This window comes from Streptosporangium sp. NPDC002544, from assembly GCF_040295965.1.
Classification (GTDB): Bacteria; Actinomycetota; Actinomycetes; order Streptosporangiales; family Streptosporangiaceae; genus Streptosporangium.
On sequence record NZ_JBEOWJ010000019.1, the window covers coordinates 1 to 57671 of the forward strand.

The following is a 57671-nucleotide window of genomic DNA, read 5'->3' on the forward strand; positions in this document are numbered from 1 at the left end:
TGGGCCTGCCGAGCCTGCCCTGGCTGGCCCTGACACTGATCGGCCTCGGCAGCGCCGCCGCCGTGGCCACCCTGGATCGATCAGGACACCTGACGACCTCACCACAGACCACCCCGGCGACGGCGTGACGCGCCTCGGGGGTGGCCCGGCCTCGCGGAGCGGGTTCCGGTGGCCGACTACCCGTCACCGGTCGGCTCGGTGGGCGGCACCGCGGGGTCCCACCCGCGCAGCAGGCCACGGGTGACGGCCGTGACCGCGCAGCGCTGGGCGGCGTAGGCGAGGGCCATGGTGTGGTGTTCCGCGGAGAAGTCGGCGACGGCATCGGCCACGAGGAACGGCTGCAGGTCCTGCATGAAGGCGTCGCAGGCGGTCATGAGGCAGCCGATGTGGGCGTAGACACCGCAGACGATGATCTGGTCGCGGCCCATCGCGTCCATCCGGGCGCGTAGGTCGGTCATGCGGAAGGCGCTGTAGCGCCACTTGGTGAGCAGGATGTCGGACGCCGCGGGGAGAAGGCTCGCGACGATCTCACTCTCCTGCGAACCGGGGATGCCCGAGCCCCAGAAGTCCTGGAGCAGGCCGCGCTGGTGGCTGTTCTGGCCGCTGGGCTGCATCGAGTAGACGACCGGAACCCCCAGCCCGGCGCAGGCCTCGCGCAGCAGGCCGATGTTGTCGATGAGCCCGGTCAGCGGTGGGGCACCGGCGGCGAAGGGGGCGAGGAAGTAGTTCTGCATGTCATGGACCAGCAGGACGGCGCGGCGCGGATCAGGGCGCCAGGTCACCTGGTTCTCGGGAAGATCGCCTTCTCCCGGCAGCGGGTAGGAGGCGATCTGGGGAAGGGCCACGGGTACTGTCTCCTTGTCCTGTGACGGTGGGTCAGCGGTCCTGGCCCAGGCCGACGGCGTGGAGCATGGTCTGGAACTTGGCGGTGGTCTCGGCGAGCTCGGTCTCCGGCACCGAACCGGCGACGATTCCCGCACCGGCGAACAGCCTCAGGGTCTGGTCGGCGACCTCGGCACAGCGGATGGTCACGACCCACTCGCCGTCGCCCGCCGAGTCCCCCCACCCGACCAGGCCGGCGTACAGGCCGCGGTCGAACGGTTCGATCTCCTCGATGGCCTGGCGCGCGGCGCTCGCGGGGGTGCCGCAGACGGCGGGGGTGGGGTGCAGCATGGTGGCCAGCTCCAGCGACGTGACCGCGGGGTCGTCGAGCACGCCGGTGATCCGGGTCGACAGATGCCACATGGAGGCGGTGGACAGCGGCGAGGGTCCGTCGGGCACCGAGAGTTCCCGGCAGTACGGACGCAGGACCTCCACGATGCTCTCGACCACCAGCGCGTGCTCGCGAAGATCCTTGTCGGAGGCGAGCAGGGCGCGGGCCCGCTCCGCGTCGACGACGGGGTCCGGGTGGCGGGGTACGGACCCGGCCAGCGGGTTCGTGGTGATCCGGCGGCCGGACCGGGAGACGAGCAGTTCCGGGCTGGCCCCCAGCAGCGTGCGGGCGGTGGCGGTGCTCGACGGCAGGTCGACCGCGTAACCGTAGGCCTGCGGGTCGCGCCGGATGAGGTTGCGCAGCACCCGCCCGACGTCGACGGGGGCACCCAGGGTGACGTCCAGGGCGCGGGCCAGCACGATCTTCTTGAGCTCTCCCGCGGTCAGCTTGACCAGTGCCTTCTCCACTCCGCGCAGGTAGTCACCGGGGTCGGGGACCGGGCCGAATCCGGTGAACGTGCCCGTGACCTGCTCGGGACCGGCGGGCAGGCCGGCCGGTGGGCTCGTCCAGCAGACGGCGGCGGGCACCAGCAGGCGTGGCGGGCGGTCGTCGCGGAAGGGGATCGCGCCCACCACCACGGGGTTGGGGTGACCTGAGCTCCTGGCGTCCCGCAGGGCGGAGGCGACGCGGTCTCGCAGGCTCGTCGCCCCCGAATCGGGGACCTCCTGGCACACCCCCCTGGCGAGCAGGGTCCGGGTCGGCGAGGTGAAGAAGAAGGTGCCGGGTTCGTAATCCTCCAGGAGGTCCGGCATTCGGGACATGGTGAGGGTGCCGTTCGGCGACATGGGGAAAAGCTCTCCTGTCAGGAGGGGATCCAGGAATAGGAGGGACCAGCGCCGGCGGGCGGCCGGCGCTGGGAGAGGACCGTTCCGCTACCGGAGCGTGGCGCCCCCGTCGACGTACAGGTCCTGCATGGTGATGTGCCTGGCACGGTCGGAGGCCAGGAAGAGGACCGCGTTCGCGATGTCCTCGGGGTCGGCCAGGCGGCCGAGAGGGATGCCCACCCGGAAGGTGGACGGCGATCCGTCGATGGCCGCCCGCGCGTCGTGGCCGCCGGTCCACAGGGCACGCTGCATGGGGGTGTCGGTGGAACCGGGCGACACCACGTTGCAGCGGATGCCGTACGGCGCCAACTCCAGGCCGAGACACTTGGTGAACTGCGCGGCCGCCGCCTTGGAGGCCGCGTAGGCCGACATGTTCATCCGCGGCACGCCCGCGGCGTTGGACCCCACGGTGACGATCGCCCCGGATCTACGGGGGATCATCCGGCGGGCGACCGCGCGGGACAGGTGGAAGACCCCACCGGTGTTGACGGCGAAGGTCCTGGCCCAGTCGTCGTCGCTGATGGCGACGGCCGATCCCGAGCAGAGCACTCCGGCCACGTTGACGAGCAGTTCGATCGGGCCGAGGTCGGCCTCGACCCTCGCGACGACGTCGTCGACGGCGGCGCTGTCGGCGACCTGGCAGGGGTAGGCGACCGCGGTGCCGAGCCCGGCGGCGACCCGCTCGATCCGCTCGGCGTTCACGTCGAGCGCGGCGACCCGCGTGCCCGCCACCGTCAGGGCTCGCGCCACCGCCTCGCCGATGCCCTGCGCCGCACCGGTGACCACGGCCACTCCGCCTTCCGCCAGCATGTCCCCACCTCCGTCAGCCTCTCGCCGGTAGGCAGGCTAGTGCCATTACTTTAAGTCGCGCAGCAAAAACTTATAGTTACTTTTCACAGATCAGGCGGACATCACAGAGGTTGGCACGAACACTCCTGACCGCCGGACGTGGCGACGTATGAGGAGCGCGGGGGCCGGAGCTGTGCCGATTCCTGGGGCTTTCGCATGGATGACCGAGGGGCTGACGCGTTTGTCTTCTAGCTACGTCACGTCAATCGTTACGGCTTATGATCACTCTTCATGACAAGCCAGGATATTTCTGAGCAACCTTTGCATATTCCCCCTATTTCGCAAGACACTCCTCCGGCAGATCCATCGGAAGAGGAGGAAGGCAGTGGTGTCCTGGAGATGATCGAGCGCATCGGCTCGGTCGTCGTCCCGATCGGCGTCGCACTCTACGCCGTGCTCTACCTCGGCGTGCAGTCGATGTACGAGGTGTTCGAGATCAGCCCGGAGCAGGCGGGGATCGACCAGTCCGTCCTGCTCGGCCGGCTGATGGGCACCCTGATCCTGCTGCTGCTGGTCGTCCTGCCGCTGCTCGGCGTCATCGTCGGGGTGATCTGGCTGGCCGACAAGGTGACCTTCGGCACAGTCGGCAAGCTCGCGAACGCCGTACGGCGGCGGCCCTGGCTGATCGCTGTGATCGCCGCGCTGTGGTGCGGCGCGACCTACTGGGGCCTGCTCAACCTCTTCGGCGAGATCGACCTCGCTGCCAAGGTCGTCGTGGCCGTGGTGCTGGGCGTGCTGGCCTTCCTGGTGCCGTTCCGGCTGCTGCGCCGCAAGCCCGTCGGCCGCGCCGGGATGAAGGTGCTCGTCGGCGCCCTCACCGGCCTCGGCCTGGGGTTCCTGCTGATCCTGCAGATGTACAGCGGGGCGATGGAGATGCGGGAGACGGGAAAGGCCAACGATCTTCTTCCTTTCGTCGGCTTCCAGGACCAGTGGGCCGTTCTCCGGAGTGCCGAGAACGACAAGCCGCTCTACGACAGCCGGTGGATGATGCTGCTCGGCGAGAGCAACGGCGCGTATGTCCTCTACGACTGCGACAAGATGGAGACCATCCGGCGCTCCATGGACAAGACCATCCTCGAATCCATCCGGCTCAATCCGGAGCGGGAGGCGGGTTTCAAGTGCGGCACCCTCGCCGAGGAGACGCAGACGGCCGAGGCCACGGGCCAGTAGGCACGATGGGGACACCCGCGTCGCCGGTCCGATCGGCCCCGCCCGGCCCGCCGGTGGCAGGACCCGGTGTTCCGGATCCCGCCACCGGTGTCAGGACGGGTCACCGCCCTGACACGGTTGTCAAGTGTCAGGACGGCGTGCCGTCCGCGCCGCACTTGATGATCGGGCGGATGCAGTCGCGCAGGCGGCGCTCCATCTCGGCCGGGGGCCAGGCGTTGAAGAAGTCGCCGTGCATCGTGTACCCGCGCCCGGATGCCAGCCGCAGCTGTGCCGGGTCACCGCTGACCGGGTACCTCAGCACCTGGCGTAGCTTCGGCACCGGCACCGGGTGCGAGGCGGGACAGGCCCCGCCCACCGGGTAGGCCATGTGGCTCTTGTGGTCGGCCGAGTCCAGGTCCCTGCCGTTCCAGCACTGCGGGAAGTCCAGGTAGGACTCCAGCATGGTGCCCGCCGGGCAGTTGACGAAGTCCTTGGAGGACCCCACGTGCCCGGCGTGCAGGCACGACCAGCGCGCGTTGCTGCTGGGGTCGTCGATCCCGGTCGCCTTGGCGTTGCCCGCGACGATCCGCAGGCCCAGGGGCAGCGGCTGGGTCCGCGCGATGATGTCGTCGCGGACGCCCTCACCCAGGTAGTAGAACGTGGTGCCGGTGGGTTCCACCGGGGTGTTGCCGTTGTAGAGGGTCGGCACCCAGTACGACGACAGGTCGACGCGCGGGTTGCAGTTGCTGGGAGAGCTCTGCAGGGACGCCAGCGTCGTGTGGGCGTTGGTGGAGGTGCTGCCGAAGAAGCTGTGCATGTGCGACGCGCCGGGAAGTCCCGGGAAGACGATCGGGTCGTCGGGCAGGCGGTGGCTGAACGGGCAGTCGGCGAGGAACTCCGCCACCCGGACGACCGCCGCGGACGAGCCGGCGGCCTTGGACTGTGACGTCGCGCCGGCCTGCGTGCTCTGCAGGACGAGGGACGTGCCCAGGAGCGCCAGCAGTGTGGTCATCAGGGTCAGTGGGCGTAACCGGCGTCGGAGGCCGGCCCGGGAGAGTGCCGGGTGCATGGGTGACTCCTTTGGGAGGTCCCGGTACGGCTCACCGAGCCGTACCGGGGAGCGGTGGAGTTACTGGTAGACGCGTACGTAGTCGACGAGCATCTGCTTGGGGAAACCCGTGCTCGCGTCCGGCGGTCCTGGCCAGTCGCCGCCGACCGCGAGGTTGAGGATGATGTAGAAGGGGTGGTCGAAGACCCACGGGCCCCGGGTCGCCTCGACCTGGTCCTTGCTGATGGTGAAGACCGTCCGGCCGTCCAGGGTGTAGACGATGCCCTTGCTGTCCCAGTTGGCGGCCCAGACGTGGAAGTCGTCGGAGAAGTCCGCGCCTGTCGGCAGCGTGTACGGGCTGCCGACACCGCCGCCGCCGTTGTAGGCGGGTGCGTGGACCGTCGAGTAGGCGGTCTTGACGTCCTTGCCGAGGACTTCCAGGATGTCGATCTCGCCGTTGTACGGCCACGGCCTGCCGGTGAGGAAGTCGGCGCCCATCATCCAGAACGCCGGCCACAGGCCGTTGCCCTTCGGGACCTTGACCCGGGCCTCGACCCGGCCGTAGGTGAAGGTGAACTTGCCGCCGGTGTTGATCCGGCCCGAGGTGTACTGGCAGGTCCCGCCCGGGCACGCCGACCCCGGGGTGGCCTCCTGCCGGGCCGTGATGACGAGGTTGCCGTTGCCGTCCATCGCGGTGTTGTTGGGGTTGTAGTACTCCAGCTCGTTGTTCGGGCCGGTTCCCGGGTCCTGGGTCCACTTGGCCGCGTCGGGCCTGGTCCCCGCCGCGCCGTTGAACTCGTCACTCCAGACCAGCCTTGGCGGGTTGGCCGGGTCGGGCGGGAGCGGCGGCGGGGTGATGGGGGCGCCGCCGGTGCCCCAGACCTGGAACTCCCACAGTGAGTAGCCGTAGGGAGTGGCCCGCTGGGTGCCGTACATCCGCACGTAACGGCCGGTCCCGTCGACGTTCAGCGTCTGCTTGAAGCCGGTGCCGGTGGTCGTGGAGTAGATCGGCGTCCAGGTGGTCCCGTTCGCGGAGACCTGGATCTCGAACGCCTTGGCGTAGGCCGGATCCCACTGCAGCACGACCCTCTTGATCTGCGCGGTCGCGCCGAGGTCGACGGAGATCCAGCCCGGGTCGACCCAGCCGGTGGTGGAACTGGTCGCCCAGCGGGAGGCCGGGTCGCGGTCGAACGCCTTGGCCGGGGTGCACTCCCAGCAGTTTCCGTCATGTTGTGAGGTGGAGGCCGCACCGGGCTTGCCGTAGGACAGCAGCTTGAGCGCACCCGGGTCGGGATCCGGATTCGTGGAACCGGTGGTGCCGTAGACCTGGAACTCCCACAGCGAGTAGCCGTACTGGGTGGAGCGCTGGGTGCCGTACATCCGCACGTAACGGCCGGATCCGTTGACCGTCAGCGTCTGGTCGCCGCCGGTGCCGGTGGTCGTGGAGTAGATCGGCGTCCAGGTGGTGCCGTTGGGCGAGGTCTGGATCTCAAAGGCCCTGCCGTAGGCGGTCTCCCACTTCAGCGACACCTGCGTGATGGTCGCGGTGGCGCCGAGGTCGACCTGGATCCACTGCGGATCGGCGAACGCGCTGGACCAGCGGGTGCCCGCGTCGCCGTCGACGGCCGCCGACGCGGGGAAGGCCACGTTCTCCGCGGACGAGGCGGTCACCGTCTTGCCCTGGGACAGCAGGGTGTCGGCGGCGGAGGCGGGCACGACGGCGAGACAGGATGTGACGAGGGTGACGGCCGCGGCGATCATCAGGACCACACGGCGGCCGGGACTTCGAAGCGAGGGCATGGCGTCTCCTCGGGGGGCGGGGGGTGCGTACCGGTACGGGTCGGGGAGCGCTCTCTCAAGCAGAGAGTGCTCTCGTCCGACAGGGCCTGTCAAGTACCCGTTTAACCAGCAGGAAACGGACTACACATGATCCGGTAATCAACCGCACACTTCAGGGAGCGCTCCCGCAAAACGCTTTGCACCGTTGCAAGCGGCTGTGACCTGGAGTTAAGAAGATCTTTTTTAGGGAGCGTTTTCTCGGATTCCTTCACGGGTCGCCGAGGAGGAAAAATCGACTCCGTTCTCGCCACTGACAGAAATCTCATCTCTGATCACCCTTTGTGAGGGAGCGCTCTCTTCATGATCCTCGATTAGGCTCCTTGAAGGTGGCACCGCACGTTCCGGCACCACCGGCCGGTCAGCGGTACGGACTGCGGGGAGAAGCACATGAGACGACCCACCCTGGAGGCTGTCGCCACCCGGGCCGGCGTGTCCAAATCAACGGTCTCCAGGGTGGTGAACGGCGAGCCGACCGTCGCCTCGGACATCCGCGACCTGGTCATGCGGGCGGTGAACGAGCTGGGCTACGTCCCCAACCCGGCGGCGCGCAGCCTGGTGACCCGGCGCACCGACTCCATCGCGGTGATCGTCTCCGACCCACCGGCCGGGCTCGTCTCCGACGACCCGATGTTCTCCACGGTCGTGCGCGCGGCCAGCCGCGAGTTCGAGGCGGCGGGCAAGCAGGTGGTGCTCATGCTCGTGGGCTCGGATGACGCCCGCCTGCGGGCCAGGCAGTTCGTGGCCGCCCGTCACGTGGACGCGGTCATGCTCATGTCGATGCACGGCGCCGACCCGTTGCCCGCGGCGCTCGCCACGACGGGCGTCCCGCTCGTCTCACACGGCAGGCCCGCCTTTCAGGTGGCCGCGCCCTGGGTCGACAACGACAACGTCGGCGGTGCCGCCCAGGCGGTGCGGCACCTGCTGGAACGGGGGCGGCGCAGGATCGCCACCATCTCCGGGCCGCTGGACATGTCCGCGGCCCAGGACAGGCTGGGCGCCTACCGCGAGGTGCTGAGCGAGACCGGACGGCGCTCGATCGTGGCCATCGGCGACTTCACCCGGATCTCCGGAGCCGAGGCCATGGCACAGCTGCTGGAGGACGACCCCGCGCTGGACGCGGTGTTCGCCGCCAACGACCTGATGGCGATCGGCGCCATGCGGGCGCTGCGCCGGGCGGGCCGACGGGTGCCCGACGACGTGGCGGTGGTGGGGTTCGACGACATCGAGGCGGCCCTCTACACCGACCCCCCGCTCACCACGGTGCGCAGCCCGATGGGCGAGCAGGCCACCGCCTCCGCCCGCCTGCTGCTCGGCCTGCTACGAGGCGAGGACGCCGCCCCGGTGATCCTCCCGACCCGGCTCGTGATCAGGGAGTCCAGCTAGCCGCCGGGAATCGAAGGAGTTCTCGCGGGCGCGGTCCGGGGTGAACGGCGCCCCATCCCTGTGGTGGGCGCCTCGGACCTTCCCGCCGCGGGGCGCGGTGACGCACTCCGCCGCCCAGGAATGTCCTCAGGAGACGTCGCCCGGGAGGTGGGGCGGAACCCGCCCGCGCCCGACGTGGTCCCTGCCCTGGAGGGCGCGGGCCAGGCCGGTCAGCCCGAGTGTGAGGCCCGCGCGCTCGTCGGCCGTGAGCCCCTCGAACAGTGCGGCGTGCGTGGTGCGCAGGTCGGCGCCGACCCGCTCGGCGGCGGTCCATCCGTCAGGGGTGAGGCGGAGACGGTAGAAACGGCGGTTGGCCGGGTCCCGTTCGCGCGACAACCACCCCCGCCGTTCCATGCCCGCGGCCAGACGGCTCACCGTGCTCTTCTCCAGGCTCAGACGGGTGGCCAGTTCCCCCTGGGAGAGCGTCCCGGAGTCGGCGAGCTCACCGAGGGCGAACACCTCCGACAGGGAGACGCGCAGGCCACCGTAGTCATGCGGTTCGAGCAGTCCACCCGTCCTGACAAGCAGCTTCAACAGACGACGCAGCTCGTCATCGGGGAACGCCTCCCCATGAGTTGTATCGTACAACTATCTATCCTATGCTCGACAGTGCACAGTTGTGCTTTACAACTATAGGAGAGCGTCATGCGTGCCATCCATCGTGCCCGTGCGAGCCTGTTCGGTCTCTTCCACCACGGTGGCCTCTACGACCGGCTCATCAGCCGCGGATTCCGTCCCCTCTACACCAAGGTCACGGCCGACGTCGTGTCGGCGGCGCCCGCGGGGGGAACCAGGGTGCTCGACGTGGGCACCGGCCCCGGGCGGGTCCCTCTCGCGATCGCCCGTGCCTTGCCGGAACTGCGGGTCGAGGGCCTCGACCTGTCCGCCGAAATGATCGACCGCGCCCGGCAGAACGCGGCGGAGGCCGGGCTCGCCGGCCGTGTCGACTTCGCCGTGGGCGACGTCGCCGACCTCCCCTACCCCGACGGTGGCTTCGACCTGATCGTCTCCAGCATGAGCCAGCACCACTGGCCGGACGCCGCCGCGGGACTGCGCGAGTTGCGCCGGGTCCTCGGCCCCGGTGGCCGCATCTGGATCTACGACTTCCGGTTCGCGTTGCGCCGGGCCGAGGCCGCCGCCCGTGCCGCGTTCCCGGGACATCCCGTCCGCCTGGAGACCGTCCGCACCAGCCGCCTGCCGATCAGGTTCATCGGCCGGGTCGTGGTCGAAACCTCCTGAAGCCCTGCCCCGTCTCCGAGTCGTCTTCTTTGGACCCCCGAGGCCCCGTGCCTCCCTCCCGGATCGGGGACCGGGCGATGAGAGCCCCGGTGCTCGGCGGATATGGCGCGGTCGGCGCGTCGTGGTCCCGCCGAGTGGTCGGCTCGTCGACGGTCAGTGCCGGAGAGGTCATGGGAGTCCCTTCGCCTGCTGGTCCGGATCGGCGCCGGAGGCGACCGGCGACCGGCTGGGAGGACGGTGGAGGAACGGCTCCGAAGGATAGAGGACCTCTTCCGACCGATCCGCTGGAGGTCACCGGCACTGGGCGAGCATGACCTTCTTGTCCGCTCGGGTGACCGGCAGGTGGTACTTCAGGGCCACCTGGGCGAAGCGGACCACGTAGGCGCAGCGGACCCCGCGCCTGGGGGGAAGCCAGGAGGCCGGCCCCGATCCGCCCTTGGCCTCGTTGGCGCCGCCGTACACCGGGAGGAGGTTGAGCGGGTCGTTGGCGATGCGCATCCGCTTGGACCGCGACCAGCGGGAGGCTCCCATCCGCCACTCGTAGGAGAGCGGGACCACGTGGTCGACCTGGATCTCATCGGAGCGCTTCTTGCTCCAGTGCACGATCCGGCCGGTGTAGGGATCACGCAGCCTCATGGAGACGACCACGCAGCCGGATCCGCGACGGTAGCGCACCTCCTCCCCGTCGCGGGCCAGCAGGTCGTCGCGGGTACGGCAGCCGTTGCGCGCGTACGGCACACCACTGGCGGTGTCGGCCCAGTTCGCGCCGAACCTGGCCCGGCTGTAGCCGGCCTTCGACCCCATCCGCCCGACCCGGAGCCTGCTGATCAACCTGACCGCGGCACCCCGGTCTCCGGCCGACCTGACCGGCGCCAGCCCGGGCCGCAGGCCATCCGGGTTGTCCAGCGGCATGATCCTCGCCGGCGCGGCCCTCGCACGCGTGTCGCCGTGCGTCGACAGGGAGAAGAGCATCGCGGCGCCCAGCACCACGGCGACCACCCCCCGCGTGCCCACCCATGCCTCCAGAAGGGTCTACCGGCCCGTTCTTGACTGATTCCCGGGAATCGGTTGGTTGACACGGGGGTGTCCGCGGGTTGAGACCTGACCGGTCAGGGCTGGAAGCGGTAGCCCATGCCAGGTTCGGTGAGCAGATGGACCGGGTGTGCGGGATCACGCTCCAGTTTCTTGCGCATCTGGGCCATGTACTGGCGCAGGTAGTTGGTCTCCTTGTGGTACGAGGAGCCCCAGACGTCGTTCAGCAGGCGGCGCTGGGTGATGAGCTTGCCGGGGTTGCGGACCAGTATCTCCAGCAGGCGCCACTCGGTGGGGGTCAGTCGCACGCCACCCGAGACGGTCCTGCCCGCCAGGTCCACCTCGTGCTCACCGATCACGAACCGGGCCGGCTCCTCCTCGGGAAGCGAGGTGCGGCGCGACACCGCGCGGATCCGGGCGAGCAACTCGTCGACGCCGAACGGCTTGGTGACGTAGTCGTCCGCGCCCGCGTCCAGGGCCTCCACCTTGTCATGGCCCTCGGCCCGGCCGGACAGCACGATGATCGGAACGGTGGTCCAGCCGCGCAACCCCTGGATGACGTCCACCCCGTCCATGTCGGGCAGGCCGAGGTCGAGCACCACCAGGTCGGGGTGCCAATCCGCGGCCTGGCGCAGGGCGGCGGCGCCGTCGGCGGCCACGGCCACCTCGTACCGGCGGGCGACCAGGTTGATCCTCAGCGCCCGCAGGAGCTGGGGCTCGTCATCGACGACGAGGATGCGCGTCACGGGTCCTCCACGGTTGCGAGCACAGCCTGGGAGGGGCATGGTGCGGTCTCCGGCGGCCGGTCCCCCTCCCCGAGGCCAGGTTACGGCCGACCAAATACCCGGAGTGGGCACGGGGTCCGGCCGGATCAGAGCCAGTTGCGCTTCTGGAACGCCCGGTAGAGCAGGATGGTGCCCACGACGATCAGGGCCGTGGACACCCAGAACCCGATCGGCTGCCCGAAGCCGGGGTAGGGCACGTTCTGCCCGTAGAAGCCGGTGATCATCGTGGGCACCGCGATGATGGCCGCCCAGCTTGTGATCTTCTTCATGATGTCGTTGAGCCGGAATCCCTGCTGGTTCATATGGGCCTCGCGGACGTTGCTCACCAGGTCCCGCAGCGACTCGCTCCACTCCGCGGTGCGCAGCGTGTGGTCGTAGACGTCCTGGTAGTACGGGGTCAGCCCACGGTCCATGACGTCCTCCCCCCTGCGCAGCAGACTGCCCACGACCTCACGCGTCGGCACCGCCAGCCGCCGGAAGCGCACCAGCTTCTTGTGCATGTCGAAGGTCCGGCGCTGGATGTGCTGCATGTCCCGGGAGCTGTTCTGGAAGAGGTCGTCCTCCAGCTCCTCGACCCGGTCGTCCACCACCTGGAGGATCTCGAAGTAGCCGTCCACGATGTAGTCGAGCAGGGCGTGCAGCAGATACGGCGCCCCGAACTTGGCCATGTCGGCGTTGGCGTCCCAGCGCCTGATCACCTCGTCGATGTCGAACTCGGGGCTCTCCCTCACGGTGACCAGGGCGTTCCTGGTCATGAAGATCGAGATCTCGATGAAGTCGAGCCCCTGCTCCGCGAGCTTCGTCGCGTAGACGGTGATGAACAGGTGGCTGTCGTAGGTGTCGAGTTTGGGGCGCTGCTGGCTGTGGATCGCGTCCTCGACGGCCAGGGGGTGGAGACCCAGCTCCTCGCTGATCTTCGCCAGGTCCGCCTGGGTGGGCGAGCAGAGGTCGAACCAGACGACGGCCGATGTGTCCCCCACGTGCTCGGAGACGTCGTCGATGGGAAACCCCTCGGCTTCCAGAACCCCGTTGCGGTACAGGCGGGTGCGGTCCATGGGCGCCCACCCTAGACCCGCGCCGGCAGACCTGGAATCCCCGTCAGATCCACATCTTCAGACCTCATGTCTCGGCCCCGGGGGACCGGACCGCCCGGTGCCGGAGAGCCGCGCCCGCCTCCCGGCGGCCGGTCCGCCACATTCCCCGGTGGCCACGGGGATTCGCATGAATAATCCCGCCCGCCCGGGGCAGCAGTGCCTACCACAACAGCCGAAGCCTGAGGTGAGGTCACATGATAGTGCTGGGACTTCTCTTGATCGTACTCGCGGGTGCGACCGTGATCGCGGTCTCCTGGGACGAGACCGCAGCATCGACCACCACCGCGACGTTCACCATGTTCGACCGCGTGATCCAGCTCACCCAGCTGGAGCTCTTCTTCGCGGGTGTGGCCACCGGAGCGGTTCTCCTGCTCGGCCTGGGAATCATGTTCGCCGGAATGCGGCGCTCGTCCGCGCACCGGCGCAGGCTCCGTACCTCGCGCGCGGAGGCTCGTGACCGGGTCATCCGCCTGGAGGAGGAGAAGCGGGAACTGGAGCGCAAGCTCGAAGCGACCCCCGCCACTCCCACGGCTTCCACGGCTCCCGCGGCTCCCGTGGTCGACCGTGACCGTGACGGCGTCGACGACCGCGCCGAGGACACCGCGCCCCACCCCCGGGTCGAGGTGCCCCGCCAGCCCTCCACCGACCAGCTCGTGGCCGGTCGCCACGGGCGCCCGGACCACCACTAGTCACGTCTCCCCTCAGCCGGGGCGGCCCGCGGGCCGCCCCGGCTGAGACGTAACCGGGCCGCCATCGTTCGCCATGGCCGTGTCCGGAGGAGCCTGAGGGGATCTCCGGCGGCGGTGCAGCAGCGTCATGAGCCCACCGGCCACGAGTCCCCAGAAGGCGGCGCCGACCCCCAGAATCGTCAGCCCCGAGGCGGTGACCACGAAGGTGACGACCGCGGCCTCCCTGCCCTCGGGGTCGGCGACCGCGGAGGCGACGGCCGAGGCGAACGCGCCGAGCAGGGCGAGACCGGCGACGGCCTCGATGAGCGACGACGGGGAGAGCAGGACGAGCGCCGTGGCCAGACCCGAGCCGATACCGAGGACGATCATCGAGGCGCCCGCGCTGACCGAGGCGATCCACCGGCGGGCCGGGTCGGGGTCGGCGTCGGGCCCGGCGGCCAGGGCGGCACTGATCGCCGCCAGGTTCACCGCGTGGCCGCCCAGCGGAGCGCCCAGCGTGCTCGCCAGACCGGTGGAGACGAGGATCCCCCGCAGCGGGGGACGGTAGCCGTACCCGGCGAGGACCGCCATGCCCGGCACGTTCTGCGAGGCCATGGTGACCAGGAACAGCGGGAGCGCGACGCTGACCAGTGCCTGGGCGCTCCAGGACGGGACGGTCACCTCCACCACCGGCCGCACGTCCACCGCTCCCAGCCCCGGCCCGGTCAGGGCGATCGCCGCGACGGCGACGAGGAGGGCCACCGGGGTCGCCCACCCTCGGGCGAACCTGCTCAGCAGCGCCCAGGCGAGAACGGCGGGGCCGGCCATCAGCGGTACCTCGGCGAGCGCCCTGACCGGCGCGACGCACAGGTCGAGCAGGACCCCGGCGAGCATGGCACCGGCGATCGGGGTGGGGATGGACGCGATCCAGCGGCCCAGGACGGGGAAGAGCCCGACCGCGGTGAGGAGAAGCCCCGAGACCGCGAACGCGCCGACCGCGACGGGAAAACCACCCTCCACGGCTCCGGTCGAGACCAGTAGCGCCGCTCCCGGCGTAGACCAGGCGATGGTGATCGGGAGCCGCTGCCGCACTCCCAGCCAGATGGCCACCACGCCGTTGGCCACGCAGAGCGCGAGCAGCCCTGACGCCGCCTGTCGCTGGTCCGCGCCCACGGCCCTGAGCCCGGCCAGGACCACGGCGAAGGAGCTGGCGAAGCCGACCACCGCGGTCACCACTCCGGCCAGCACGGGTTGAAGCAGGCGTGTCATCTGTCGGTCCTCACACGAGGGGGCGCCTATCGTTCCGTAAACGGAACGGGTTCGGTGCTGCACGATAGCCCCATGGACTCCGAAGCACAACGCCCCGCTGTGGACGGCGACATGGCCGACATCGGGCGGCGGATCCGCCGGCTGCGTGAAGAGCGCGGCATCTCCCTGTCCGCCCTCGCCCGCGGCGCCGGCGTCGGCAAGGCCACGCTCTCCGGCCTGGAGAACGGCACCCGCAACCCCACGCTGGAAACCCTCTGGGCAATCACCGCCGAACTCGGCGTCCCCCTGGCCATGGCCTTCGGCACCCCGCCGTCGGAGGACTCGAGCCCCACGGTCCCCGTCATGCATGGCACCGCCACGGAGGGGACGCTGCTCCAGGTCTTCGAGGACGAGGCAGTCACGTATGAGCTCTACCGGCTGGTGATCCGCGCGGGGGCGCCACAGATCTCGCCCGCCCACCACAGGGGCGTCACCGAGTACCTGACCGTCTTCGCCGGCACGCTCAGCGCGGGACCGGCCGGTGCCCCCCTGCGGGCCGGTCCCGGCGAGCACATCTCCTGGCGGTCGGACGTTCCGCACACCTACGCCGCTCTCGGCGACCAGGACGTCCACGCCAGTCTGCTCATCCGCTACCCGCGCCGCTGATCCCGGCGGCCCGCGCGGCCTCCGCCGGCGCTCGGTGACCCACTCGAATTCGTAAAATTTCCAAAAAGTAATATTTGCCGTATGACACCACGGTCCACAGCGATTCTCATCTGGGCCACGGGTGTACTGGCCTACGTCATAGCCGTATTCCACCGGCAGTCACTGGGCGTGGCGGGCATCGAGGCGGCGGCGAGGCTCGACGTCGGCGCGGCGGGGCTCTCGGTCCTGGCCATGTGCCAGCTCCTGGTCTACGCGGGCATGCAGGTGCCCGTCGGGATGCTGGTCGACCGGCTCGGTTCCAAGCGCATGCTGGTCCTGGGGGCCATGGTGATGGCCTGCGGCGAACTCGTCTTCGCCCTGGCCGAAGGCCTGCTGCCGGGGGTCGCCGGGCGGACGTTGATCGGGTGCGGGGACGCGATGACGTTCATCAGCGTGATCAGACTGGTCGGCCTCTCCTTCCCGGCCCGTCGCAACCCGCTGATGGTCCAGCTCACCGGCCTGATCGGCCAGCTCGGCGCGATCGCCTCCGCGGTGCCCCTCATCCACTCCCTGCACACCTACGGCTGGACGCCGACCTTCGTGGGCGCCGCCCTTCTGGGCGTGGTCTCCGCGTTCCTGCTGGTCATGGTGGTGCGCGACGCCCGCCCCGAGCGTACGGGGGAGTCGCCGAGCCTGAAGGCCGCCTGGGCCGAGCCCGGCACCCGGCTGGGCATGTGGACCCACGCGGCCACCCAGTGCTCGGCCGCGGCCTTCCTGGTGCTGTGGGGATATCCCTTCCTGGTCCAGGGCCAGGGGCTGTCCCCCTCGACGGCGGGTGTGCTGCTGTCCACACTGACCCTGTGCGGCATGGTGTGCGGGCCGCTGCTCGGCTACCTCGCCGGGCGGTTCCCTTTTCACCGCTCCCGGATGGTGTTCGTCGTGATCGGTACCACCGCCGGGGCGTGGACCGCCGTACTGCTCTGGCCGGGGCGGGCACCGCTCTGGCTGCTGGTGACGCTCGTGGTGGTGCTGGCGGCCAACGGCCCCGGGTCGTTGATCGGCTTCGACTACGCCAGGACCTTCAACCCGGCCACCCGGATCGGCGTGGCCACCGGCATCGTGAACGGCGGCGGCTTCGTCGCGTCCGTGTCGGTGATCGTGCTGATCGGCGTCACCCTCGACCTGGTGGGCGGGAGCGGCCCGGAGGCCTTCCGATGGGCGTTCGCCACGCAGTATCCGATCTGGGCCCTGGGTGTCGTCCAGGTCATCCGCTACCGGGGCAAGGCGCGCCGCCTGCTCTCCGCCGCCCAGGCGAGCACGTAGGGCCGGCTGTCTCCCGTCAGACGATCCGGGTGAAGGGCTCGGCGAAGTGGGCGGTGCCGATCGTTCCCCGCTCCGCCCTGACCCGGTCGAGCAGCTCCACCCGCGTGGCCGCGGCCAGCTCGGGATCGTCGTCGTAGAGGTAGGTCACCCGCGGGTTCTCCAGTTGCACCGGATGCAGCACCACGTCGCCGGTCAGCAGCAGATCGCCGACCTGGACGATCTGATGGCCGGGGGTGTGCCCCGGCGCGAGCAGCACCCGGATGCCCGGCAGCACCTCCGCACCGCCGTCCACGGCCTGCACCCGCTCGCCCAGCGGCCGGACGACGTGGTCCAGGACCGCCTCGGCCGCCGCGTCGATCTCCGCGCGCTGCAGGACGTACCGGGCGTTGGGGAAGGCCGGCACCCCCGCGACCACCGCCCCGCCCGCGTGGTCGCTGTGCAGGTGCGTGATGACCACGGCCGCCACCTCCTCGGGGGCCGTCCCCACCCGGGCCAGCTCCGCGCCCAGCGCGCCGGGCACCGGCGCCCAGCTCGACGCGGGCGAGTCACTGGGGCCGATGCCCGTGTCGACGAGCACCGTACGGCCCGCCGCGTCGCGCAGCAGGTAGCAGTGGAAGTGCAGGATCCACTCGTCCGGCTCGCCGTGGCAGCCACCGGGGAACATCTCCCGCATCGGGCGCCGGATCGAGTCGCCCATCGGCCCCACCGCGTCACACAGCGGGAACACCTCGACCCCGGCGACCGTTATCGGCTGGTGAAGCATTCGCTCTCCTGTTCGATTAAGTGGTTCCCGCCCTCGCCATGGGGAGACACTGCTCGCATCGTAGGGACATTTCATGACAATTCAGCTGCGGCGGAACGCGAGATGATGGAGCGATGCTGGACGATGTCGTCGAACACCTCGCCTGCCCGGTCTGCGGAGGTGCTCTGACCCTTCACGACCGGGTCCTCGGGTGCGCCCTGGGGCACGGCTTCGACGTGGCCAGACAGGGATACGTCAGCCTGCTGACCGGGTCGCGGGTGCCCGGGACGGCAGACAGCGCGGCCATGGTGGCGGCCAGGGACACCTTCCTCGGCGCCGGGCACTACGCCCCCCTTGCCGAAGCGATCGCCGGCGCCTGCCCTACCGGCGCGAAGGCGGTGGCGGACGCCGGGGCCGGGACGGGCCACTACCTGGCGCGGGTGCTCGACGAGCTGCCGGGGGCCGTCGGAGTGGCACTGGACGTCTCCAAGCACGCGATCAGGCGGGCCGCGCGGGCGCACCCCCGGCTGGGGGCGGTGGTGGCCGACGTCTGGAGACCACTGCCGCTGAGAGATGGCACGATAGATGTGCTTCTGAATGTGTTTGCCCCAAGAAACGGGGCAGAGTTTGCCCGAGTGCTCAGGGGTGACGGTGAGCTTGTCGTGGTCACACCCACCTCGCGGCACCTCGTACCACTGGTGGAGCAACTGGGACTTCTGTCGGTGGACGAGTCGAAGGAGCGACGGATGGCGGAGAGCCTGAGCGAACACTTCGTCGAGACCGACCGGAGCATCCACGAGTTCGAGATGACCCTGGGACACGACGCGGTCGGGGCGGTCGTGGGAATGGGGCCCAGCGCCTGGCACATGGACGCGGAAGTTATGCGGAGAAAAGTCCAAGGGCTTCGTGAAACGAGCCTCGTGGAGGCTTCTTTCCGTATGTCTATCTTTAAGCGCCGCCCCTGAGCAAGCCGTGTGCTTGACAGCCACCTTCGGGACGCCTGTTACTGATGTGACATTTAGTCCGAAATTCCCGGACATTACTCAAGCAATTACCCGTTGAAGACGACATACTGGACCGCAATCCGGCGAGCCCGCGACTGAACGCGCGAAGCTGACGCCTTGACGGAGGGAAGCGCCCTATGAAGGCGGAGGAACGCTGGCAGGCCAGGTTCCGCGCGCCGCGCGCGACGCTGCCTGTGTGGGCGGTCCAGGCTCCCAGCCGGTCCGTCTACCGCAGTAACGCCTCAGGGGCATGGGAGGTCTACACCTGGGACCGCGCAGGCGGCTCGACCCGCCAGGTGACCTCACGTCCCAAGGGCACCTCACACGGCGCGCTCGACCCCACCGGGCAGTGGATCTGGTGGTTCGACGACACCGACGGCGACGAGTGGGGCCGGTGGATGCGCCAGCCCTTCTACGGCGGCCCCGACGAGCCGATCGACCTCGACCCCGGTTTCCCCTGCGGCCTCGGGCTCTCGGCGACCGGTGAGGCGGTCATCGGCATGGCCAGGCCCGGCCGCGGCTTCACCGTCCACCTCGTCAGGCCGGGTGAGCCCGCTCGGACGATCTACGAGCACGCCGAGGCCGCCGCCGTCGCCGCCGTCTCCCTGGACGGCTCGCTGATCGCGATCAGCCACAGCGAGCACGGCGACGCCCGGCACCCCGCGCTGCGCGTGCTCCGGCGCCACGGTCAGGTCGTCGGCGACCTGTACGACGGTCCCGGCAAGACGGTCTCCGGCCTGCGCTTCGCGCCGCTGTCCGGAGATCGCAGGCTGCTCACCCTGCACGAGCGCAGGGGCCGCCGCGAACCCCTCGTCTGGGATCCCGAGACCGGCGACCAGCGGGAGATCTGGCTGCGCGACCCGGGGGAGATCACCGCCGACTGGTACGGCGACGGCCGTTCGCTGCTCGTCGTGCGAGGTCACCGCGGCCGCACCCACCTGAGCCGCTACGACCTTCCCGGCGGCGGCTTCTTCCCGATCGAGACCCAGCACGGCGTGATCGACGCCGCCGCGCCCCGCCCCGACGGCTCCGTCGAGTACGCCTGGTCCAGCGGGGCGCACCCGCCGCTGATCCGGTCGACCAACGGCCACATGGTGATGAGCCACGGCGGCCCCACCTCACCACCGTCGGTCCCGGTCGAGGACGTGGACGTGGAGGGGCCCGGCGGCCGGATCCACGCCCTGGTCTCGCGCCCCGAGCGCGGCTCCGGCCCCTTCCCCACCGTCTTCCTGCTGCACGGCGGCCCCACCTCGCAGGACGACGACTCCTTCGTGCCGCAGGTGGCCGCCTGGGTGGACCTGGGCTTCGCGGTCGTAAGGGTCAACTATCGGGGCTCCACCGGGTACGGCTCGAACTGGCGGAACGCCCTCAGCGGCGACGTCGGGCACATCGAGCTGGCCGACGTGACCGCCGTCAGGGACGCCCTGGTCGACCGCGGCGTCTGCGACCCCGACCGGCTGGTGCTGTCCGGCGCCTCCTGGGGTGGCTACCTCACGCTGCTCGGTCTGGGCACCCAGCCCAAGATGTGGGCGGCGGGCATCGCCACGGTGCCGATCGCCGACCACGCGGCCGCCTACGCGGAGGAGGCGGAGGCGCTGCGCTCCTACCACCGCGCGCTGCTCGGCGGCTCACCGGAGGAACAGCCCGAGCGGTACGCGGGCAGCTCTCCGATCACCTACGTCGACCAGGTCGAGGCACCGCTGCTGATCCTCGCCGGAGAGAACGATCCGCGCTGCCCGATCGGGCAGATCGAGGCGTACGTGGCCAGGCTCGCCGGGCGCGGCCACGAGCACGAGGTCTACCGCTACGACGCGGGCCACGGCTCACTGGTCGTCTCCGAGCGCATCGCGCAGATGTCGGCGCAGCTGGACTTCGCCCGCAGACACGTGAAGACCGATATCTAGCCCCTGCCCGGCGCGAGGCGCAGGAGGGAGCCACGGCGGGCAGAGGATCTGCCCGTGGAACGCGGCCGGCCCCGTCAGCGTGCTCGCAGGACCACGATCGCCATGTCGTCGGCGCTCGGCTCGGGGGCGAAGTCCTGGACGGCGCGGCGGATCCGCTCGGCGACCGCCCGCGCCGACAGGCCCACGCACTCGGCGAGCAGCTTGGCCAGACCCGCGTCGTCGTCGAGCAGCCGCCCGTCCCTGCGGCGCTCGGTGACCCCGTCGGTCACCGCGAGGAGCACGTCACCGGGGTCGAGGTGGACGACCTCCGCCTTGAAGGTCGCCTCGGGGAAGACGCCGAGCAGCGACTGGGAGGTCACCACCGTCTCCACGACGCCGCTGGGTCGCAACCGCAGCGCCTCCGGGTGGCCGGCGGAGACCATCGACACGTTCAGACCGCTCGGCCCGGGCGTGATCTCCCCGTGCAGCAGCGTCAGGAACCGGGCGCGGTCGCCCTCCTCGAGGATGGCCTGGTTGAGGCGGTCGAGGACGGCGGCCACACCGTACCCCTCCCGGGCGAGCAGGCGCAGGGTGTGGCGGGCCAGACCGGTGACCGCGGCGGCCTCGGGGCCGGTCCCGCAGACGTCGCCCACCGCGAACCGCCAGGATTTGTCGCCGACCGCGAACAGGTCGTAGAAGTCGCCGCCGACCTCGTTGGTCTCCCCCGCCGGCTCGTAGACCACCGCGGGGTCGAGGCCGGGGATCTCGCCGGGCTCGTCAGGAGGGAGCAGGCTGCGCTGGAGCGCCCGGTTGGCCGCCGCCTGAGTGGCGTACAGCAGGGCGTTGTCCAGGGCGAGGGCGGCGCGGCGGCCGATGTCCTCGGCGTACTGGAGCACGTCCTCGGTGAACCGGTCGGGACGTCCAAGGCACATCGCGCCCAGCGTGCGCCCGCGCGCGAGAAGCGGGATGACCAGCACCTGCGAGTCGGCGAGCTGCATGGAACCACCGGCCTGCGGAATCTGGGCGGTGGCGAGTTCCTCCCGGAGCTCGTCGATGCGCCGCTCATCGGTGTGCCAGAGGTAAGCTGGGCGCTGCGGGCCGCCGCCATTGCTCCACGTGTAGACGGCACACCAGGTGGCCAGCCTCGGCACCACGATCTGCGAGATGATCGCGGGCACCATGTCAGGATCGAGGGTGCCCGCCAGCAGATCGCTGGCGTCGGCGAGAAAACCCATCCAGATCGGCCCGCGGCTGGGCTCCTCGGCGGTCCACTCCGAGGACGGCCGCCCGGAGGAACCGGGCAGCCGGAGCCTGGCCCAGTGCGTGCGCTGCTGACCGGCGAAGGTGACACCCCACTCCTCCACCGGTACGGACGGGGCGCAGGGGCTCGGCTCGGGGGCCCATTGCTGGCGCACCTCGATCTGCAGCCCGTCGCCCAGGTGGTTCCAGACGACCTCGAAGGGGGCGTCTCCCACCTGCGAGGAAAGCTCGGCCGCCAGCCGCTCGGCGGCCGCCAGCACGGACACGGCGGCCCAGGCGGTCATCACCTCCACGGTGAACCGCCTGACGGCGGGGACAGCTGTGTGTCCCGGGGTGAAGGTCGCTGCCAAGACGGCGCGAGGAGCACTGGTCACTATTCCGTGACTACCACACTTCCCGTTGACATGGGGTCAATCGAAGGTGGGACTACACATTGCGCACCGTGACAGACTGGGGTGACTCACGGCTGCGCCCCCGGGAGTCAAGGAGGTCATATGACCACGGTCAACACCGTGCCCGGCGTCGAGGAGCGACGTTACAGCGAATCGGATCTACGACCGATCCTGCAGACACTCATCACCTGGCGCGACGGCGATTTCCGCCGCCGGGTGCCACACGCCCCGCCGGGAATCCTCAGCGAGATCCGGCTGCTGCTCAACGAGGTGGCCGACCGCCGCGAGCATCTGGCCAACGAGCTGCACAGGGTCCGCCGTGAGGTGGTGAAGGAAGGCCGCTTCGCCGAGCGTCTCACCCCCGGTCCCGGAGTGGGCTCGTGGGCCGAGAGCGTCGATTCGGTCAACTCGCTGATCGACGCGCTCGTCGGCCCGGTCAGCGGAGCGGCGGACGTGATCGACGCGGTGGCCAAGGGCGATCTGTCCCGCCGGATCGACCTTGACCGCGCTGCCAGAGGTGAGGTGCGCCGCCTCGGCAAGGCGATCAACGGCATGGTCGACCAGCTGTCGCTGTTCACCTCCGAGGTGACGCGGGTCGCCCGCGAGGTCGGCACCGAGGGCCAGCTCGGCGGCCAGGCGCAGGTGCGCGGTATGGCGGGAAGCTGGCGCGACCTCACCGAAGCCGTCAACACCATGTCCAGCCGCGTCTCGGCGCAGGTCCGCGACATCGCGGCGGTGACCACCGGAGTCGCCCGGGGCGACCTGAGCCGCAAGGTCACCGTCGACGCGGTCGGCGAGATGTTCGAGCTGAAGAACACGGTCAACACCATGGTCGACCAGCTGCTGGCATTCGCCGAGGAGGTCACCCGCGTCGCCCGCGAGGTCGGCACCGAGGGCCAGCTCGGCGGCCAGGCGCAGGTGCGCGGCGTCTCCGGCGTCTGGAAGGACCTCACCGACAACGTCAACGTGATGGCGGGCAACCTGACCACCCAGGTCCGCGCGATCGCCGCGGTGTCCACGGCGGTGGCCCAGGGCGACCTGTCCAAGAAGATCACCGCCGACGCCCAGGGGGAGATCCTCCAGCTCAAGGACACCCTCAACACCATGGTCGACCAGCTGTCGATGTTCGCCGACGAGGTCACCCGCGTCGCCCGCGAGGTCGGCACCGAGGGCCAGCTCGGCGGCCAGGCCCGGGTCCGCGGCGTCTCCGGCGTCTGGAAGGACCTCACCGACAACGTCAACTCCATGGCCAACAACCTGACCTACCAGGTCCGCAACATCGCCGAGGTCACCACCGCCGTCGCCAACGGCGACCTGACCCGCAAGATCGACGTGAACGCCCAGGGCGAGATCCTCGCCCTGAAGACCACCATCAACACCATGGTCGACCAGCTCTCCTCCTTCGCCTCCGAGGTGAGCCGGGTCGCCCGCGAGGTCGGCTCCGAGGGCCAGCTCGGCGGCCAGGCGCAGGTGCCCGGCGTCTCCGGCACCTGGAAGGACCTCACCGACAACGTCAACGTGATGGCCAACAACCTGACCACCCAGGTGCGTCAGATCGCCGCGGTATCCACGGCGGTGGCCCAGGGCAACCTGTCCAAGAAGATCACCGCCGACGCCCAGGGGGAGATCCTCCAGCTCAAGGACACCCTCAACACCATGGTCGACCAGCTGTCGATGTTCGCCGACGAGGTCACCCGCGTCGCCCGCGAGGTCGGCACCGAGGGCCAGCTCGGCGGCCAGGCCCGGGTCCGCGGCGTCTCCGGCGTCTGGAAGGACCTCACCGACAACGTCAACTCCATGGCCAACAACCTGACCTACCAGGTCCGCAACATCGCCGAGGTCACCACCGCCGTCGCGTCCGGCAACCTGACCCGCAAGATCGACGTGAACGCCCAGGGCGAGATCCTCGCCCTGAAGACCACCATCAACACCATGGTCGACCAGCTCTCCTCCTTCGCCTCCGAGGTCACCCGGGTCGCCCGCGAGGTCGGCTCCGAGGGCCAGCTCGGCGGCCAGGCCCGGGTCGAGGGCGCCGAGGGCATCTGGAAGCGCCTCACCGAGAACGTCAACGAGCTCGCCGCGCGCCTCACCACCCAGGTGCGTGCCATCGCCGAGGTCACCACCGCCGTCGCCACCGGTGACCTGACCCGCTCCATCACCGTCGACGCCGAGGGCGAGATCGGCGAGCTGAAGGACAACATCAACATGATGGTGGCGGTGCTGCGCGACACCACCACCGCCAACCAGGAACAGGACTGGCTGAAGTCCAACCTGGCGAGGATCTCCCGCCTCATGCAGGGCCATCGCGACCTGATGGAGGTCGCCAAGCTCATCATGAGCGAGCTGACCCCGCTGGTGTCGGCCCACTACGGCGCCTTCTACCTCGCCGACCCCACCGGCGACCACGACCTGCACCTCATCGCCGGATACGGCGTACGCTCCGGCAACGGCCCCCGGCAGCGGTTCGCCACCGGCGAGGGCATCGTGGGCCAGGCCGCGCTGGAGGGCAGGGGGATCATCCTCGGCAACGTGCCCGCCCGCTACCTGACCGTCGACAGCGGTCTCAGCACCTCCACACCCGCGCAGATCGTCGTGCTGCCGGTCCTGTTCGAGACCCAGGTACTCGGTGTGCTGGAGCTGGCCTCGTTCAGCGAGTTCAGCGAGATCCACCACGACTTCCTGAACCAGCTCGTCGAGACCATCGGTGTCACGATGAACACGATCATCGCCAACTCCCGTACCGAGGACCTGCTGACCGAGTCGCAGCGTCTCACCACCGAGCTGCGGGAGCGTTCCGACGAGCTCCAGCGCCAGCAGGAGGAACTGCGCCGCTCCAACGCCGAACTGGAGGACAAGGCGGCGCTGCTGGCCAAGCAGAACCGGGCCATCGAGATCCAGAACTTCCAGATCGAGCAGGCCCGGCGCACGCTGGAGGAGCGCGCCGAGCAGCTCGCGGTCTCCTCGCGCTACAAGTCCGAGTTCCTCGCCAACATGTCCCACGAGCTGCGCACCCCGCTGAACAGCCTCCTCGTGCTGGCCAAGCTGCTCACCGAGAACGCCGACGGCAACCTCACCGCCCAGCAGGTGGAGTTCGCCAGGACGATCCACGGCGCCGGGTCGGCCCTGCTCCAACTGATCAACGACATCCTCGACCTGTCGAAGGTCGAGGCGGGGCGGATGGACATCCATCCCCAGCAGATCTCCCTGCCCAAGCTCGTCGACTACTTCGAGGCCACCTTCGCCCCGCTGGCCCAGGACAAGGGCCTGTCGTTCACCGTCGAGGTCGACCCGTCGATACCGCAGGAGCTCCGCACCGACGAGCAGCGCCTCCAGCAGGTGCTGCGCAACCTGCTCTCCAACGCGATCAAGTTCACCCCCAAGGGTGAGGTACGACTGCGCGTGATCCACGCCGGTCGCTCCGTCGCCTTCGTGGACGACACCCTGCGCGGCGCCGACGGCATACTGGCCTTCGAGGTGGTCGACACCGGCATCGGGATCGCCTCGGACAAGCTGGAGGTCATCTTCGAGGCGTTCCGCCAGGCCGACGGCACCACCAGCCGGAAGTACGGCGGGACGGGCCTGGGCCTGTCCATCTGCCGCGAGATCGCCCGCCTGCTCGGCGGCGAGATCCACGTGATCAGCAAGGTCGGCGAGGGCAGCACCTTCACCCTCTACCTGCCACCGTCCTACGGCGGTCCGTTGGCCTCACGGGACGGCGGGGCGAGCGCCCCCACCTCCTCCCCCCGCAACCCGGCGCTCATCGGCGTGCTCGAAGGCTCCGACGACCTGCCGGAGCTGGTGCGGGGTGACGACATGCCCCTGCCGCACTTCCCCCCGCAGGGCGAGGGCAAGCCGTGGAAGGGCGACGACCCGCTGACCGGGGCGAAGATCCTGATCGTGGACGACGACATCCGCAATGTGTTCGCACTGACCAGCGTGCTCGAACGCTACGGTTCCACGGTGATCTACGCGGAGAACGGCCGCGAGGGCATCGAGCAGTTGGAACGTAACGAGGACGTCGCCCTCGTTCTGATGGACATCATGATGCCGGAGATGGACGGCTGGGCCACCACCTCCGCGATCCGCCGGATGCCCCAGTTCGCGGACCTGCCGATCATCGCGCTGACCGCTAAGGTCATGCGAGGCGACCGGGAGAAGAGCATCGCATCCGGCGCCTCCGACTACGTGCCCAAGCCCGTAGACGTCGACCGCCTGCTGGAACGGCTACGCGGCTGGCTGACCAGGGGCAAGCCGGCCGGTGACTCCGACGAAGGCGTGTGATCGATGCCGGATAGAGCCAAGATCCTCCTGGTGGACGACCGGGAGGAGAATCTGATCGCGCTGGAGGCCATTCTCAGCTCGCTCGATCTGATACCGGTCCGGGCGAAGTCCGGGGAGGAGGCGCTGAAGGCCCTGCTCGGCACGGAGTTCGCGCTGATCCTGCTCGATGTCCGCATGCCGGGCATGGACGGGTTCGAGACGGCGGCCCACATCAAGCGCCGCGAGCGCACCCGCAACATCCCGATCATCTTCCTCACCGTGGTCGACAGCGCGCCCGACTACGCCTTCCGCAGCTACGCGGCGGGCGCCGTCGACTACCTCACCAAGCCTTTCGATCCGTGGGTGCTCCGGGCCAAGGTCGCGGTGTTCGTGGAGCTCTACAACATGAACCGCAGGCTGGCCGAGCAGGCCGCCATGCTCCGCGAACGCCTCTCCGCCGAGCTGCCGCCCGGCGAGGCGGACGAGCAGGCGACCGTGCTGCCCGAGCTGTCCAAGCGCCTGGCCGCGGTCGAGAACGAGCTCGCCCGGGTCACCGAGCTGGCACGCAAGAACGGCGCCCCCAGCCTCGTCGGCCCGATATCCGACCTGACCAACCGCCTCAACCACCTGCGCGCCGGCTTCGACGCCCTCACCTGACCGGGGTTCCCGGTCCGCCCGCGGGCGGCACCCTCACGGACGTCACCCCCGGGCACCCCCGCCCGGGGCGGCCCGCCGGCCACCGCGTCTCACCGTGTCCCCGCGGCGCGCGCCGCCCGCCGGCCGCCACGGAGGAAGAACACCATGAAGGATCCGGCCAGGCATCCGGCGGCACCGGCGGCGAAGAGCCACGCGCCCGAATACTGGGAGTCGTACTCATCCAGGCCGCCTTCGGCGAACCCCGTGTACCGGTCAGCTTCCCGGGTCAGTTCGTCGTGCCGCCCGGGGTCGGTTTCCTTGACGGCCCCCGCCTCGCTGAGCAGCCCGGCCGCCTTCTGAAGGTGCCCATCGATCCGTTCCTGCGTGGCGCTCGCCCGCAGGAACACGAACCCGCTCAACCCCGCCAGGAGCAGGGCCACGACCAGCAAACCCGCCCCGAACCATGACTTCCACTCCATCGTTTTCACGAGAGGGGACGGTAGTCCGGGGTCCAGGCCGATCGCACCCGCCGTCAGGGGGACCTGGTGTCCCCCTCCCGGTTGACCCGCGACCAGTGGCGTTCAGCGGCGGGCGCGCTCCAGGGCGTCCCAGAAGCCGCGGCGCAGGGCGTGGCGGACCTCGTCGTGCAGAAGGAAGTCGATCGGCAGCGAGGAGCCCTGGAGCAGCCGTGCCTCCAGATCCGAGGGCATCCGGGGCTTACGGGCGAGAACCGCCTCCAGCCACAGGGCCGGGGCGTCCTTGGCGACGGACTCGCCGAAGTCGTGGCCTTCCTTGTGCGCGGCCTTCACCGCGTCGGAGAGGGTCGTCGCGGCACCGTTCCCGGTGCTCTGCACCGGCACGGGGGCCGACTGAGGACCGGTGTAGGCGCCCATCTGCGACGCCTGGTAGCTCGGCATGCCGCCGGTGTTGCCCAGCGAGTACTGCGGGGCGGGCTGCAGCGGGCCGGTCGAACCGTTGACGGCCGCGTGCGACGGCGTGGGGGCGGGCGAAAGCGGCGGCGTCTGGGGTGGCGGGGCGGCCGGAGCGGCCGGTGTGACCGGGGTCGCCGGCGACTCCTGGGTGTAGCTCGGATAGGCGGAGGGCAGCGCGTGCTGGGCATGGGCCGCACGGGGTGTCTGGACCGCGGGGACCGGGCTGGTGACGGGGCTGGTGACCGGGCCGGCCACCGGGGAGCCGTTGCTGCCGCGAGTCGCGACGGAGTGGCCGTTGGTACCGTGCTGGTGGCCGTTGACCGCCAGGGGAGGCGCCTCGTCGCCGATCAGGCTGACGTGCGGCCGCAACTGGCCGGCGCCTATCTCGATCAGGTCGTCGCACTCCTGGCGGAGCGTGCGGGAGACGGCCCAGCTGCCGTCGGCGCTGATGTGCACCACGGTGACTCGGATACCGAGATCCTGGGCGTCGCAGACGACCTGCGCCAGGTCCTCGTCACCGCTGACCACGACCGCGTCGCAGACCGCGCCGTTGCGGGCCAGCGTCATCAGGTCACGGTGAACCTGGGCGTCGACGCCCTCGCGGCGGCCGGGGCGGATGCGCGACAGGCGGAGCTTGAGGCCGGGGATGTCGGCCAGCGTGTCGTGCTCGGGAGTACGCCGGCCCTCCACCGTCGCCTCGTACCAGTAACAGCGGAGCAGCGGCAGGCCGGTGCGCTCTCTCGACAACTTGTTGAGCAGTTGGAGCAGCCCCGGGTAATCCCAGGAGACCGCCTCGCGGTGGCGGGTTCCGTGCACCGCCATCGCGCCGTCGGACAGCAGGTAACCGGCGTCCACGAACAGCGCGCAACGATCCACCTGACACCGCCCTTCCTACGTGGCCCGATCCTCTGGCTCAGACAAGCCCGAAAGAGCCCAGACAGACGGCCCTTCCTCAGGGTAATCAAGCGGCTGACCATCCGAGGGTGAATCCCGACGATTCCACCCGCGCTCGACCATACGCCGGACCGTTTACGCAGACCGTACCAGTTTGTCCCGTTCGTCAACCCCCTCTGCGGGGTGCTATACGCCATCCGTCTTCGAGGTCCCGCACCGCGCCCGTCGTACCGGAGGCCCGGCCTTCTCGAACGCGCCTCACGGAGCGGTCCGCACGCTCACCGCCGCCACGCCGAAAAGCAGGACGTCCTGGTGCGTGCTGAGCTCCAGCACCGGGGCGCGGCCGAGGCGTGCCCGGAAGCGGTCCACGTCCGTGCCGAAGGTCGCGCGGGCGCCCCTCGCCCCGGTGGCGGATCCGTCGAAGGGATTGCGCGGGTCCCGCTCCCCTCCGGCGGGCCGGAGGGTCCGGCCACCGAGCCTCACCCGATCACCCGCGACGCCCGCGTCACCCTCCCAGGTCACCAGGGCCACCTTCGCGGGCGCGTCGGCGGGCGTCAGACCTCCGAGCAGTATCCGCATCGAGCGATGCCCCCGCTCCAGCACCGTCGCGGTGTCGAGCACGACGGTCTGGCTGTACGGCCTGCGCGGGTCGGCCACGATGATCACCAGGCTCCACCCGGCATGGCGCGAGACGCCCGGCCTTATCGAGGCGTCGGCCACCCAGTACGTCCCGCGTGCCCTGCCCAGCAGCCGCGTCACATCGGCGAACGCCTGGTAGCCCCGCCCCACGGGCAGCTCTCGCTCCACCACCCGCGCGGCCCTGACCTGCCGGTACTCCGTCTCCCCCGGCACCTTGAGCTTGATCCGCCCGCTGGGGGGCGCGCTCGCCGACCAGTAGAGTCCCGCCCAGACCACCTTGCCGGCCGCCGGCAGCACGAGCCGGGCGGCGCTCGACGAGCTCGTCGACGGATCCCCGTCACGATCGAGGGGACGCATCTCCCAGCTGTTGTTGTCGCGCCGGTTGCCCTGCCCCGCGCGGGCTGCCTCGCACCCGGGCTCCGAGGGCGCGCAGCTCAGCAGGGTGTTGCCGATCGCGGAGACGGCCACCCGGCCGTCGGTGGCGAACCGTGCCGGAGCGCCCTCCGCCCGTACGCCGCTGCGCGACCTGGCGGCCACCCGCGTCCCCGCCGTGGAGACCGTGACCGAGGGCGCCGCCCCGTAGGGCGCGTCGTCCGACACCAGGACTCTCAGGAAGACCGCCGTGGCCCGGCCCGCCGGCAGCGGACCGCGGACGCACCGGGCACCTCGCCGCCACGCCCGGCAGGACCAGCCGTCGACCGTGCCGACCGGCGCGACGGCACCGACGGAGTGTCCCCCGCGCGATCCGGACGGCAGCGTCACGCCTCGCGGCAGCCCGACGTAGGCGACGACCTCCTCACTCTGCCCACGCCCCGCGTTGCGCAGCCGCACCGCCACGATGCCGGCCTCGGACCTGATCAGGGCACCGAGCGCGTCGATCCTGGCCACCAGGCGGGGCGCGAGCCAGGAACCCGTCCGGCCGTCCTGCCCCGTTCCCGTCGGCCCCGGCCCGGTCTCGGCCGGCTCGCCGGCGCCGGCCCCGCCGCTCTCACCTCCGGACGCCTTCGGCTGCCCGGAGAGTGTCGGTACGACGCCGGGGAGCGCCGGAGCCATGACGATCGGCTCGGAGGCCGCGTTCGGCGGGGGCGCGGGCTCCGAGCCCGACACCAGCACGAGTGCGGCCACCATCGCGACCGCGGTGGTGACCGCACCGGCCGTGACGGCGCGCCGCACGGATCGGGGAGCCTGCCGCCAGCGGCCGGGCAGTCCGCCCCCCGTCGTGACGCCCATCCTGCCGAGCGCCACCAGGTAGGCGGGGAACACGGGACCGACGATGAGCGGGCCGATGACGGAGCGGATGCTCTGGCCGATGCCGGTCAGCTCCGTGAGCACCGCGCGGCAGCCCGAGCAGCCCTCCAGATGCTCGTCCACGATCCTGCTCTGTTCCCTGGTCAGGCCGCCACGGATGTGGTGGCCCAGCCTGGCCAGTGCGGGCCGGCATTCGGGCGCGGTCGTCTCGGCCAGGTGGATGCGCAGGCACGCCTGGCGCATCCCCTCCCGCGCCCGGTAGGCGAGCGCGGCCGCGCCGTTCACCGTCAGGCCGAGCAGGAGTCCGGTGTCGTCGGGCCTGGCCCTCTCGACCTCGGCGTGCCACAGGACGAGCTGCCACCTCTCCGGCATGGACGAAAAGGCCCTGGCCACCGGCGAGCCCTCCAGATCCGCCGCGTCGGAGGTGTCGCCGACGGTACGGCGGAGGGCGGTGAGCAGGTGGACGCGGAACGCCTGCTCCGGGCCGTCTCCCTGGTCGATCACCTGGTGGACCGCCGCGAACGTCTCCTCGACGACGCCCTCGACCCCGCTCTCGACGGGGAGGAGCAGGCGGGCCAGCGCGTACGCCGCGGGAGCGTGCCGCTGGTGGAGCACCCGGTAGGCGGCCACGTCGCCGTTCCTGGCGGCAGCCAGCAGTTCAGCGTCGCCTTGAGATGTTTTCACCAGAACCTCCCGGGGATGCCCCTGCCTTCAGGACTCCGTTGCTTGATTGCCGCCGGTCGACGTCTGGCGTCGTTATCCGGTGCCGGGCACGGAGATCGAGAACGAATTGGGCAACGGAGTCCTTCAGGCCGGGGAGGGGTCGGGAGCGGGAGGGCCGCCAGGGCCCGAGCGTGCCCTGACCGGTCGGTCATGTCGATCGGCTTCTTTCCGGGTCGTGTAGCCGTAGCCGTCCGCGTGTTGAAGATGACGGACATGCCGGTGGTTGATCCCGGCGACGCAGCCGTGCCGGGTGGTGATGTCGAACGAGCCAGAGGAGCGGACCAGGACTCGCCCGGCGTGAACCCCGGCCTTCTTGCCTGCCGGGACGTTCGCCCGGACCAGGTCGCCGGTTTGGAAGCCGTGGTGCAGTTTGCTCCGTGGCCGGACAAGGCGGGGGAATCCGTATCGGTCGGGGATGGTGCGGGCGTAGGTGCCGCGCCCGGTCGCCGTGACCACCAGGTCGGTGGTCGAGCTGGATCGCATACCGTCCGGCCCGGCTCCCGCTGTGGCCGGTGAACACCGCCAGGCCGGTGTGCCTGGAGCCGGGGTCGATCCCGACCTGCACGCCTGCCACGCTGGAATCGGCAGCCGACCGGTCCTTGAGGCGGATGACGAACGGTGTGTGGCGGTGAACCACCGCCCGCCCGGCCGCCGGCAGGCGACGGCCGCGGGCGTCCAGGACGAACACGACGGGGTGAACCTCACGGTTGGCTCCCTCGGACACCGAAGCGCCCTCGGGGTGACGCCGAGCAGAACGGGTGCCGGTCCGCTCGATCTCCCCTCGCCCAGGTCGAACACCAGATACCGCCTGACGGCGGTGTCCGTGAGCCGTTTCGTGCCCACCCTCGGGCGTGTCTGCTCCCACGGATTCCAGAGCGGCAGGCTGAGGAAGCACCTGCCGGTGGGTCTGCGATCTTATGTTCAACGTGGCCATCACAACGCACCTCCCTGAGCTGACGGCCAGGGCTGGTCAACGCGGGGCTTCAAAGCGCGTTACCGCACCTCAAGCCCCCTCCTTCGGGAGGGGGTTGCCGACTGTGACCGCACCATTACCCGGAGTTGTCTGTCGGATAATCCCGCAGTCCGCGCCGCGCGTAAACCCGGATCGCACTTTTGCCATCCGGCGGCCGGATCGGCGCCGCTCCCCGGTGACCCCGGATCGGGCGGCCTTCCGGATCGCCCTAACCTTGGTGCCATGAGCGATCGCGAGAACCTGCTGGCAGAGATCAAGGGCAAGGGCGTGGTGCACGGCAAGGTCGTGCTGTCCTCGGGCAGAGAGGCCGACTTCTACGTGGACATGCGCCGGGTGACCCTCGACGGGCAGGCGGCGCCGCTGGTGGGGCGGGTCATGCTGGACCTCACCGAAGATCTCGACTACCAGGCGGTCGGCGGGCTGACGCTGGGCGCCGACCCGGTGGCGACCGCCATGCTGCACGCGGCGGCCGCGCGGGGCAGGACGCTCGACGCGTTCGTGGTGCGCAAGGCGCAGAAGGCCCACGGCATGCAGCGCCGGATCGAGGGGCCGGATGTGGCGGGGCGGAGGGTGCTCGCGGTGGAGGACACCTCCACGACCGGCGGTTCCCCGCTGACCGCGGTGGAGGCGCTGCGCGCGGCGGGCGCCGAGGTCGTGGCGGTCGCCACGATCGTGGACCGGGGAGCCTCCCAGGCGATCGCCGACGCCGGGCTGCCGTACCGGACCGCCTACACCCTGGCCGACCTCGACTTGGACTAGAGGATCGACCGGCGCCTCGCGGGCCTTCCCCGGAAGGGCTCTGTTCCGGTCACCGGGGCAGGCCGCGGTGACCTTCGTCCGGCCGATCCTCGCCACGGCGGGGATCCATGGCGCTCTACCGGTTTCGGGAGACCGTGAACTCCTGGCGCTCCCCCGCCCCGCCGGGTGCCCGGACCGTCCCGTTCACCTGGACCCGGACCGCGGCCGAGTCGGCCAGCACGACATCGACCTTGGGGTCGAAGGACTGGAACTGCTCGCCCTTGGCCATCTCCCGGTCGAGCAGCACATCGCCCCCGGTGACCTTCAGGAAGACCGTGGGGCAGTGCTCCCGCAGGCACTCGACGAGGACCGTCGGCACCCGCTCGGCAGTGGCGGAGGCGGTCGAAGAGGCGTCCGCGGGCGACGTGGTGGTGGCCGGCGGGGCCGTCTCGGCGCCGGAGCCGAGACTGCCGATCAGCGAGAGAACCCCGACCACGATCAGGACGACGAGCGCCAGCGCCGCCAGTCCGGCGAGGACCAGGCGGGCGATACCCATGGGGTCAGACCTGTGGCGTCCCACACAGTGGAGATTAGCGGTTCGTGAGTATATTTCACGACTGACCTGGTGAATCAGCCCCGAAGCCCCGAAATCCTAGAAGATCCCCTATAACCAACCAGGTCATACTGGAGATCCCGTACCGGCGAGCGCCAGGAGTCCTCCGGAGGTTTCCCACCGGTGGGCGCCGAGACCATGCCGAGGACACATCCGTACGTCCCGAAGTGGTGGTGGAGCTATCCGGTTGGGAAGGAACCCGGAATACTGGCTCATGGGCAATGTCTTCATAGCCCCGTGCCAGCTGCCCACAGCCGTCTCCAGGAGATGACACGATGCCCATCGCGACCCCAGAGGTCTACGCCGAGATGCTCGACCGGGCCAAGGCGGGAGGTTTCGCCTACCCGGCCATCAACGTGACCTCGTCACAGACCCTCAACGCCGCACTCAGGGGTTTCGCCGAGGCGGAGAGCGACGGCATCGTCCAGGTGTCGACCGGCGGCGCCGATTTCCTCTCCGGTACCACGGTCAAGAACATGGTGAGCGGCTCGGTGGCACTGGCGGAGTACGCCCGTGTCGTCGCGGCCAACTACCCCGTGACGATCGCCCTGCACACCGACCACTGCCCCAAGGACAAGCTGGACGGTTTCGTGCGCCCGCTGCTCGACATCTCCCTTGAGCGGGTGGCCAGGGGCGAGGACCCCCTCTTCCAGTCGCACATGTGGGACGGCTCCGCCGTGCCGCTGGACGAGAACCTTGAGATCGCCAGGGAGCTCCTGGAGAAGACCGCCCGCGCGAAGATCGTCCTTGAGGTGGAGATCGGCGTCGTCGGCGGCGAGGAGGACGGCGTCGTCGGCGAGATCAACGAGAAGCTCTACACCACCCCCGAGGACGCCCTCGCGACCGCCGAGGCCCTGGGCCTGGGAGAGCGCGGCCGCTACATGCTCGCCGCGACCTTCGGCAACGTGCACGGCGTCTACAAGCCCGGCCACGTCAAGCTGCGGCCGAGCGTGCTCAAGGAGATCCAGGACGCGGTCGGCGCCAAGTACGGCAAGGAGAAGCCGTTCGACCTGGTCTTCCACGGCGGCTCGGGCTCGCTGCTCGAGGAGATCCACGAGGCCATCGCCTACGGCGTGGTGAAGATGAACATCGACACCGACACGCAGTACGCCTTCACCCGCCCGATCGTCGACCACATGTTCAGGAACTACGACGGCGTCCTCAAGGTCGACGGCGACGTCGGCAACAAGAAGGTGTACGACCCCCGCTCGTACGGCAAGGCCGCCGAGACCTCGATGGCGGCGCGGATCGTCGAGGCCGCCCAGCACCTCAAGTCGGCGGGCACCAAGCTCTCCTGATGACCCGGCGGTCAACGCAGACCGGAAATTCTCGGTAGAGACCGGGTAAAACCGGTCAATGTTCGGAGGGTCCCCGCCAGGTCACGAGATCGGCTTCCGGAAAGTCCCCGGGAGCCGATCTTGGCTTGGCGCGGGTTCACCAGATAGGACTGTCGCTATGGAATCCCACGAGAACCTTCTCGCCGGCCCGCCGCCCACCCTGCTCCCGGACCTGCCTGAAGCTCGACAGGCACTGGAATCCGGTGCCCAGCCATCCGACGTCGCCGCGCGTTTCCCCGCCTATCCGGCAGCCTGGGCAGCACTCGCGGACGAGTATTTCGCGGCGGGACACGCCGTGACGTCGTACGCCTTCGCCCGCACCGGCTACCACCGGGGCCTGGACCAGCTCCGCAGGGCGGGCTGGAAGGGGCACGGCCCGATCCCCTGGGAGCATCTGCCCAACCAGGGGTTCCTGAGGTGCCTGCACGCACTGGCCCGCGCCGCCCAGAGCATCGGGGAGAAGGAGGAGGCCGAGCGGTGCTTCCAGTTCCTCAAGGACTCCAGCGCCGAGGCGTCCAAGGAGCTGACCGGCCGCTGATCCGGCCCTGATCCGCCCCTTGATCTGCCCGTGGGATCTCTCGCCCCGAGGTGGGAGATCCCCATTTCGGACGCCGTCGGGTATTCTCACCACGCAAGAGCCCCTGTAGCGATTGCGCCAGGGGTTTTCGTTTTTGCGGTGGGAGAATCACAATGCCGGCTGTCGTTCTCGTTGGTGCCCAGTGGGGCGATGAGGGCAAGGGTAAGGCGACCGACCTACTTGGTGATCAGGTCGACTATGTCGTCAGATACCAGGGAGGCAACAACGCGGGCCACACGGTCGTCATCGGCGACCAGAAGTATGCGCTGCACCTGCTGCCGACGGGAGTGCTCTCACCGAACGTCATCCCCGTGATCGGCAACGGTGTCGTCATCGACCCGGGCGTGCTGCTGAGCGAGATCGACGGGCTTGAGGCCCGGGGGGTCTCCTCCGAGCGGCTGCTGATCTCCGCCAACGCGCACCTGATCATGCCCCACCACAAGGCCCTCGACAAGGTCACCGAGCGCTACCTCGGCAAGGCCAAGATCGGCACGACCGGGCGCGGCATCGGCCCCGCGTACGGCGACAAGATCTACCGGATGGGCGTGCGGGTCCAGGACCTGCTGGACCCGGGCATCCTGCAGAAGAAGATCGAGGTCGCGCTGGGCGAGAAGAACCAGATCCTCACCAAGATCTACAACCGTCGGGTGATCGACGCGAACAAGGTCCTGGACGAGTATCTCGGCTACGCCGAGCGCCTCAAGCCGCACATCGCCGACACCTCGCTGATCCTCAACAGGGCCCTGGACGAGGGCAAGGTCGTGCTGCTCGAAGGCGGGCAGGGCAACCTGCTCGACATCGACCACGGCACCTACCCGTTCGTCACCTCCTCCTCCCCGACGAGCGGCGGCGCCTGCTCGGGTTCCGGCATCCCGCCGACCCGGATCACCCGCGTGATCGGCATCCTGAAGGCGTACACCACCCGTGTCGGCTCGGGTCCGTTCCCGACCGAGCTCGACGACGAGATGGGCGACTGGCTGCGCACCACCGGCGGCGAGTACGGGGTGACCACCGGCCGCAACCGCCGCTGCGGCTGGTTCGACGCGGTCATCGCCCGGTACGCCACCCGTATCAACGGTGTCACCGACTACTTCCTCACCAAGCTGGACGTGCTGTCCGGCCTGGAGAGGATTCCCGTCTGCGTCGCCTACGAGGTCGACGGGGTCCGGTATGACGAGATCCCGATGACCCAGACCGACTTCCACCACGCCAAGCCGGTGTACGAGGAGTTCCCCGGCTGGCAGGAGGACATCACCAGCGCCAGGAGCTTCGAGGACCTGCCCGCCAACGCGCAGGCGTACGTGAAGGCCCTGGAGCAGATGAGCGGCTCCAGGATCTCCGCGATCGGCGTCGGTCCCGGCCGCACCGAGACGCTCCAGATCCACCCGCTGGTCTAGATCCGCTCCCGCCGATCCCCGCCGCGGCGGGGATCGGCCAGGTGTCGCCGTGCTGGGCGGAAGTACCAAGGGCCTGGTTTCGACCGATACGGCCCGCACCCGGCGTCGCCGAGGCGCGAGCCGTACTGGGGATCGGTACGCGAGATGGATAAGGTCCCTGTGTGCATGCCGAGATTCACGGTCACCGTGGGGCCCGTGGGCTCCGTCCCGAGAACACCCTGCCCGGTTTCGCCCACGCCCTGGAGCTGGGCGTCGACGCACTGGAGCTCGACGTCGCACTGACCGCCGATCGGCGGCTGGTGCTCACACACGATCTCACAGTGTCCGCTGTGACCAGCACCGACGTCCGGCCCGCCTTCCGCGACGACCCCGCCTTCCCGTACGTGGGCAGGCCCGTCGGCGAGCTCACGCTGGCGCAGCTGCGCACGCTGGAGTGCGGAGTGCGGGTGCCGCGCCACCCCGAAGACCGTTTCGCCCCGACCCAGCTGCCGGTGCCGAACACCCGGATGCCGACCCTGGGCTCCGTGCTGGGGCTGATGGACGCCTACGGAGCCGACGGGGTGCGGGTGCACGTGGAGCTCAAGTCGGACCCGACCAGGCCCGATCTGAGCGCCGAGGTCGGTGAGTTCACCGAGATGGTGGTCGCCGAGCTCGACCGGCACCGCAGGCTCGACCGGGCGGCCATCCTCAGTTTCGACTGGCGCGTCCTGCGGATCGCCCGCTCCCTGGCCCCCGCGACCGGGCGGTACGCCCTGATCGAGCGTGCCACCATGGACAGTGCCTGGCTCGACGGCCTCCATCTGGAGGATTTCGGCGGCGACGTCCCGGCCGCCGCCGCCGAGGCCGGGGGCACCACGCTCTCCCCCGAGCATGTGATGGTCGACCCCGAGCTCGCCCGGCGAGCGGAGAAGGCCGCCCTGCCGCTGGCCGTGTGGACCGTCAACGACCCCGGGCGAGCGGCCGAGCTGCTCGGTCTCGGGGCGGCCGCGATCGTCACCGACTATCCCGACCGGATGATCACCCTGTGGGCCGAGCGGGGCATGCGTGTCCCGAAGCCGGTCACCCCCGCCCGCCCGATGAGCGCCTGAGGGATCGGGTCACATCCAGCCGTTGCGGCGGAAGCCCCGGTAGAGCAGCGTGCAGGCGATGACCATCACGCCGAGCACCAGCGGGTAGCCGAAGACGGAGTCGAGCTCGGGCATGTGCTCGAAGTTCATGCCGTAGATGCCGGCGATCATCGTGGGGACGGCCATGATGGCGACCCACGAGGAGATCTTCCGCATGTCCTCGTTGGCGAGCGCGTTGGAACGGGCGAGCGCCGCCTGCAGTATGGAGTTGCAGAGCTCGTTGGACGACTCGACCTGCTCGCAGACGCGGGCCAGGTGGTCGACGACGTCACGGAAGTACTCGCGCATCTCGGAGGGGATCATCCGGCGCTGGGCCAGCGTGGACATCGGTGCCTGGAGCGGTGTGACGGACCGCTTCATCTCGATCATCTCGCGCTTGAGGTTGTAGATCCGGCCGATGTCACGGGCACTGACGTCCGCGAAGACCATCGCCTCGACGTCCTCCAGCTCGGTCTGCATCCGGTCGGCCACGGTGAGGTACTTGTCGACGACGTGGTCGGCGATCGCGTGCAGCACGCCGGTGGGGCCCCGGCTGAGCAGCTTGGGCTTGTCCTCAAGGCGCTCCCGCACCTCCGAGAGCGGGCAGTGCCGGCCGTGCCGCACGGTCACCACGAAGTCGGTGCCGACGAACACCATGATCTCTCCGGTGCCGATGATCTCGCTGGTCGCGGTCAGCACGTCGTGGTCGAGGTAGGCGACGGTCTTCAGGACCACGAACAGCGAGTCGCCGTAGCGCTCGACCTTGGGTCGCTGGTGAGCCTTGACGGCGTCCTCGACGGCGAGCGGGTGCAGGGCGAAGACCTCCGCCAGCCACTCGACCTCGGGGGCGTCGGGCTCGTGCAGGCCGACCCAGACGAAGGCGTTGTTCCCTTCGACGGACGCGTTGTGCGTGCGGACGAGCTCCAGGGCGTCGGGGATGCCCAGGGCCTCGATCTTCTTACCGTCGATGTAGGCGGCGTACTCGACGAGCGAGTCGCTCGGCGGGACGCAGACACCGCTCATCCGCGCACCGAGCGAGACGGCGGGCGCGTGCGGGGCACGGATCGTGCGGGCGTGCTTGATACGGGGAAAAAGGAGCGAGGAGCGCATGGCGAGCCTTTCCCGCCCAACCTGGCGGGATACCGCACGCGATGCGCTGTCACCACAAGTGGAGGCGACGATGCGTGCGGCGCCGGTCGGGCACCGAGATGGGGTGGTCGAGGGTGCGCACAGCAGGCGTGCGCGAGCACGTACTGCTGGGATCGCCAGAGGACATCCCGAACCACCTCCAATCAGCAAGAGACACGCAAAGCCACTCAAAACTTAACACGAATAGGGGGATGGCTCTCAGCTTACTCCCAGGTTCAAGCATCGATCATGCACAACCTGACAAAATTCACACCCTGTTTACTGGCACCTCCCGTGCGTGCTGACACGTCGCGGACCCCCAGGGTTATCCACAGGCTGTGGATAACTCTGGGGTTCGGGCACCGGCGAGATCCGGGTGTGCCGACACGGCCCGAGGGACGATCCGGGGGGACGATAAGCTCTGACAAGTGCGCGTTCTTGTGATTGGAACCGGCGGGCGTGAACACGCCCTGTGCCGGTCGCTGGCGGCGGACCCCCAGGTCACCGAGGTTCACTGTGCTCCCGGAAACGCGGGCATCGCGCAGGTCGCGACCCTGCATCCGGTGGTACCGACAGACCCGGCCGCGGTTACCGAACTGGCCGAGCGGCTCCGGGCGGAGCTGGTCGTGATCGGCCCTGAGGCCCCGCTGGTCGCCGGCGTCGCCGACGCCGTCAGGCAGGCCGGCATCCCCTGTTTCGGCCCCTCACGGCAGGCGGCCCGGATCGAGGGTTCCAAGTCCTTCGCCAAGGACGTCATGGTCGCGGCGGGCGTGCCCACCGGGCGGTCGTACACCTGCGTCACGCCGGAGGAGGTCACCGCGGCGCTCGACGAGTTCGGCACGCCGTACGTGGTCAAGGACGACGGCCTGGCCGCCGGCAAGGGCGTGGTGGTCACCGACGACCGTGAGGAGGCGCTCCGGCACGCCGCCGCCTGCGGGCGGGTGGTCATCGAGGAGTTCCTCGACGGTCCCGAGGTCTCGCTGTTCGCGCTCTGCGACGGCGCCACGGCCGTGGCACTCCAGCCCGCCCAGGACCACAAGCGCGCCTACGACGACGACCAGGGCCCCAACACCGGCGGGATGGGCGCCTACACGCCGCTGCCGTGGGCCCCGGACGACCTCGCCGACCAGGTGATGGCCGAGACCGTCATACCGACCGTGACCGAGCTGGCCAGGCGCGGCGCGCCGTACACGGGGGTGCTGTACGTGGGGCTGGCCCTCACCTCCAAGGGCCCGAAGGTGATCGAGTTCAACGCGCGGTTCGGCGACCCGGAGACCCAGGTCGTGCTGGACCGGCTCCAGACGCCCCTCGCGGGCCTGCTGCTCGCCTGCGCGAACGGGACGCTCGACCGGTTCGGGCCGCTCTCCTATCGCGACGGCGCCGCGGTGACCGTGGTGATCGCGGCGGAGAACTACCCGGCGGATCCGGTGAAGGGCGACGTGATCGAAGGGCTGTCCGACCCGGTCGAGGACGCCTACGTGCTGCACTCGGGCACCGCGCTGGACGGCGACCGGATCGTCTCGAACGGCGGCCGGGTGCTCAGCGTGGTCGGCACGGGACCCGACGTCCCCGCGGCGCGGGCGGCGGCCTACGAGGCGGTGGAGCACATCCGGCTGCGCGGCTCGCACCACCGCACCGACATCGCGGGCCGCGCCCGCTGAAAGCGGCACGGCCTATGAAAACGGCACGGTCTCTGAAAACGGCACGGCCTGCCCCGGCCGGGGCGTAGCGCCTGATCGGCATGTCGCGATAAGCCTGGGGCAGTCGGTGCCCCGCCCCAGGCCGGCTCCGCCCCCCGGAGGAACGATGTCGCTTGATCCAGCGTTGACCGCCGAGCGGATCGGCGACACCGGCGTGTTGCGCTGGCCGGGCACCTGGCGGGTCTACGTGGCCACCCGGAGCGAGGAGATCAGGGCCGACGCCGAGCGCGTTCTGACGATGTGCGACGGGGCGGGCCGGCCGGTCTCGGTGGGCGAGGGCATCGGCACGCACCTGGCCCGCGCGCAGGCGTACGCGCGCAGCAGGCACGGTGTGCGGCGCTGGCTGACCGGCCAGGCCATCGAGGGCGCCTGGTCCAACGTCAACAGCGCCACCGTGATGCTGTACGGCGTGCTGCCGGTGGCGGAGTTGTGCGGGCGGGCGCCGGAGGTGGTCGCGATCGGCCGGGCCTACCTGCCCGGCGACGACCCCCGGCTTGTCCACCTCCAGGCCAGGCTGGCGGCGGGAGACCTCGGTGAGAACGACAGGCCGCTGATGCAGTCGGTGCTGCGGGCCGCGTACACCGCGCAGGCGATGGACACCGGGCGGGTCCGCAACTTCCGCAACCTGCTCATCGGCGGGGTGGTCATGCTCTCCCTGATCGTGCTGAGCGTGGTGGTCATCGGTGCGATCTGGCCGGACGTCATCCCGATGTGCGGCGACCAGTCGGTGATCCGCACCCAGGGGCTGATGCCCGCCCAGATCTGCCCGACCGGCGGCCTGCGGCCCGGCCACGGCGACGTCCCGCTCGTGGCCCTGATCGGCATGCTGGGCGCGGCGCTGGCCACCGCCGCCTCGCTGTCGACCCGCTCGGAGCTGTCCACCCGCTACTCGCTGGCCGTCGTCCAGAACCTGCTCAAGGCGCCCGCGGGGGTGGCCACGGCCGTGCTCGGGCTACTGATCCTGAACTCGGGCTTCGTGCCCGGTTTCGCGGGGCTCGGCTCGCAGCCCGCGATCCTGGTCTGGGCGATGGCGTTCGGGTACGGACAGCAGGTCGTCACCCGCTTCGTGGACCAGCGGGCCGACAATCTCCTGTCGGCCGCCTCCCCGCTCACCGCCGCGGTGAACACGAAGGGCAGGTAGCATCCGAGGCCCGAGGTCTCCCGGTGCCGCGCCCCACAGTGACACCCGCGAGCCCGGAAACCGCAGGCGAAAGCGTGGTCGCCGCGCAACGCGGCGGCGGCAGATGGCTTATCGGCCGGTTCAGGGGCAGTTCACCCTCGAAGTGGCCGGTTCAGGGGCATTCAACGGCTACTGTTGGCCGATAACCTCGGCTGCCGCCTCGCGCCACACGAGTTACCCAGAACACTTCCAAGGAGCATGACGCATGGTCCGTTACCGCGTGCGCGGTGGCAACCCACTTCGTGGAACCGCCTTCATCCAGGGTGCCAAGAACGCCGTGTTGCCCATGATCGGTGCCGCGCTGCTGGCTTCCAAAGGCCGCACGGTCCTGCGCAACGTCCCCATCATCGAGGACGTCCGGCGCGCGGTCGAGCTGGCGGAGACGGTCGGCGCCAAGGTCGAGCTGCACGAGGCGGAGCGCACGCTGGTGATCGACGCCTCGACGCTGAGCAGCCCGGTGCTGCCCGCGGAGATCGCCCGGCGCTTCCGCGGCTCGGTGCTGTTCGTGCCCGCCCTGCTGCACCGTCTCGGTGAGGCGATCATCGAGGGCGTGGGCGGCTGCAACCTGGGCAGCCGCAACCTCGACTTCCACTACCTGGGCTACAAGCGCCTGGGCGCGATCGTGGACGAGGGCGACGCGGTCATCCACGTCAAGTCGGCGGGCCTCACCGGTGCCACCCTGTACCTGGACACCCCCTCGCACACCGGCACCGAGAACCTGATCATGGCCGCCGCCCTCGGGCGCGGCACCACCGTGATCGAGAACGCCGCGCTGGAGCCCGAGGTCCTCGATGTGATCGACATGCTGACCCGGATGGGCGCGAGGATCAGCGGCGGCGGCACCGGGTTCATCACCGTGGAGGGCGTGGAGGAACTCCAGGCCGTCGAGCACACCGTGATGCCGGACCGCCTTGACGCGGGCGTGTTCGCCATGGCCGCCGCCGTCACCGGCGGAGAGGTCAACCTGGTCGGCGCCGACCTGGACCACCTCGGCGTGGTCCGCTACAAGCTGGAGCAGATGGGGGTGGAGTTCGCCGACCACGGCGCGGTGCTGCACGTGCGCAGGGATCGTCCACTGCGTCCGATCAATGTGATCACCGACACCTATCCCGGCTTCGCCACCGACCTGCAGTCGCCGATCATGACGGTCGCCTGTCTCGCCGACGGCGCCAGCTACATTCATGAACGAATCTTCGACGGTCGTTTCGCTCTGGCCTCAGAACTGAACAAAATGGGTGCCGATATTGAAGTGAAAGAGAACAGCGCCGTCGTTCGTGGTGCGACTCCGCTCACTGGAACACAGGTGACCGCTCACGACCTGCGCTCGGGAATCGCCCTCGTGCTCGCGGGTCTGGCCGCTGAAGGGGAGACCGTGATCGGATCGGGATATCTCATCGACCGCGGGCACTCTTATCTCGCCGAGCGCATGCAGGCCCTGGGCGGCGATGTGCGCCGAGAGATTTCAGCGCCATAATCAGCGGGTTTGAGCTGCTCAAAAACCGCTCTGACCTGTGTAAACGATGCCAGTCATGGGTTTAACCCGGAAGCAGCTTCCGGAATTGGCCGCAAATCGGGCGTGACATTACGGCCCTCACAAGCGATCGTTCCAAAAGAGAGCCGAAAACAAACGGACGGCATGATGGGACGAACATTGGTCGAGCGGGCCGAAGAAGCGCCACGAGTGTCACGCCCGGGTGCCATGACACCAGACCTCACCATCGGTGTGGTGGGCCCCCATGACCTCGTTGAACGGGTGATGTTGATGGGGCACGCAGCGGCCCCATTACCCTGCCGCCTGGTGGCGGCGGCATACCGTGACGAGCAGGAGGCCGCGGACAAGGTCACTCGATTGGGAGCCGGGGTGGACGCGTGTCTGTTCGCCAGCCCGGTCCCCTACGACCTGGCCCGGCGATCGGGGGTGCTGACGATGCCCGCGACGTATGTCCAGCTCGGCGGCGCCGCACTGATCGCCGCGCTGGCGAGGGCCGCGATGGACGAGCGGATAGACCCACGCAGGGTCAGCATCGACATCCTGAGCAGAGCAGAGGTCGAGGAGGCCTATAGCGATCTGAGCCTTCCCTCAGGGGACGTGCAGAGCCGCGACGAGCCGGGCGCCACCGGCACGATCGCGGCCTTCCACGAACGCCTCGCCCGCCAGGGCAGCACGAGCGGGGCGCTCACCTGCCTGCCCGCGGTCGCCGACCGCCTTCAGACGGCAGGGGTGCCCGTGGTCAGGATCCGCCCCACCTCCGCCGCGGTGCGTACGGCGCTGCACACGGCGGCACTGCTCGGCGCGCACCACCGGCTGGAGGAGTCACAACTCACCGTGGTCCTGGTGGAGGTGCCCACGTTGCGCGAGCCGGTCCGCCGGGCCGCGCCACGCTACTGGCGCGACGAGCTCCGGCTCTCCCTGCACCGGTTGCTGGTGCAGGAGGCCAACCGGATCAACGCGTCGGTCACCGCGGTCGACGATCACAGCTACATGGTCACCGCGACCCGCGGCTCGGTGGCCGCGGCCACCGAGGGGTTCCGGGTCCTGCCGTTCGCCGCGCGGGTCCGCGACGAACTCGGCCTGGCGGTCGAGGTCGGCGTCGGCATGGGCCGTACGACCCACGACGCCGAGTCGCACGCCAGGGCCGCTCTGGCGCGCACCCAGGCGGGCAAGCAGGCCCAGGGCTTCGCGGTCGACCGCGAGGGCAGGGCACTGATCCCGGCGCCCAGGATGCCTCCCCAGGGCACGGGACCGCTGAAGCCCAAGGGTGTGGAGGTGCTGGCCCGGCTGGCCGCCAAGCTTGAGGGTGGGGACACGGTGGTGGACGCGGAGGGCGCGGGCAAGATGCTGGGCGTCACCCCGCGTACGGCACGACGATTGCTGCGCACGCTGGTAGACGAGGGACTCGCGTGGCCGCTTCCGCCGAACCGGACGCCGCAACCCGGCCGTCCCCGCCAGTTGTACCGGCTGATCGTGGAGAAGCTCGGCACCCGCTGAGCCCTCCGCCTTTCGACCTGGAGGCTTCCGCCGCACCCGGACGGCGGAACCTCCCAGGTCACGGCCCGCCTGGCTCGGCATGGCAGGACCGGCCGGGGCACGGTCCGCCCGCCCCGGCGCGGCGAGAGTCCGCCAGGCCGCGAGCGCCGATCTCCGCGTGGCGGAGGGGACCGAACCCCGCGCGCGAGATGTCGGGTCCTGCCAGTATTGTCACGAGCTATGCGTCATGACAGTGCTGACAGCCGTAAGGCGCTCCTCGTCTGGGGGGCGCTGGCGACCGTGTATGTGGTGTGGGGGTCCACCTACCTCGCGATCATGATCGTGATCGAGACGATGCCCCCGTTGCTCAGCGGCGCCATCCGCTTCGTCACGGCCGCGCTCATCCTCGGCGTCGTGGTGCTCCTGCTGAAGGGGCGCGAGTCCTTCCGGATGACCTGGAAGGAGGCCGGTGGGGCCGCCCTGGTCGGCCTGCTGCTGCTGAACGGTGGCAACGGCATGGTCGCGGTGGCCGAGCAGCACATCTCCAGCGGGCTGGCGGCGCTGCTGGTGGCCTCGACGCCACTCTGGCTCGTGATCTTCAGGGTCCTGTTCAGGGACCGGCCGCAGGTACTGACGCTCACGGGGGTGCTCATCGGGTTCGGCGGTGTGGCGGTCCTCTCGCTGACCGGTGGGAGCAGCGCGGCCGACAGCACCGGAATCGTGATCATCCTGCTCGCGTCGCTGTCCTGGTCGGTCGGCTCGTTCCTGACGTCCCGCATCCCGATGCCCGCGAACCCCTTCACCGCGAGCGCCGTCGAGATGGCCGCCGGCGGCGTCGGGCTTGCCCTGACCTCCGCCGTGGTGGGCGAGCATGTCGACCTCGCGGACGTCTCCACCCGGTCGTGGATCGCGCTCGCCTACCTGATCATGGTCGGATCGCTGGTCGGCTTCACGGCGTACGTGTGGCTGCTGAGCAACGCCCCGATCTCGCTGGTCTCCACCTACGCCTACGTCAACCCGGTCGTGGCGGTCGTGCTGGGCGCCCTCGTACTGAGCGAGCAGGTCACCGGTCCGATGATCGTGGGCGGCATGGTGATCGTCCTCGGCGTGGCCCTGGTGGTCTCCACGGAGCGACGCAAGAAGCCGGAGCCCGTCTCCGGCCCCGAGCCCGCGACCGTGTAGGCCGCGGGCTCGCCCGCGTGCGGCGGTCGTCCCGTCATGACGCTCCCGGCCGGTGCCGAAAGCGCCGCGGCGGGGCGGTCAGTTCCTCGGGAAGGCCGTCGCGGCCGCCAGGAAGGTGTCGTTGGCCTCGGGAGCGCCGATGGAGACACGGACGCCCTCACCGGCGAAGGGCCGCACCGCGACGCCCTCGGCCGCGCACGCCTCGGCGAAGTCGAGCGTGCGCTCGCCCAGCCGGAGCCAGACGAAGTTGGCCTCGGTCGCCGGCACCGTCCAGCCCTGGGCGACGAGCGCGCCGCGGACCCGGTCGCGCTCCTTGACCACGACCTCGACCCGCTCCAGCAACTCGTCCTCGGCCGCCAGCGAGGCGATCGCGGCGACCTGGGCGAGTTGGTTGACCGCGAACGGCACGGTCGTCTTGCGGACCGCCGACGCCACCGGCTCCGCGGCGATCAGGTAGCCCACCCGGAGCCCGGCCAGGCCGTACGCCTTGGAGAAGGTGCGCAGCACCGCCACGTTCGGCCGGTCGCGGTAGACGGTGATCCCGTCGGGGACCCCGGCGTCCCTGACGTACTCGTGGTAGGCCTCGTCGAGCACGACGAGCACGTCCTGCGGAACCCGGTCGAGGAACGCCTCCAGCTCGGCCGCCTGGACCACGGTGCCGGTGGGGTTGTTCGGGTTGCAGACGAAGATCATGCGGGTGTGCGGGGTGATCGCGTCGGCCATGGCATCCAGATGGTGCCCCTCGCCCAGCAGCGGGACCCGCACCGAGGTCGCCCCCGCCAGGTCGGCCAGGAGCGGGTACGCCTCGAAGGACCGCCAGGCGTAGATCACTTCGGCACCCGGCTCGCTCACGGTCTCGAAGAGCTGCTGGGCCACCGTCACCGAGCCCGCGCCGAGCGCGATGTGCTCGGGCGGCACGCCGAACCGCTCGGCGAGCGCCTCGGTCAGCCCGGTGGCGGCCGGATCGGGATAGCGGTGCATCTGGGCCGCGGCCCTGGCGACCGCCTCGACGACCGAGGGCAGCGGCTCGTAGGGAGATTCGTTCGAGGAGAGCTTGTAGGACCGGCCGTCGGCGGACACCACGGCCTTGCCCGCCCGGTAGGGGGGCATTGTGTCCAGGATCGCACGGAAACGAGGCATGGCCTTACTTTATGAGCAGCGGGCGGATGGGGCATCATCCTGTAAGACTGGAGGTGAGAGGCATGCCCGAGCGGAAGGACGACATGAGCATCGCACCACTGGCCGAAGTCGAGCCGATTCCCGACTGGGCGATTCCCCCCATAGAGGGCTTCACCGCCGATGACCTCGATCGGCTTCCGGGGATCCCCCCTCACACGGAACTGATCGATGGCACCCTCGTGTTCGTGAGCCCCCAGACCCGTTTTCACGCTCTCGTGCTCTTCCTGCTGCACAGGGAGCTTGATCGGACGGCACCCGCCCATCTTCGGGTGGAGCGGGAGATGACGGTGAAGCTGGGGCGACGCCAACGACCGGAACCAGACCTCGTGCTCCTGCACGCACACGCGCCCTCCGAAATGACGCGGACCTTCTACGAGGCGGGAGATGTGCTGCTCGCCGTCGAGGTCGTCTCCGAGGAATCCGAGGAGCGCGATCGCAACCGCAAGCCCCAGATGTACGCCGAGGCCGGCATCCCCCATTTCTGGCGGATCGAGAACGTCGAGAACCGTCCCAGCGTCTACGTCTACGAACTGAACCCGGTGACCAGGGCGTACGCGCTCACCGGCGTCCATCAGAATCGGCTGAAGCTCAGCCTCCCCTACGACATCGACATCGATCTGACGGAGATCGGCAACCCTCGGTCCTGACCGGCCGGACAAGGCTGGGGACCGCATCGGTGAAGGTCGCCGCATCGATGACCGGCTTGTCTCCGGAACCTGGCTCGACGGCCCCGCGGTCAGGTGCCGCGAGAACGGCACGGTAGGAATCCCCGGCGTTCTACGCCGGGGAGGACGTCAATCCTTGAGGGAGCGGAGCATCGGGGGGTGGAGGAACATCGCGGGGCCGCGGCGGTAGAGCTTGGCGGGGCGGCCGCCGTCGCGGGTGGTGGTGTCGCCGGTGGGCACCAGGAAGCCCTCGGCCCTGGTGACCTTGCGGTGGAAGTTCCGCGGGTCGAGGACACGCCCCCAGACGATCTCGTAGACCCGGCGCAGCTCGGCGACCGTGAACTCCGGCGGGCAGAAGGCCGCGCCGAGCGGGGTGTATTCGAGCTTGCCCCGGGCCCGCTCGATCCCGTCGACCAGAATGCGCCGGTGGTCGAAGGCCATCTCGCACAGCGCGGAGACCGGTTGCCAGCTCATGTGCGCCTCGGTGGAGGCGGGAAGGTCGGGGGCGAGACCGAGGTAGGCCACGCTCAGCACGCGCTGGCGCGGGTCGCGGTCGGGGTAGCCGTAGGTCTGGAGCTGTTCCAGGTGTACCGGGGCGCCCGGCAGGCCCGCCCGCTCCGCGAGGATCCGCTCCGCGGCGGCGGGCAGGTCCTCGTCGAGGTGGATGAAGCCGCCTGGCAGGGCCCAGCGTCCCTCGTACGGCGGGTTGTCGCGCCGCCAGACGAGTGCGCTCAGCGCCTGGAAACGCACCGTGAGGACGACCAGGTCCACGCTGACGGGAATGCGCGGAACCATGGCAGGCACGTTACACCGGTCAGAGCCGCACGCGGACGTGCAACGGCTCGGAGGCGGCGCGTCCGTCGGCCGCGGTGACCAGGACCTGGACCCAGGTGTCCTCGGGAACCTGGGACCAGTCGAACGGGATCCACGCCGTCTCCATCCGCACCGGCAGGCCGGGCGGCAGGTCCGTGAGGTTCACCCCGGCCACCTCGACGACACGGGGCTCCTGCTGGCCCTCCCAGGTGATCGTGACCTTGGACCCCATGGGCATGTTGTAGCCGCGGATCTCCACACCGTCCTGGATGTCGCGCTGCATGCGGATCGCGTCGGCCGCGATGGGCCGGTTCCAGTCGCGGGCGATCTCCTCGGCGAGGGACGGCGAGCCGCAGGTGTAGAAGTCGCTCCACATGTAGGAGACGACCTTGGAGACGTAGCGCCCGACCTGTGCCACGGCCGCGTCGAGCCGTTCCTTGTCGGTGCTCCCCCTCTTGTACCCGGCCGCGCAGGTCTCCTCGCCGGACGGCTCGAATGCCTCGACGTTGGCCCAGAGTTCCACGTTGTGGCCCCGCTCGGCCATCTCCGTCCGGACGGTCGACATCTCCCGGTAGTAATCGCGGGTCGAGCCGTGGTAGGCGTCGCCGTTGGTCTTCTCCCCGACGACCGGCCACAGCCGCTTGTCGACCTTCTCCCCGCGTTGGTCGGGCCAGAACAACCCGACCTTTCCCGTTCCCCGGCTGTCCTGCGGCGCGATGATCCCGACCCCCGTCCGGACAAGGGCCTCGAAGCCCCTGGCCACCTGCTTGGGAGTGGCGCTGAACGGCCGCTGCCTGCGGGCGTCGAGGTAGGGGCTGACGAGGACGGGCCTGCCCGGCATCTCCTGCTCGACGATCTCGTGCTGCGAGGCGTACATCTTGAGCGTCGGGTGGTCGTCGTCCGACTCGCCGGTGTACTTCATCTCCCGCATCTGCAGCTCGAACGGCTGGTAGAAGCCGCCCAGCGAGGCCCGTTCCCGGAAGCGGGCACCGTAGTCCTGCATGATGCGCCGGGTGAGCGTGGTGAGCGTGTTCGTGCCCTGCTTGGCGGCCCGGGTCTTCTGCGCCGGGTCGCGAGGGGCCAGCGGCAGCGCGGGGAACACCTTCACCCCGAACTGGTCGCCGAGGTCGAGCAGCTCGGTGAGGCTGTCCTCATGCGCGCCCGCGATCAGGATCACGTGGTAGCCGCGCCCCTTGCCCTTGATGTTCTCGCAGCTCGCGTCGTCGCTGCCGTCGTCGGTGGCGATGATCCGGTAGAAGACCGCCTTCTTCGTGACGATCTTCCGCTCGAACTCGGGGCAGCGGAAGAGCTGGGAGCCGAACGCCTCGTCGGTCCGGTAGACGAACGTCCAGCTCACCCGGTTGCCCGGGTTGGCGGCCTTGAGGTCGTTCTCCGCCGCGGTCACGCACGGCACCCCGTTCTCCTCGCACGGCTCGTAGCGGGGATCGACCTTCCCCTCGCCGTCGAGGATCCGGCCGTCGTCGTCGACCCTGCGGGCCTGCAGGCCCCAGCCGATCCTGATCACGGTGTCACCGCCCACCTTGTGGATGGCGGCGAACTGCCGCCGCCAGGTGCAGTGGTCGGCGGTCGGGACGAGCCAGTAGCCGGTGATCGCGTACGGCGCCCCCATGGCCGTGTCGAACGTTCCACACGGGTCGGTGAACTCGGTCGCCTCCGGGACCGGCACCGAGGGGGAAGGCGAGGGCGAGGGGGAGAGCGGCGAGCTCCCGCTGGTCGGAGAACTGTCTTCGGCAGGCGTGATCATCACGAACGCCGCCACTCCCGCGAGGATCGCCACACCCAGAAAAGCGATGAGCCAGCGCACGTTCTGGACACTACCGTTCTTGTGATCTGGCAGACATAAGGAGCTTTGCCATACCGGAAATCAGCTCTTGACGCCCGCCCACGCCTCCAGCTGGGCGACGAAACGACGGGCCGAGTTGGGCCAGTGGTGGTTCGCACGGGCCGCCGCATACCCCCGAGCGCCCTGGGCATGCCTCGCTGAGACGTCGTCGCGCAGGAAGAGCACGGCCTGGGCCACGGCCTTGGGATCCTGCCAGGGCACGACCATGCCGCTGTCGTAGCGCTCGACCAGCTCCACCGCGCGAGGCGAGGGGGTGGTGATCACCGGGATGCCGTGGGCCATGTACTCCACGATCTTCGTGGGCATGGAGTGCCGGTAGTTGGGCTCGTCGTGCAGCAGGGAGAGACCGGCCAGCGCGCCGTCGAGCCGCTTGAGCGCCTCGTCGTTGGGCATGAAGTCGCGCCACTCCAGTACGCCCTCCGCCACCGCCTCGTTCAGCGTCGGCCGCGACTGCGGGTCGGCGTAGCCGATCAGCTCGACCGACACCCGGTACGGCTGGAGCAGCCGGGCCACCTCGATGGCCTCGCGCACCCCGCGTGCCCCCGACAGCCAGCCGAGGTAGACGACGCGGTCGTCGCCCGGCGGCGTCACCTCGTCGGGCACCCAGGTCTCGTTGGGCACCACCAGGTGGGCCTGGCGGAAGCGTCCGGCGTAGGCGGTCTCGGCCAGCAGCAGGTGCAGGTACCGCTCGGCGGTGCCTTCGAGCAGGCGGGCCATGAAGCGCACCGGCGGACGGAGGAACGCCGGCAGCCAGGGCTTCAGTGACAGCGTCGCCGGAGTGTCCTCGTGCACGTCCCAGACCACCGGGGGCCGCTTGCGCACCCCCACCACCGCGAGCAGCAGCTCCGGGTCGTGGATGACCACCAGGTCCACCTGGCCGCGCATGCGCTTGAAGACCTTGCGCGCGGCGCGCACCGCCGACAGCCGCCTGCGCTCGGCCGCACGGGGGAGGTCGACGCCGTTCACCCAGGATCGGGCCATGACGCCCCGCGCCGTGTACGGGGCCGCGTACGTGACCTCATGACCGGCGTCCACGAGCGCGCGGATCTGCCGGTGCAGGATCCGGGCGTCCTCGGGATGATGCACCACGGTCATGACGAGCACGTGCACTGCGCGCAGCCCTTCGTCGCTAGAGCCGCTCGACGCGTTCACCCTCGGCGAGCACGCCTCGGGTGTCGAGCACGAGCTTGCCTTGGTCCTCGACAATCGACAGATCGAAGGCGGCGTGTTGCTGGAGCAACAGCGTCACGTCGGCTTCGACGACTCCCCTGGCGAGGTCTTCCTCGCGCGGCACCTGAACCCCGTCGACCCGCCAGTCCTTGACGTACGGGTCGGCGAAGACCAGTTCCGCGCCCAGCTCCCGCAGCGCCCGCGCGACCGGCAGGGCCGGGGTCTCGCGCTCGTCGGCGATGTCGGGCTTGTACGTGACACCGAGCAACAGCACCTTGGAGCCGTTGACCGGCTTCCTGTGCCGGTTGAGCAGGCGCTGCACGCGGGCCACCACGTACGACGGCATCCGCTCGTTGATCTCCTGAGCCAGCTCGACGAAGCGGAACGGGTAGCCCAGCTTGCGCACCGTGTAGGAGAGGTAGGACGGGTCGACGGGGATGCAGTGACCGCCGACACCTGGTCCGGGGAGGAACTTCTGGAAGCCGAACGGCTTGGTGGCGGCGGCCTCGATCGACTCCCAGAGGTCGACGCCCAGCTCGTCGCAGAAGATCGCCATCTCGTTGACGAGGGCGATGTTGACGTGGCGGTAGGTGTTCTCCAGGAGCTTGGCCATCTCGGCCTCGCGGGTGCCGCTGACCGGCACGACCTGCTCGATGAACTGGGAGTAGAACCCGACCGCGCGGTCCTTGCAGGCGGAGGTGTAGCCGCCGACGACCTTCGGGGTGTTGCGCAGGCCGTACTTGGGGTTGCCCGGGTCGATGCGCTCGGGCGAGAAGGCGAGGTGGAAGTCGGTGCCCGCGGTGAGGCCGGAGCCCTCCTCCAGGATGGGACGGGCGACCTCGTCGGTGGTGCCGGGCCAGGTGGTGGACTCCAGAACCACCAGCGAGCCCGCGCGGAGGTTACGTGCGACGGTGCCGGTGGCGCCCTCGACCGCGGACAGGTCGGGGCGGTGGTCCTCGTCGAGCGGGGTCGGCACGCAGATGACGATGGTCCGGCTGTCGGCCAGAACGGACTCGTCCCCCGTGGCGGTGAATCCCCCTGCCAGCATGTGCTCAAGGTCGGCGTCGGTCAGGTCGTCGATGTAGGACCTGCCCGCGTTGAGAGCAGCGATCTTGCCGGGGTCGACCTCGAAGCCGACGACCCGCAGACCGGCTGCCGTGGCCTCCTTGGCCAGGGGCATGCCGACGTAGCCCAGACCGATGATGGCCAGGTCGTAGGCAGTCACTGGATGACCTTGGAACGCCGGAAACAACACTTCATGGTCGCAAAGGCTATCTCAAGTCCGAACGAGCTACGCCTAATGCGATTGAACGCATCACAAACGGCAGGTATCCCCGGTGCCATGACAAGGTCATTAACCGGCAATCGATCGGTAAATATCACGGTACGTCTCCGCGATGCGGCTCCACGTACGCTTCGCGGCCACCTCTGCCCGTCCAGCCTCACCCATCTCGGCCCTCCGTCCCGGATCGTCACGCAGTCCGGCGATCGCCTTGGCCAGTGCCTCGGGGTCTCCCGCCGGCACCAGAAGCCCGGCGCCGTCGGAGCCCACGAGCTCCGACAGGGCGGGCAGGTCGCTCAGCACGACCGGTTTGCCGAGAGCCATCGCCTCGACCGGTTTCAATGGCGTAACGAGTCGGCAAACGCGCAGGTCCTCCCGGGGACAGACGAAGATGTCGATCGCCGACTGGGCCTGCAGCGCCTCGTCGGGGCCGACCCGTCCCGGCATGATCGCGATGTCGCCGAGCCCCAGTTCCTCGACCTGCTCCAGCAGTGCCTCCCGCTCCACGCCGTCGCCGACGAGCAGCATCTTGACCGGCGCGCCCTCGTCCCGCAGCAGCGCGGCAGCGTTGATCATGGTGGCGAAGCCCTCGTAGGCCACGATGCTCGACACCGAACCCATGACGATGTCGCCGGGCTCGATGCCGTAGGCGGCGCGGAACGCCGCACCGTCGTACTCGGCACTGAGCAGCGAGTCGTCCACCGCGTTCGGCGCCAGGTAGATCTTTTCCCTCGGCACCCCGCGCTCGACGATCTCGGCTGCCATGGTCTCGGCGAGGGTGACCACCGCGTCGGCGGAGCGCATGATGAACGCCTCGCGGTCGCGCTGGAGCACGTGCCGCTGGCTGCCGATGCGCTTGGGGTCGCGGGAGGCCCAGGTCTCCTCCAGGAAGCCCCGGACCTCGTAGACCATCGGCGTGCCGGTCCGCTCGCGCACCGCCAGCGCCACCGAACCGTTCCGGTGGTCGGTCGCGGCGTGCAGCACCTGCGGACGCAGGGTCCTGACCAGTTCGGTGACCTCTCCGGCGCCCCGGATCATCCGCCCCTGGCTCTCGAAGGGCACCTCACCGCTCGGGATCAGCCGGTGGTAGGGAATCCCGTCGATCTCCTCGTACGGCGTCGCGTCGGCGTGGCCCTGCATCATCGGCCAGCCCCAGCTGGTCACGACGTGCGGATCCAGCCCGGCGGCCTTCTGCGAGGTGACGATGCGGTGCGTGCGAACCGTGTATCCGGCCTGCGTGTACGGCAGCGCGTTGGTCACGCAGTGCAGCACCCGGCCGTGGAACCGCTCACCCACGATCACCTTCGCCTTGGGCGGGATCGGGTTCGGCTGGATCGCGGCCAGCTCTCCGGCGTAGTAGGCGGCCCGGCGCTTGATGAAGGGGTAGCGGGTGTGGGCCTGGAGCACCTCGGCGGCCTCGCTCATCCGGCCGGCGTCGAAGTGCTCCTTCGCCTCGGTCCACGGGCCCTTCACCATGCGCATGCCGAGCTTGCGGACGACGATCTTGGCGCGGCGCGCGACGGGCCAGGCGAACCGGCCCACGATGGGACGGACACTCGACGGGAGCGTCTCGGCCGCCGCCTGCGCCACGCGTACCGGGTCGGACTTGACCTTTGTCGCCACGACCCGGGAGACGATCACCGGATGCTGGACGAAACCCCTGATCAGCCCGCGCAGGCCGGCCCTGGCCGACTTCGCCGACACCGGGGCCCGTGACACCGGCTCCGCGGGGACCTTCTCCTCGGCCGGGGGCGTCGCCGGAGCGGGGAGCGTCGCCGACGCCTGGGGCGTGTCCGAACCGGGGAGCGTCTCCACGACCGGGGGCGTCTCCGCACTCGGCGGCGGGGCGGGCTCCGTGGGCACCTCCACGGCCGAGGTCGTCTCCGGCTCGGAGGGCCTCTCCGTCTCCGGGGTCGTCGCCGCGCCCGAGGTCGCCACCGGCTCCGCGCCAGGCTCGGCGGCCGGAGGCGTCACCGATGTGGCGGGTGCCGCCGGCACCGAGGGCTTCTCGGGAGCCGAGGGCTTCGCGGGAACCGAGGGGGAGTCTGGCCTGTTGGCATCGGATACCACGCCGTGACCGTACCATAGGCAGGGTTTGCCCCACTGCCGCATGAAAGGCGAGGTCAATGAGGGACTTTGCCGGTCCGGGCGCTTCTCAGGGCCCCGAGAATCCCCTTGTCCTGCACGTGCTCGGCGCGCGGCCCAACTTCGTGAAGGCCGCTCCGGTGGTGCGCGCGCTCGCCGAACTGGGCGTGCGACAGGGCATCATCCACACCGGCCAGCACTACGACGCCCTCATGTCGGACGTGTTCTTCGCCGACCTCGGCCTCCCCGAGCCGATCGCCAACCTGGCCGTCGGTTCCGGCTCGCACGCCCGCCAGACGGCGGCGCTGCTCGTCGGCCTTGAGGACGTGGTGCTTGAGCAGCGGCCGACGCTGGTCGTCGTCTACGGCGACGTGAACTCGACGCTGGCCGCGATCCTGGTGTGCGCCAAGCTCCACGTGCCGACCGCGCACGTGGAGGCGGGCCTGCGCTCCTTCGACCGGGAGATGCCGGAGGAGGTCAACCGGGTCGTCACCGACGCGCTGTCCGACATCCTCTTCGCCACCTCTCCCGACGCGCTCTCCTACCTGGCCGCCGAGGGTGTCGACCCGGCCCGGGTGCACCTCGTCGGCAACCCGATGATCGACAGCCTGTTCTCGGCGCTGGACCACCTCGACCCGGCCCCGGTCCGCTCCCGGCTCGGCCTGCCCGAGCGGTACGGGGTGGCCACCCTGCACCGTCCCGGCAACGTCGACGACCCCGCCTCCGCCAAGGAGCTGGTCGAGGCGGTGCTCTCGGTGAGCGAGCGCCTCCCGATCGTGGTGCCGCTGCACCCGCGCGGCCGGACCCGCCTGGCCGAGGCCGGGCTGGTGGACACCGAGAACCTGCGCATCGTCGATCCGCTGGGCTACGTGGACTTCCTGTCGCTGGTGCGGGGCGCGACCCTGGTGGTCACCGACTCCGGCGGCGTGCAGGAGGAGACGACCATGCTGGGCGTCCCCTGCCTCACCGTGCGGCCCAACACCGAGCGGCCGATCACCATCACGCACGGCACCAACCGGCTGGTCACCCCCGCGCAGCTGCCCGCCGCCGCCGACCTGGCACTGGCGGACGGCGCGGCGACGCCTTCCGGTGAGCTGCCCCCGCTCTGGGACGGCAAGGCCGGTCCCCGGATCGCCCGGGTGATCGAGAACTGGCTGCGCGGCGGCAACCTCTCCCCGGCTGGGCAAGCCGTACCGCCCAAATCCCTTTAAAACGGCTATTTCGGTACGGCGTAGGCCGTAGCCTGGCACGACCCCGGACAAAGGCGATCCCCCATGAGCGAAGAGACCCCCGAAGAGCCGAAGTTCCAGCGTCTTGGGCCGATCAACTGGCTGCCCGAGGAGCGCAAGGTCGTCGAGCGTTTCGAGGAGCGCGTCCGGGACCTTGAGCGGCGGCTCGCCATCGCCGAGGCGAAGGCCGACTACGCGCAGTGGAAGCTGGAGTCGACCAAGGTGCAGCGCCCGTACCGGGTGGCCGAGGCGCTGACCGCGGCCAAGGGGTCGGGGGTCACCGCGCTGCCGGGCAGGCTACGCTCCGCGATGCAGGCGCGCAAGGGCCCCAAGCCGCCCCGCCCGGTGACCGAGGTGGTCGCCGAGCTCGACCAGCAGGGGCCCGTGGTCGACGTGCCGCAGGTCAAGTGGCCGGCCGGTCCGATCGTCCGTCCGGACATGAAGGTCGCGGTCATCCTGGACGACTTCTCCCGGATGGCGTTCAAGTACGAGTGGGACCAGATCGAGTTCGGGCTCCGCGACTGGCCGGAGATCTTCGCCGAGCGCCGTCCCGAGCTGCTGTTCGTGGAGTCGGCCTGGCACGGCAACCAGGGCCGCTGGCGCTACCAGATGACCGGGACGAACGCCCCCAAGCCCGAGCTGCGCGCCCTGATCGACTGGTGCCGCGTCGAGGGGATCCCCACGGTCTTCTGGAACAAGGAGGACCCGCCGAACTTCGACTTCTTCATCGACACGGCCAAGCTGTTCGACTACGTCTTCACCTGCGACGGCGACATGGTGCCCCGCTACCGCGAGGTGCTGGGCCACGACCGGGTCGACGTGCTGCAGTTCGCCGCGCAGCCCCGGGTGCACAACCCGATCCAGGAGAAGCGCGGCCGCCTGAACGACGTGGTCTTCGCCGGCATGTACTTCAGGGACAAGCACCCCGAGCGCCGCGAGCAGATGGAGACCGTCCTCGCCCCGATCCGCGAGCTCGGCCTGCACATCTTCGCGCGCAACGGGACCGTGGACGAGAAGTACGCCTGGCCTGCCGAGTACGTCCCGCACATCGTGGGCGAGCTCCCGTACGACCAGATGCTGGCCGCGTACAAGATGTACAAGGTCTTCCTCAACGTGAACTCGGTGCTCGACTCGCCGACCATGTGCGCCCGCCGGGTCTTCGAGCTGTCGGCCTGCGCGACGTCGGTCGTCTCGGGCTGGTCGCGGGCCATCGAGGAGACCTTCGGGTCGCTGATCCCGATCGCCCGTGACGAGCTGGAGTCGTACAACCAGGTCCTGCACCTGATCAACAGCCCCGAGCTGCGCGCCCGCCAGGGACACCTGGCGATGCGCGAGGTCTTCGACAAGCACCTGTTCTCGCACCGGGTGGACCAGATCCTGGAGATCCTCGGCAAGCCGGTGGAGCGGCGGACCCGGTCGATCTCGGTGGTGCTG

The 57671-nt window shown here is 70.0% G+C and carries 48 protein-coding genes and 1 pseudogene (1 of these 49 running past the window's edge); 24 read left to right on the top strand and 25 right to left on the bottom strand.

What is annotated here, in order from left to right:
• Positions 1–176: 176 nt before the first annotated feature.
• From ABT061_RS26845 to ABT061_RS26855, 3 genes are all read right to left on the bottom strand, one after another.
• Complete coding sequence (locus ABT061_RS26845) at positions 177–845, bottom strand: isochorismatase family protein (protein ID WP_350922910.1); 669 nt, start codon at positions 843–845, stop codon at positions 177–179.
• Between the two features lie 31 nt (positions 846–876).
• The gene (dhbC, locus tag ABT061_RS26850) at positions 877–2025 is read right to left on the bottom strand and encodes an isochorismate synthase DhbC (RefSeq protein WP_350922913.1); all 1149 of its coding nucleotides are present in this window, start codon (positions 2023–2025) and stop codon (positions 877–879) included.
• 120 nt (positions 2026–2145) lie between these two features.
• Positions 2146–2907: a 2,3-dihydro-2,3-dihydroxybenzoate dehydrogenase gene (locus ABT061_RS26855; RefSeq protein ID WP_350922916.1), complete on the bottom strand. Its 762-nt coding sequence runs from the start codon at positions 2905–2907 to the stop codon at positions 2146–2148.
• A gap of 378 nt (positions 2908–3285) precedes the next feature.
• On the opposite strand from ABT061_RS26855, the gene ABT061_RS26860 reads away from it, so the two are divergent.
• Positions 3286–4116 (top strand): hypothetical protein, encoded by an 831-nt coding sequence (locus ABT061_RS26860; RefSeq protein ID WP_350922919.1) that lies wholly within the window; start codon positions 3286–3288, stop codon positions 4114–4116.
• Between the two features lie 127 nt (positions 4117–4243).
• Here ABT061_RS26860 and ABT061_RS26865 read toward each other — a convergent pair whose 3' ends face one another.
• Entirely contained in the window at positions 4244–5107 is an 864-nt protein-coding gene (locus ABT061_RS26865) for a DUF1996 domain-containing protein (RefSeq protein WP_350922922.1), read from the bottom strand.
• Between the two features lie 117 nt (positions 5108–5224).
• Positions 5225–6943: a discoidin domain-containing protein gene (locus ABT061_RS26870; RefSeq protein WP_350922924.1), complete on the bottom strand. Its 1719-nt coding sequence runs from the start codon at positions 6941–6943 to the stop codon at positions 5225–5227.
• Between the two features lie 426 nt (positions 6944–7369).
• Here ABT061_RS26870 and ABT061_RS26875 point away from each other — a divergent pair, with 426 nt between their 5' ends.
• Positions 7370–8365, top strand: a complete 996-nt coding sequence (locus ABT061_RS26875; RefSeq protein WP_350922926.1) for a LacI family DNA-binding transcriptional regulator — start codon at positions 7370–7372, stop codon at positions 8363–8365.
• A gap of 126 nt (positions 8366–8491) precedes the next feature.
• Here the strand turns inward: ABT061_RS26875 and ABT061_RS26880 are convergent, their stop codons facing one another.
• Positions 8492–8992 (bottom strand): MarR family winged helix-turn-helix transcriptional regulator, encoded by a 501-nt coding sequence (locus ABT061_RS26880; RefSeq protein WP_350922929.1) that lies wholly within the window; start codon positions 8990–8992, stop codon positions 8492–8494.
• Between the two features lie 57 nt (positions 8993–9049).
• Here ABT061_RS26880 and ABT061_RS26885 point away from each other — a divergent pair, with 57 nt between their 5' ends.
• Positions 9050–9643 carry a class I SAM-dependent methyltransferase gene (locus ABT061_RS26885; protein ID WP_350922931.1) on the top strand — a complete coding sequence of 198 codons (594 nt, stop codon included), beginning with the start codon at positions 9050–9052 and terminating at the stop codon, positions 9641–9643.
• 291 nt (positions 9644–9934) lie between these two features.
• Here ABT061_RS26885 and ABT061_RS26890 read toward each other — a convergent pair whose 3' ends face one another.
• From ABT061_RS26890 to corA (ABT061_RS26900), 3 genes are all read right to left on the bottom strand, one after another.
• Positions 9935–10657: an HNH endonuclease family protein gene (locus ABT061_RS26890; protein WP_350922933.1), complete on the bottom strand. Its 723-nt coding sequence runs from the start codon at positions 10655–10657 to the stop codon at positions 9935–9937.
• Positions 10658–10752: 95 nt separating this feature from the next.
• On the bottom strand, positions 10753–11421 hold the full coding sequence (locus tag ABT061_RS26895; protein ID WP_350922936.1) for a response regulator: 669 nt from the start codon (positions 11419–11421) through the stop codon (positions 10753–10755).
• A 125-nt stretch (positions 11422–11546) separates the two neighbouring features.
• Positions 11547–12515: a magnesium/cobalt transporter CorA gene (gene corA / locus ABT061_RS26900; RefSeq protein WP_350922938.1), complete on the bottom strand. Its 969-nt coding sequence runs from the start codon at positions 12513–12515 to the stop codon at positions 11547–11549.
• 233 nt (positions 12516–12748) lie between these two features.
• Here corA (ABT061_RS26900) and ABT061_RS26905 point away from each other — a divergent pair, with 233 nt between their 5' ends.
• Positions 12749–13243 (top strand): hypothetical protein, encoded by a 495-nt coding sequence (locus ABT061_RS26905; protein WP_350922941.1) that lies wholly within the window; start codon positions 12749–12751, stop codon positions 13241–13243.
• Between the two features lie 12 nt (positions 13244–13255).
• Here the strand turns inward: ABT061_RS26905 and ABT061_RS26910 are convergent, their stop codons facing one another.
• Complete coding sequence (locus tag ABT061_RS26910) at positions 13256–14491, bottom strand: benzoate/H(+) symporter BenE family transporter (protein WP_350922943.1); 1236 nt, start codon at positions 14489–14491, stop codon at positions 13256–13258.
• Between the two features lie 72 nt (positions 14492–14563).
• Here ABT061_RS26910 and ABT061_RS26915 point away from each other — a divergent pair, with 72 nt between their 5' ends.
• Together ABT061_RS26915 and ABT061_RS26920 are read left to right on the top strand one after the other, a co-directional pair.
• Positions 14564–15136 (top strand): helix-turn-helix domain-containing protein, encoded by a 573-nt coding sequence (locus ABT061_RS26915; RefSeq protein WP_350922945.1) that lies wholly within the window; start codon positions 14564–14566, stop codon positions 15134–15136.
• Positions 15137–15217: 81 nt separating this feature from the next.
• Positions 15218–16438, top strand: a complete 1221-nt coding sequence (locus ABT061_RS26920) for an MFS transporter (RefSeq protein ID WP_350922948.1) — start codon at positions 15218–15220, stop codon at positions 16436–16438.
• Positions 16439–16454: 16 nt separating this feature from the next.
• On the opposite strand, the gene ABT061_RS26925 is transcribed toward ABT061_RS26920, so the two are convergent.
• Positions 16455–17201: an MBL fold metallo-hydrolase gene (locus tag ABT061_RS26925; protein ID WP_350922950.1), complete on the bottom strand. Its 747-nt coding sequence runs from the start codon at positions 17199–17201 to the stop codon at positions 16455–16457.
• A gap of 113 nt (positions 17202–17314) precedes the next feature.
• On the opposite strand from ABT061_RS26925, the gene ABT061_RS26930 reads away from it, so the two are divergent.
• Both ABT061_RS26930 and ABT061_RS26935 read left to right on the top strand, forming a co-directional pair.
• On the top strand, positions 17315–18145 hold the full coding sequence (locus ABT061_RS26930) for a putative RNA methyltransferase (RefSeq protein WP_350922952.1): 831 nt from the start codon (positions 17315–17317) through the stop codon (positions 18143–18145).
• A gap of 176 nt (positions 18146–18321) precedes the next feature.
• The gene (locus tag ABT061_RS26935; protein WP_350922955.1) at positions 18322–20088 is read left to right on the top strand and encodes a S9 family peptidase; all 1767 of its coding nucleotides are present in this window, start codon (positions 18322–18324) and stop codon (positions 20086–20088) included.
• Positions 20089–20162: 74 nt separating this feature from the next.
• On the opposite strand, the gene ABT061_RS26940 is transcribed toward ABT061_RS26935, so the two are convergent.
• The gene (locus tag ABT061_RS26940) at positions 20163–21611 is read right to left on the bottom strand and encodes a PP2C family protein-serine/threonine phosphatase (protein ID WP_350922957.1); all 1449 of its coding nucleotides are present in this window, start codon (positions 21609–21611) and stop codon (positions 20163–20165) included.
• A 210-nt stretch (positions 21612–21821) separates the two neighbouring features.
• On the opposite strand from ABT061_RS26940, the gene ABT061_RS26945 reads away from it, so the two are divergent.
• Complete coding sequence (locus ABT061_RS26945) at positions 21822–26000, top strand: HAMP domain-containing protein (RefSeq protein ID WP_350922960.1); 4179 nt, start codon at positions 21822–21824, stop codon at positions 25998–26000.
• Between the two features lie 3 nt (positions 26001–26003).
• Positions 26004–26636 (top strand): response regulator, encoded by a 633-nt coding sequence (locus ABT061_RS26950; RefSeq protein WP_350922962.1) that lies wholly within the window; start codon positions 26004–26006, stop codon positions 26634–26636.
• 89 nt (positions 26637–26725) lie between these two features.
• Here the strand turns inward: ABT061_RS26950 and ABT061_RS26955 are convergent, their stop codons facing one another.
• The 5 genes and pseudogenes from ABT061_RS26955 to ABT061_RS26975 all read right to left on the bottom strand — a co-directional run.
• Complete coding sequence (locus ABT061_RS26955; RefSeq protein ID WP_350922964.1) at positions 26726–27103, bottom strand: hypothetical protein; 378 nt, start codon at positions 27101–27103, stop codon at positions 26726–26728.
• Between the two features lie 93 nt (positions 27104–27196).
• Positions 27197–28423: an NYN domain-containing protein gene (locus ABT061_RS26960; RefSeq protein ID WP_350922967.1), complete on the bottom strand. Its 1227-nt coding sequence runs from the start codon at positions 28421–28423 to the stop codon at positions 27197–27199.
• A 276-nt stretch (positions 28424–28699) separates the two neighbouring features.
• Positions 28700–31012 carry a zf-HC2 domain-containing protein gene (locus ABT061_RS26965; protein ID WP_350922969.1) on the bottom strand — a complete coding sequence of 771 codons (2313 nt, stop codon included), beginning with the start codon at positions 31010–31012 and terminating at the stop codon, positions 28700–28702.
• Between the two features lie 123 nt (positions 31013–31135).
• The gene (locus tag ABT061_RS26970; protein ID WP_350923331.1) at positions 31136–31534 is read right to left on the bottom strand and encodes a hypothetical protein; all 399 of its coding nucleotides are present in this window, start codon (positions 31532–31534) and stop codon (positions 31136–31138) included.
• 37 nt (positions 31535–31571) lie between these two features.
• Positions 31572–31985 (bottom strand): annotated as a pseudogene (locus ABT061_RS26975) (RRXRR domain-containing protein); the annotation flags it as partial.
• Positions 31986–32246: 261 nt separating this feature from the next.
• Here ABT061_RS26975 and pyrE point away from each other — a divergent pair.
• Positions 32247–32783, top strand: coding sequence for an orotate phosphoribosyltransferase (gene pyrE, locus ABT061_RS26980; RefSeq protein WP_350922971.1), 537 nt, complete (start codon positions 32247–32249; stop codon positions 32781–32783).
• Positions 32784–32898: 115 nt separating this feature from the next.
• On the opposite strand, the gene ABT061_RS26985 is transcribed toward pyrE, so the two are convergent.
• Positions 32899–33318 carry a hypothetical protein gene (locus ABT061_RS26985; RefSeq protein ID WP_350922974.1) on the bottom strand — a complete coding sequence of 140 codons (420 nt, stop codon included), beginning with the start codon at positions 33316–33318 and terminating at the stop codon, positions 32899–32901.
• A 332-nt stretch (positions 33319–33650) separates the two neighbouring features.
• Between ABT061_RS26985 and fbaA the strand changes: the two genes are divergently transcribed.
• From fbaA to ABT061_RS27005, 4 genes are all read left to right on the top strand, one after another.
• A complete protein-coding gene (gene fbaA, locus ABT061_RS26990; protein ID WP_350922976.1) occupies positions 33651–34673 on the top strand; it encodes a class II fructose-bisphosphate aldolase in 1023 nt (340 codons plus the stop codon).
• A 157-nt stretch (positions 34674–34830) separates the two neighbouring features.
• A complete protein-coding gene (locus ABT061_RS26995; protein ID WP_350922978.1) occupies positions 34831–35250 on the top strand; it encodes a DUF3151 domain-containing protein in 420 nt (139 codons plus the stop codon).
• 152 nt (positions 35251–35402) lie between these two features.
• Positions 35403–36686: an adenylosuccinate synthase gene (locus ABT061_RS27000; protein ID WP_350922981.1), complete on the top strand. Its 1284-nt coding sequence runs from the start codon at positions 35403–35405 to the stop codon at positions 36684–36686.
• A gap of 161 nt (positions 36687–36847) precedes the next feature.
• Positions 36848–37774 (top strand): glycerophosphodiester phosphodiesterase family protein, encoded by a 927-nt coding sequence (locus ABT061_RS27005; protein ID WP_350922983.1) that lies wholly within the window; start codon positions 36848–36850, stop codon positions 37772–37774.
• Positions 37775–37783: 9 nt separating this feature from the next.
• On the opposite strand, the gene corA (ABT061_RS27010) is transcribed toward ABT061_RS27005, so the two are convergent.
• Positions 37784–38902, bottom strand: coding sequence for a magnesium/cobalt transporter CorA (corA, locus tag ABT061_RS27010; RefSeq protein WP_350922986.1), 1119 nt, complete (start codon positions 38900–38902; stop codon positions 37784–37786).
• 446 nt (positions 38903–39348) lie between these two features.
• Here corA (ABT061_RS27010) and purD point away from each other — a divergent pair, with 446 nt between their 5' ends.
• The 5 genes from purD (at position 39349) to ABT061_RS27035 (ending at position 45950) form a co-directional block, all read left to right on the top strand.
• Positions 39349–40581 (top strand): phosphoribosylamine--glycine ligase, encoded by a 1233-nt coding sequence (gene purD / locus ABT061_RS27015; RefSeq protein WP_350922988.1) that lies wholly within the window; start codon positions 39349–39351, stop codon positions 40579–40581.
• Between the two features lie 145 nt (positions 40582–40726).
• A complete protein-coding gene (locus ABT061_RS27020; protein WP_350922991.1) occupies positions 40727–41761 on the top strand; it encodes a hypothetical protein in 1035 nt (344 codons plus the stop codon).
• 244 nt (positions 41762–42005) lie between these two features.
• A complete protein-coding gene (murA, locus tag ABT061_RS27025) occupies positions 42006–43274 on the top strand; it encodes a UDP-N-acetylglucosamine 1-carboxyvinyltransferase (RefSeq protein WP_350922994.1) in 1269 nt (422 codons plus the stop codon).
• Between the two features lie 225 nt (positions 43275–43499).
• The gene (locus ABT061_RS27030) at positions 43500–44789 is read left to right on the top strand and encodes a GTP cyclohydrolase IIa (protein ID WP_350922997.1); all 1290 of its coding nucleotides are present in this window, start codon (positions 43500–43502) and stop codon (positions 44787–44789) included.
• A 219-nt stretch (positions 44790–45008) separates the two neighbouring features.
• Positions 45009–45950: an EamA family transporter gene (locus tag ABT061_RS27035; protein WP_350923000.1), complete on the top strand. Its 942-nt coding sequence runs from the start codon at positions 45009–45011 to the stop codon at positions 45948–45950.
• Positions 45951–46028: 78 nt separating this feature from the next.
• Here the strand turns inward: ABT061_RS27035 and hisC are convergent, their stop codons facing one another.
• On the bottom strand, positions 46029–47090 hold the full coding sequence (gene hisC / locus ABT061_RS27040; protein ID WP_350923002.1) for a histidinol-phosphate transaminase: 1062 nt from the start codon (positions 47088–47090) through the stop codon (positions 46029–46031).
• A 62-nt stretch (positions 47091–47152) separates the two neighbouring features.
• On the opposite strand from hisC, the gene ABT061_RS27045 reads away from it, so the two are divergent.
• Entirely contained in the window at positions 47153–47776 is a 624-nt protein-coding gene (locus tag ABT061_RS27045; RefSeq protein ID WP_350923004.1) for a Uma2 family endonuclease, read from the top strand.
• A 147-nt stretch (positions 47777–47923) separates the two neighbouring features.
• Here the strand turns inward: ABT061_RS27045 and ABT061_RS27050 are convergent, their stop codons facing one another.
• From ABT061_RS27050 to ABT061_RS27070, 5 genes are all read right to left on the bottom strand, one after another.
• Positions 47924–48589, bottom strand: coding sequence for an NUDIX hydrolase (locus ABT061_RS27050; RefSeq protein ID WP_350923007.1), 666 nt, complete (start codon positions 48587–48589; stop codon positions 47924–47926).
• Positions 48590–48608: 19 nt separating this feature from the next.
• Positions 48609–50432, bottom strand: a complete 1824-nt coding sequence (locus ABT061_RS27055; protein WP_350923009.1) for a DUF4434 domain-containing protein — start codon at positions 50430–50432, stop codon at positions 48609–48611.
• A 60-nt stretch (positions 50433–50492) separates the two neighbouring features.
• On the bottom strand, positions 50493–51581 hold the full coding sequence (locus tag ABT061_RS27060; protein WP_350923011.1) for a glycosyltransferase: 1089 nt from the start codon (positions 51579–51581) through the stop codon (positions 50493–50495).
• Between the two features lie 19 nt (positions 51582–51600).
• On the bottom strand, positions 51601–52866 hold the full coding sequence (locus ABT061_RS27065) for a nucleotide sugar dehydrogenase (protein WP_350923014.1): 1266 nt from the start codon (positions 52864–52866) through the stop codon (positions 51601–51603).
• Between the two features lie 129 nt (positions 52867–52995).
• Positions 52996–54546: a glycosyltransferase family 4 protein gene (locus tag ABT061_RS27070; protein WP_350923016.1), complete on the bottom strand. Its 1551-nt coding sequence runs from the start codon at positions 54544–54546 to the stop codon at positions 52996–52998.
• Between ABT061_RS27070 and ABT061_RS27075 the strand changes: the two genes are divergently transcribed.
• The 3 genes from ABT061_RS27075 to ABT061_RS27085 form a co-directional block, all read left to right on the top strand.
• Positions 54530–55000, top strand: a complete 471-nt coding sequence (locus ABT061_RS27075) for a hypothetical protein (protein WP_350923018.1) — start codon at positions 54530–54532, stop codon at positions 54998–55000. The genes ABT061_RS27070 and ABT061_RS27075 overlap by 17 nt on opposite strands.
• 49 nt (positions 55001–55049) lie before the next feature.
• The gene (wecB, locus tag ABT061_RS27080; protein ID WP_350923021.1) at positions 55050–56219 is read left to right on the top strand and encodes a non-hydrolyzing UDP-N-acetylglucosamine 2-epimerase; all 1170 of its coding nucleotides are present in this window, start codon (positions 55050–55052) and stop codon (positions 56217–56219) included.
• Between the two features lie 63 nt (positions 56220–56282).
• Positions 56283–57671 carry the 5' portion of a glycosyltransferase family protein gene (locus ABT061_RS27085; RefSeq protein ID WP_350923023.1) on the top strand. Its footprint extends 669 nt past the window's final position, so 1389 of the gene's 2058 nt are visible here — the first part of the coding sequence; its start codon is at positions 56283–56285; its stop codon lies off the right edge, out of view.

Bases quoted from the DNA above. Each gene is read 5' to 3' on its own strand.
- dhbC (WP_350922913.1), bottom strand. From the start codon at position 2,025: ATGCCGGACCTCCTGGAGGATTACGAACCCGGCACCTTCTTCTTCACC.
- ABT061_RS26855 (WP_350922916.1), bottom strand. From the start codon at position 2,907: ATGCTGGCGGAAGGCGGAGTGGCCGTGGTCACCGGTGCGGCGCAGGGC.
- ABT061_RS26860 (WP_350922919.1), top strand. From the start codon at position 3,286: ATGATCGAGCGCATCGGCTCGGTCGTCGTCCCGATCGGCGTCGCACTC.
- ABT061_RS26865 (WP_350922922.1), bottom strand. From the start codon at position 5,107: ATGACCACACTGCTGGCGCTCCTGGGCACGTCCCTCGTCCTGCAGAGC.
- ABT061_RS26870 (WP_350922924.1), bottom strand. From the start codon at position 6,943: ATGCCCTCGCTTCGAAGTCCCGGCCGCCGTGTGGTCCTGATGATCGCC.
- ABT061_RS26875 (WP_350922926.1), top strand. From the start codon at position 7,370: ATGAGACGACCCACCCTGGAGGCTGTCGCCACCCGGGCCGGCGTGTCC.
- ABT061_RS26885 (WP_350922931.1), top strand. From the start codon at position 9,050: ATGCGTGCCATCCATCGTGCCCGTGCGAGCCTGTTCGGTCTCTTCCAC.
- corA (WP_350922938.1), bottom strand. From the start codon at position 12,515: ATGGACCGCACCCGCCTGTACCGCAACGGGGTTCTGGAAGCCGAGGGG.
- ABT061_RS26905 (WP_350922941.1), top strand. From the start codon at position 12,749: ATGATAGTGCTGGGACTTCTCTTGATCGTACTCGCGGGTGCGACCGTG.
- ABT061_RS26910 (WP_350922943.1), bottom strand. From the start codon at position 14,491: ATGACACGCCTGCTTCAACCCGTGCTGGCCGGAGTGGTGACCGCGGTG.
- ABT061_RS26915 (WP_350922945.1), top strand. From the start codon at position 14,564: ATGGACTCCGAAGCACAACGCCCCGCTGTGGACGGCGACATGGCCGAC.
- ABT061_RS26920 (WP_350922948.1), top strand. From the start codon at position 15,218: ATGACACCACGGTCCACAGCGATTCTCATCTGGGCCACGGGTGTACTG.
- ABT061_RS26925 (WP_350922950.1), bottom strand. From the start codon at position 17,201: ATGCTTCACCAGCCGATAACGGTCGCCGGGGTCGAGGTGTTCCCGCTG.
- ABT061_RS26930 (WP_350922952.1), top strand. From the start codon at position 17,315: ATGCTGGACGATGTCGTCGAACACCTCGCCTGCCCGGTCTGCGGAGGT.
- ABT061_RS26935 (WP_350922955.1), top strand. From the start codon at position 18,322: ATGAAGGCGGAGGAACGCTGGCAGGCCAGGTTCCGCGCGCCGCGCGCG.
- ABT061_RS26940 (WP_350922957.1), bottom strand. From the start codon at position 21,611: ATGACCGCCTGGGCCGCCGTGTCCGTGCTGGCGGCCGCCGAGCGGCTG.
- ABT061_RS26945 (WP_350922960.1), top strand. From the start codon at position 21,822: ATGACCACGGTCAACACCGTGCCCGGCGTCGAGGAGCGACGTTACAGC.
- ABT061_RS26950 (WP_350922962.1), top strand. From the start codon at position 26,004: ATGCCGGATAGAGCCAAGATCCTCCTGGTGGACGACCGGGAGGAGAAT.
- ABT061_RS26970 (WP_350923331.1), bottom strand. From the start codon at position 31,534: ATGCGATCCAGCTCGACCACCGACCTGGTGGTCACGGCGACCGGGCGC.
- pyrE (WP_350922971.1), top strand. From the start codon at position 32,247: ATGAGCGATCGCGAGAACCTGCTGGCAGAGATCAAGGGCAAGGGCGTG.
- ABT061_RS26985 (WP_350922974.1), bottom strand. From the start codon at position 33,318: ATGGGTATCGCCCGCCTGGTCCTCGCCGGACTGGCGGCGCTGGCGCTC.
- fbaA (WP_350922976.1), top strand. From the start codon at position 33,651: ATGCCCATCGCGACCCCAGAGGTCTACGCCGAGATGCTCGACCGGGCC.
- ABT061_RS26995 (WP_350922978.1), top strand. From the start codon at position 34,831: ATGGAATCCCACGAGAACCTTCTCGCCGGCCCGCCGCCCACCCTGCTC.
- ABT061_RS27000 (WP_350922981.1), top strand. From the start codon at position 35,403: ATGCCGGCTGTCGTTCTCGTTGGTGCCCAGTGGGGCGATGAGGGCAAG.
- corA (WP_350922986.1), bottom strand. From the start codon at position 38,902: ATGCGCTCCTCGCTCCTTTTTCCCCGTATCAAGCACGCCCGCACGATC.
- ABT061_RS27020 (WP_350922991.1), top strand. From the start codon at position 40,727: ATGTCGCTTGATCCAGCGTTGACCGCCGAGCGGATCGGCGACACCGGC.
- murA (WP_350922994.1), top strand. From the start codon at position 42,006: ATGGTCCGTTACCGCGTGCGCGGTGGCAACCCACTTCGTGGAACCGCC.
- ABT061_RS27030 (WP_350922997.1), top strand. From the start codon at position 43,500: ATGACACCAGACCTCACCATCGGTGTGGTGGGCCCCCATGACCTCGTT.
- ABT061_RS27035 (WP_350923000.1), top strand. From the start codon at position 45,009: ATGCGTCATGACAGTGCTGACAGCCGTAAGGCGCTCCTCGTCTGGGGG.
- hisC (WP_350923002.1), bottom strand. From the start codon at position 47,090: ATGCCTCGTTTCCGTGCGATCCTGGACACAATGCCCCCCTACCGGGCG.
- ABT061_RS27045 (WP_350923004.1), top strand. From the start codon at position 47,153: ATGCCCGAGCGGAAGGACGACATGAGCATCGCACCACTGGCCGAAGTC.
- ABT061_RS27050 (WP_350923007.1), bottom strand. From the start codon at position 48,589: ATGGTTCCGCGCATTCCCGTCAGCGTGGACCTGGTCGTCCTCACGGTG.
- wecB (WP_350923021.1), top strand. From the start codon at position 55,050: ATGAGGGACTTTGCCGGTCCGGGCGCTTCTCAGGGCCCCGAGAATCCC.